This window comes from Paenibacillus sp. Y568, from assembly GCF_059445545.1.
Genome location: NZ_JCAIUM010000004.1, coordinates 173,015 through 230,685, shown reverse-complemented (window position 1 = coordinate 230,685; position 57,671 = coordinate 173,015). Strand labels below are relative to the sequence as shown.

Sequence of the window (57,671 nt, the reverse complement as noted above, 5' to 3'; positions counted from 1 at the left end):
TATCCACTAAGGGATTATTAATCTTATGTGATAAGTCTCCAAATAACTCATTCAGCATGGCGTGGTCTCCCTGATCATTTTTTCAGTAAAGTTCTTTGCATGCTAATTAGTATTCCCAAAAGTTGTTTTCGCTACTAACAAGTATAAGCGTTGAAATATAAGCTTATTTATAAAAAGCCCTCGAATAAGTTCGTAAACTTGATCGAGGACTTTTAAAGTCAGGACAGATTTATTTACTTAGCTGCCATACTCTAACACTAAGGTAACAAAGAACGCCAAACAATGATGCTACGAGTAGATTATGGAGTAATGCTGAGAATATATACAATTCTGGATTGTATAACGTGGCAATAATTATTGCACCACTTAGTACCTGTAGAAGACAAAGCGTTAGTGCAGCGATACCCAACATTTGTACTTCACGATTCCCACGGTTACGACGGTAAGCAAAGTGGGCTAACGTTGCGATCAGAATAAACAGTACTAACGCGGCAATTCGATGCATAAAGGCGATACCGACACCACCGGACAATTCCGGAATCCATTCCCCGTTACAGAGAGGCCACCCTGAACATCCTCCTGCAGAATCTGAATGACTGACAAAAGCGCCAACATATACTACCACATAACAATACACCGTTGTTAGCCAAGTCAAATTTCGAAACGACCGGCTTACCCGTGGCAGATTCATTAGATTAAAGACACCTTTAGCCTTGTCTAACCTACGAATTCCTAGCGCTAACATTAAAGAACTCGCAAATGCGATGAGAGAAAATCCAAAATGTAAAGCAAGTACAGCGGAAGACTGGTTATAAACAACGGCAAGTGCTCCCATCGTTGCTTGTACCAAAACAAATATGAGTGTCATCACCGAATACACTCTTAGATCTTTACGCTTGTTGTACATCCAAAAGGCAATAACCACAGCCAGCGACAGCAATCCAGCTAGTCCACTAACTAAACGATGTGAATATTCTATCAATGATTCAACCGTATGTGCAGGAATAAACTTTCCGTGGCACAATGGGAATTCCTGTCCACATCCAAGACCTGAGCCAGTTCTTGTTACGACCGTCCCCCCGAATGTAGCAAAAAACATTACAAAAAAAGTTACATAACTGAGCCATTTTAATTGCTTGGTATTCAATATATCTCACCTGCTGATCAAATTTATATTCACTTCATTATACCTAATAAGTATAGCTTATCCATAGCCTCCCATGTGATAAACACAAAAAAAGCCATCACCCCTTTCTCGCTGGAGTGATGTGTGTGATTTTACTTATGGATGGAGTTATACACGTCTAATGCACTATCCAAAAATTGTTCAATTTCTTCACGAGATTTACGAAGTTTATTCACAAATCTAACAAGTTCTCTTCCATCTGTGTAAGCAACGAAACTAGGTATGCCCATAATGTTCTGTTCTTGACTCACCGTACCTACTTGATCGACATCCACTTCCACAATCGTCAATTGCTTCGAGTATTCCTCTTCCACTTCAGGCATGAAAGGATCTATATATTTACAATCAGAGCACCAATCGGCTTTAAATACAGCTATGGTTAATCTTGTAGATTGAATAGACACATCAAATTGCGCCTTAGATGTTATTTTTTCCATTTAGATCATTCCTTCCTACTATTTTTATATAAGTGAACCAAAATTGGGAGTGGAAGTCAAATAATTGAGACATACTGAGAATAGAACTCTAAAGTTAGAAAGGACGTAGAACGATGTTTGACAAGCATTCGGATGCCCACGTTATCGGTGAAATGCTGAGTCTTTTAAAAACGCTTCCCCAACAAACTACAGAAGTCATTAAAGGAAAATATGCCTGTTGGAAATTATCACGTCCATTTCATAAACATTCCCAAAAAATAGAATGGAATGATGCTGCAGCACAACTTATTAGGAATCAAATAGAACGAACAGTTGATGAAACAAATCGTTCTAAAGATGCTAATATCTACAAAGAAGAGTTACGTGATACTCCCTTAACAGACTTGGATAATTTGATTATAAGAGATATACAGGTCGCTACGGCATCTGCTAATCAAAGTAATATCACACGTACCCAAGCCTATCTGCAATGTTACGAAGCCTATCCTGAGCTCCACTGGGCCTTGTTAGCTCATATGGTTTCACGTAACGGAGGGTGGAATATGAGCGACCTCAAAGGTGGATTAATGGCCGACCTGACCAACAACACGCTTAGAGATGATATTTACCGAATGTTAGAGCGCTGTAATGCACTTATTTTTCAAGATGCCTATCCTCAACTACTTCTTTACATACATAGTAAACGACATGGTTGTAGTTATTTTCATCTATTACCCCAGTTTCATGTGTCTACATTCATGAACTCTTTTTGGAATAACTTTTGGATTGATCGGAATGGTGCTTTATTAGCTGTTGGGTTAATCATAAATGAACAGTATTATATTGAGGGCCGAGTCGTACAACATAGCTATTTCCAGAAGAATGTCTTTCAACAATCTGGATATAAGCTCCATCATCTTGCACATGTGAATCAAATCGTATTTCCCTTGAGTAAGAAGTCACTAACTACCACGGACAAGCTAGAATCTACTCCTAACCCAGGATTGGTAGGCTTAGTATTAGAGAACTTCGGCAAGATCGAAGAGAGAATCAATCTCGGTAAATCTCTATATAGTCTCCTTTTTGGATACAAGGATGTGCTGGATCAAGTAACTTCTTTCGCCACACATACGACATACCAAGGTTCAAGAAGTGAATATTGGCCACAATTATTTACTACAAACAAAGAAACAGCTCTGAATTCTCCCTCAGAGAGTTCAGAGCTGTTAGAACATGAATGGTTACCACCGGAACAGAGGATATACAGTCCTGTACTCAACGATGTGTGGTTCGATATGCCTTATGACCCGATTCCTCAGTATGATTGGCTGAAGAATAAGAATGTTACACAGTACATTTCTAAGCCTATACGCCCTTTTCTCATTGAGATGAGTCATGATCATCGATCGGCGATTCAAAAAACAGCATTAGCACATGATATCGTCCAAGGTTTCAAATAATTTCTGTAGGAGATGTTAACCTTTTTCATAGTTCCGCAAACGTTTGGGTTGCAAACGCATAAGTGGTTTAAATACTTTTTGTAGCATTCTTGGATAACTTGATAGCTCTTGTTCTCTCAGAACCCCTAATACAATTAGCATCACCAAGTAAATGATGACGACAACAGCACCTACGATGATACAAGTGATTAAGAAAGCCAATCTTGCAGGCATAACATCTACCAATAGAATACCTGCTTGATTCACACCATAACCTACGCCACCAGATACAATCACCGTGATTAGGAAGCTAATCCACCGTGTTCCAAGAATGGAGAAAGACACGATACTCTTCAGAAGTCTAAGATTGAGTAATGTAATAACAAGGAAACAGATCCCTGTTGCTGCAATAATACCGTAGACTCCTAAGAAAGGCGCTAAAATATAACTCGCCGCAAGTTTCACTAGAATTCCAATCATCACGTGAACCATCGACACCCTAGCCTTACTTAACCCCAATAAAATTGAATTGGATGTCATCATTGTAATCTGAAATATAGTTCCAAATGTAAGTAAACTAATAATTCCACTACCATTCAAACTACTGAATAACAGACCATTTATAGAATAGGAAGCTGTACAAAGAGCTATAACCAAGGGCATACCAGTTAGAATGGCAATCCTCATAGCCAATGTAATCTGTTGCTTCAGATAGGGTTGATCACGTCGTGCAAACGCAGCAGATATGATAGGAATGAGTGATGTACTAAGAGCTATAGCTAGGATAGGTGGAATACCCGCTACAGGCTGTGCCCGACTTCCAATAATACCAAGAACTTGCGTTGCATAGGCATCCCCTGACTGGCCAATTAACAACCCTTTAAGAATGGAAGTATCAATAAAGTTTACTGCTGGCACAGCTAAGGATGTTAATACAATCGGAATAGATAATGTGAAAATATCTTTATAAATCCGAAGCATTGGAAGCTCCGCACCTTGTCCTGCTTGCAGACTGAGTTCACGATCTTGCTTACGTAATTTAAGCGTGAAATACAACATAACACCGAAGGCACCAATACTTCCAAGTACACCACCAAATGATGCTCCTGCCGCAATCGTACTATCATTATAGCCTGTACGAAGCAGTACGTAAGCCAGAACAATGGCCGTACCCACTCTCGCGATCTGCTCTACAATTTGTGAGATACCACCAGCCATCATATTGTTACGTCCTTGGAAATACCCTCTCATCATGGCAATGGTAGGGAACAGCAATAATGCGGGTGCCAACGTACGGATAGCGAACGCGGCTTCCGGGGTCTTCGTATTATCAGCATAAAATGGTGCCCATATGTACAGTAGCACCGTCATAATGACCCCCATGACTGCAGAGAAGATTAAGGCAGCATGGTAGATCCGCTTCGCCTCATGTGGCTTATCTAAAGCATAACGTTCGGAAACCATTTTGCTTAATGTGCTTGGAATACCTGCAGTTGCTACAGTTAATAACATTAAATAGACATTATTCGCGATAGTAAACGATGCATTCCCTACATCACCAAGCATATGTTCTAAAGGCACCCTTTGAACCAATCCTAGCACACGTGCGATCAATGCTGCGGCTGCTAGAATAAGTGTGCCTTTAACAAAAGATTCTTTCTTAGCCAAACCCTTTCCCCTTCTTTCTCACGAAGACAGCTCTTGGCTATCGTTACATAACGTACAATTAATTGACTACAATCCATATAAAGAAGATCACAACCATTGCGATCTGCAGAATAATCTTCATCACCATACTGCTGAACAGGCCTACTAAGGAACCAAACCCAACTTTTACAGATTTATTTACAGAAGAACCTGATAACAACTCACCGATGAAAGCTCCAAGGAAAGGTCCTATAACGAGTCCAAACGCAGGAATCACAAACGGGCCAATAATCACTCCAATGGTACTTAATATGACTGATTTGCGTGACCCACCGAATTTCTTAGTCCCCCATGCTCCCACGACGTAATCAGCCACAAACAAGACGACAACGATTAACGTCTGAATGATCCAGAACCATGCGCCAAATGAATCAAAACTAAAAAACCAACCATATACGAAAAAAGCTAGGTAAATGGCAAGTGCACCTGGAAGTATGGGATATACAGCACCTGCAAGCCCTACTGCAAATAATGCAATAATCAGGATCCATCCGAGAATAGCCATTCGTCTAGTCAACCCCTTCATTTTTTTGGAGCGTTTCGAAAATTCCTATATCGTGAGTAACTTACTCATTGCTTCCATCTGCTACCTTATCCTTTGTACCTTTCGGTACGCCATCTAATCCATAAACAGCATCATAAGCATCAAAAATTTTCCGTGCGACTGGAGCCGCACTATTCGATCCGAACCCACCTTCAGGGATCATCACAGCTACAGCCAATACTGGATTATCTCGTGGTGCAAAGGCAATAAATACACCATTATCCACCAGTTCCCTACCCACTTGTTGAGTCGATGTTCCTGTTTTTCTAGCAAAGTCATATGGGAAACCTCCAAATGCAGACACTGTACTATTCATACCTTTCTTAATGACTTTCCAATAGGACTTATCGAAATCAACAACGTTCAATATTTCAGGTTGAAAGGCTTGAACGACATTCCCCTCATTATCCGTAATCTTACTCACCAGTTGCGGTTTCATTCGTTTACCTTCATTAGCAAGCGTTGCAGTATATTGTGCCAATTGAAGCGTAGTATATTTACCCTGCTGTCCGAATGATGCATACGCCATTCTGGACTGTATACTTTCATTATCATTTATATACTCACGTGTTCCCTTCTGCTCTCCAGGAAGACCACTTTTCGTAACTACACCGAGACCAAAATCCGTCATATACTCATCCCATTTATCAATGGCTTCAGCACCGTATTTGTTATTAAGAGGCTTACCGACCATGTCTACCATGAATGCATTCGATGAATGTTCAATCGCTCCAGCAGGGCTCAAAGAACCATAGACACTTCCATGTGAGTTTTGAACCCTACCATCCTTACCGAAATAAGCCGCACCTGTATCATAGTAGGTATAATTCTTCGTGAAGAACCCTTCCTTTAATCCAATTAGAACACTAAGTGGCTTAATTGTGGAACCAAGAAGTACGACAGACTCTGGATGATACCCTTTCTTTCCTGAATTAAAGGAACGAATGGTTCCGTTCTGGTATATATATTGAACCTTATCCCAATTATCCGAAGATATGGCTCCTGAGCTCCATACATTGGTATCGTAGTCTGGCATACTCGCCATAGATACAACCTTACCGGTCTTCACTTCCATTGCCACTGCAAAACCCGTAGTCGCATTCGGATGAAGTCTTCCAGATACAGGATTCTTATGTAACCAATCTAGTTGGTCCATAATGGCTTGCTCTGTTTTAACCTGAACCTCTTTATTTATAGTTGACCATACATCATGTCCTTTTTCTGGTGCAATAATGGCATCTACGCCTTCAGGCATATTACGTGGGTCAACCGGGATCTCCATATAACCGTTCTTCCCCCGAAGTTCATCTTGATACATTAATTCTAATCCATCAAATCCAACAAACTCCGATTCGGAATACATTAGACCTGGATCGGTCTGTGTGCCATCTTTCATCTCGTCTGTTATGGTCTGATACTTATCCAACGTTTTAGATCTTTTGAAATCCTTAATGTATCCTATTGCTTGAACAGCAACAGTATCCGGATCATATTGTCGAATACTCTCCTCAACAATCGTAATCCCCGGGAATTCAGACTTATGTTCCATGAAATAAGCTATTTCAGCTTCTACTAAATCCATCTTAATTCTTCTTGGTATGTACCCAGAATATAATTTGTAGTTTAGATCTAATGACTTTAAGACGTCATCCTTAGTGAGTTTCTCTCCATTAGGATCTCCGTATTTATCAAAGGCTGCTACTAATTTCTCAGCCAGCTTCTCCACTTCAGGGTAATTATCTCGCTTGGTACCATCCGCAAGATCGCTATAATTACTACTTAAAGTAATATACAGTGACTCTGTCGGTACGGAATAGGCCAATTTAACACCCTTATCATCATAAATAATACCTCTTGCTGGAGAAATGGGTACATTCTTAACATCTCTACTCGTTTCTTCACCTTTTAGTGTAGGGCCCTCCACAAATTGCAAAATAGCTAAACGTACAATAATCAAACAAAATATAAGGAATGTACTGAAAAAGAACAGATTGATCCGCAGATTAAAACTATTTTTGTGCTTTGGCGATTCTTGCTGCGTTCGATCCGGTACGTAGTCACTCACCGAATATCCCCCTTTTGTAATTAACACCTCTCGATGCTCATTTCCGTAAAAAAAATGTCATTCTTATTCTATCATAAAAGAAGGGCGCCTTCACCATAGCATAAACTCCCATCAACACACCCTATCATACTTCATAATAGACGAGGCTGTACTGTCAATAATGACAATACAGCCTCATCTATTTCTTTTCACCGTTATGAATGGGAAATTATATTTTATTGAATGTCCCATTATAAAGATGGATTATTCGAATGATTATGTATACCTGCTCGCTCAATCCTATTTTTATAACTCACGGCCATCACTTTCTCAAAAGCACTTTCGAACTCCTCAGGGAGAAGAGGTTTGATCTGATCCATTATGTTGGCTAAAGAGGCAAAAGCGTACATTTCCTGCTCTGTCCAATCTAAAGGATACAATGAAAAATCACCAATAAACTTATACCCTTTACCATAACCTTGGTGAATGATAGGAATATGCATCGCACTCAACATATCCATGTCTCTATAAATAGTACGCTCTGTTGTTCCACATCTTTCTGCAAGTTCCCTAGCAAGAATTCCAGGCATGGCTTGTATTAGAGTAATGATTCGCATTAAACGGATTAGTCTGTCAGTCATATTATTCCCCTTGGATGTAGTTAATTAGACTCATCAATAAAACAACATAACTAGTTCTTTCGACATCCAGAGGGGAAATACCTTCCTTTTGGGTTGTTATTTTCATTTAGCTATACTCTTTATCAAGCTATTATTCTCTGTGAAGTAAATAATGCTCATAGGACTATGTAGATTTAATTCCACAGTTTTCAATGAATTGATACATCTTTTCCGCCTCTTCCAGCAGTCTTAAATCCCCCGATTGGACAGCGAACAATAACAATTCGTCCCCTTTTCTTCTGATTAAAAACTTAGCGTATTCTATATCACCTAATTCAAATATCGCAATAGCTTCTCTCAATAAAATAGGTGTTTTTAAAAGCTTCGCTTGCTTTTCTACCTTGAAATTCCCCTTTTTTTCTACTAGTCCTGGATTAAACGTATAATTCATGTATAGTTCTTCCATGGCTTGTTCTATGAACTTATCACTTGTTGCTCCTTTGTATCTCCATTGGGTAGAGAGTACAGTACGTTTACACTTAGCATTTGGTTTGAAAGCAAATTCAATAACGATACTTTGCTTGCTATTTATATATAAATTCCCTAGTTCCAGTTTTAGAGATGATGGTGAAGAGTGAATATATCCTTCGCAACCGTAAATAGCCACAACTTGGACAACTGGGTCGAGCCATATATTTAATTCAACATCTCGAGCATAAGGTTTCGATATAGAACTTGTCCTGGTTGAATATGGTTCTAATGCACTCCACTCAATAAGTAAGTAAATGCTAGCTGCTCCGGCAGGGGTATAAACATATGTATGGTTCCACGTATATGTCGCTTTAATATCAGTATTCAAACCCATCACCTCCTTGGTGATATAAATATACCAATATTAGATTGACATCATATTTGTCAGGGAACATACATTCCCATCAAGTGTAACTAAAGTATTTCTGTGGAAATCAACGAACTTTCTTTGAATGCGTTTTTCTTATAATAGAGAATGAGTGAATAAAAAAAAGGCTACCACCTCATCTATAAGGGATAGCCTTCCATGTACTCATTCTAATTTACTGCAAACGTTTCTTTCTGTAGAGCAACAATATTGCACCTAAAATTATGAAGCTAAGTCCCGCCAACTGAAGCGGCAAATGGCTTTGTTCTCCTGTTTGAGGTAGTGTTTCCATGGTTTGACCTTGAGTGGTTGTTCCTACGTTCTTCGTACCATCAGTTTCATCTTTAGGCATAATTTTTACATCAACGTTTATTTGGACTTCTTGTTCATGTCCAACTTCATCTGTAATGATAATCTCGAATGAGTCTTTACCGATATATCCTCTATCAGGTTTATATACCCAATTCCCTTTCGGATCTATGGTAACTGTTCCGTTCTTAGGCTCTCCACTAATATTAGGAATGCTTACGTTCGGAACCTCAACCTTACCTTTAATCGGCGTTTCTTTAGGCGTTGTTACATTCTCTTTAGGTAATACTGGGGTACTCGGTATTGGTTCTACCGGTGTACTTGGTGTTGGGTCCACTGGTGTACTTGGTGTTGGATCCACTGGTGTACCCGGTGTTGGGTCCACTGGTGTACCCGGTGTTATACCGCCACCACCACCGCTAATTAATCGGTCATTTTCCACGATTACTATCGTCTCTTGATTCTTAATAATTTCGAACTCAGATAGTGTGGTCTTGATGATATAACCACTTGGTGCCACTGTTTCTTCAACAAAGTATTTACCCGGTCTTAGGTCTGGAATACGTAGTTCTCCATTGACATCCGTTGTAAGATCCTTTAATCCGTTACCATCCTTATCCACAACTAACACTTTATTCTCGTCCAAGACGCTAAATTGTGCACCTTGTAATCCTGTACCAGGTAACCCTGTTTCCGTTTTTGTTAATTTCACAGATCCTGGAGTCAGCTTATTCTTGAACTCTACATTTACTGTTACTCCATCATTAACAATATCAAAGGGTAAAGGTGTTGTGTTCAATTCATAATCTGGAAGAGGTGTAACTTCAACGAACTGATAATGTCCTGCGTTTAATTTACCTACAGACAACTTACCGTCTTGATCTGTTGTTAGTCCAGTCTGTAACACTTTACCATTCTCATCTTGAAGATCAAATTCAACACCTTCAAGGACTTTCCCGTCTTGTATATCCGTCTTCAACAATTCGACTGAACCAACATTCTTTGTATTCTTCATCGTAACTTTCTTTGTTGATGTCTGATTCTGATCGATTGTAAAATGAATGGGTGTTGCATCTAACTTGTAGCCACTCGGTGCAGCTGTTTCAATAAGTTGATAATTGCCACCTTTAACTAGTGCCTTATAGGAAATTTTCCCATCAAATAGCGTTACCATATCAGAATACATAGCTACATCCTCATACGTTCCACTATTATTCTTTATCTGTAGCTTGAAGTGAGCACCTTCTAACGCCTTGGTAGGGTCAGTTGCATCAACTTTTGTTAATTCAAAATCCCAAACACCTTTCGTATTATCAACCTGGATTGTAGAATTGGTTGCATTAAATGTAATCACTTTTCCTGCCTTATAATCAACATCGAACAAATATCCCGTTGGAGCTACCAACTCTTTAAGCATGTATTCTTTGTATTTAATATTATCAAATACGACTTTTCCATCTGGATCTGTCACACCTGTTTTAATTAACGTATTACCCGTTTTGTCATAAAGACCGAAGGTAGCTCCATCGAGTTTGACATTATGATCAGCTGCATCTACTTTGACAATGGTCAGATTGCCTTTAGGGGTAGTAGCTCCGCCTCCAGCTCCTGAAAAGTAAACCTTGAATGATTTATTCTCATTCTTATCTACTGCTCCAGCCGATTGACCTTCAAATTTGGCATCGTTACTAATGGTGTCGTTCTGGTCCGCATTAATAAACGACTTATATTCTAAGATATACGCTCTCTTAAGTTCATTCTTAAAAGTAAGCGTAAACGTATTTCCCACAACATCTAAAGTATAGTCTGAATCAGACACTATTCCTGCTTTGGTTAGCTTACCATATTGATCTGTCTCATAAAGCTTAAATGAATCCTGGACAAGGATTTGATTAGCCGACAACGTGTCGGTCAATTTAGCACCTGCCTCAACTTGAGACTGACTATTATTAATATTAACGGTCCAATAAGCAAAATCTGAATCTGCCCCTGTCCCTTGTTTACCTGTTTTATTGACATATTCTCCACCATGGGAAGGATTCACGGTAGCTGATTTATCAAATAACAGATCATTAGGAGTATTCTCATCATACATTGTTGCTTTATTGTTATATGTCGCTTCAATTCGATGACCTTCAAGACTCGTTCTATACGTAATGCGATAAGCACTATTAATTAGACCTAACTTTAATTCAAAACCATCATTTCCATTGTCTTTCACAGTGTAATCAACGTCCGTATCAGGAACGGTAACTGGAGCTCCAGCGCTCACTCCATTGTTCCCTCCTGTTAGCGTCAAGGGAGACACTGTCAGAGAACCTTTAACGAATGTTTGCTTTCCTGTATAGAAATCTCGAACCATGGCATTAGTAATCGTGTGAAGATTATAGTTCACATCAATAGTCCAAGTGATTTCCTTCGTTTCAGCATTATAGGTACCCGTTTTATTACCGTTTTCCTTCGTGTACGTATCAGAATCAGCTGTACCGTACTTGGTTATTGTTTTTTGTTTTACACCATTTTCTGTCCAATCCAACGCTGCAGTGTTCTTATATTGGCTAACCTTTAGGGTTGAGTCAAACTTCGTCGTGTACGAGATTAACTGACTACTGTTGATCGGTTTGATAAAAGTAATGATAAATCCAGTATTATAACTTGAGTTAGGAGCTACAGTGTAATCAGTGCCCTCTTTTAGACTACCAATCTTCAATGAATCTGGTAGAAACGTTAGTCCTTGACTCGCTGCATAACTATCATTGATAACAACATCAGACATTAGTTGATTGTCTTTATTCAGCTCAATGGTCCAGTCGATTATTTTTTTATTAAAGTTTACTTTTCCATTATTTTTCTTAAAGATCACTTGATTCATGTTTACAGTCGTATTGATAGGTGTGACACCAGACATTTCTACTGTATTCTTAACAGCAACTGATTCCCCATATACACGATTTATAGATGTTGTTTTATACTCAATTCTGTAAGCAGATTCAATTTTATCCTTAAAGGCCAACTGAAAGCCATCCGCTAAGGTTTCATCGATATCATAATTTGTAACTACACCTTTTGATGTCGCATTTCCATTATCCTCAATTTTCATTTCGGTAACTTTGAATGAACCTGGCACTAACGCTTGAGTTGTTTTGTCAAATGTGTCCTTAATCCATGCATTACTGTGCACAATCTTCTGTTCATTGTAGTTATACTCAATCACCCAGGGTATGGTTTGTGTGGAGGAGTTATAGCCGCCTTTTGGGGAATTTTTATTAAGTGGCATGCTATATGTCACTGCCACGGCTTTTGATGTTTCCTGCGGTTTAGGCAAGTTATCACCAGAAACTGTCACCTTATTATTATAGGTTTTATCAGATGTACCTGTGATTGTTGTTGTGTACTTCACTCTATAAGCGTTACTAATATTGCCAAAGTCTAGTTGAAATCCGTTCACATTAGGCACTGGCGCAATCCCAATAAACGGTGTTGTGTTCTCTTCTACACTTCCATCCAATTTAACTATTAATTCAACGACTTCAATCGAATTCATGCCGACAGTAAGTCCTGTTGGAAGTTCATCTTTAAAAATGGCATTTGTTATTGATTTTTCACCCTTATTAAAATCAACTTCCCAACTAATCTCACTAGCATTCTTTCCTTTATTCGGTGTTCCCTTTTTATCTATTTCGCTAGTAGATTTACTTAGGAAATGAACAGGAACAATGTCACGCTCTCCTTGATATATAAATTCTATATCCTGATTCGTACCGCCAACGAAACTTTTCTCATCAAATAATCTCCATACATTAAAAGTCCCATTCGTTACAGCTGTACCCTCAATTTCTTTACTAAAAGTGAATGTTACTTTACCTTCAGGAGTTACTATAAATGTCCCGTAGATATCTAAATCACCCGTCTTTTCACTGTCTAGTATAAAATGCTTGGGGAGGTCGAAAGTAAACGTGGAACCCTCCAAATACGGATGATTAGCCGGAAGCTCCCATTTGAAATCTATCTGTACCTTCGATCCTTGATCTGGGCGAACGACAGAAATATTCTCCTGCTTATCATTCGTCATCACTACGTCTGTAATAATATTAACTGGGATTTCATACACACTCTGCGTGACACTTAGCGCACTGATCCTAGCATTACTTCCATAGACATCCCCCGTGACCGTATTACTGATGTCCGTTACGGGCAAGTTATTAGCAATAACCATTGATGTTGGCACCACTAGATTTACTACTAAAGCTACCATTAATAATAAGTATACAATTTTGTTACGTTTCCTCATTCTGAATCTTCACCTCTTGTTTTTATTTAAACTATGTTTTCAGCTTTTTATATTATGGTCCCAAAAGCCATACCTCCTTCTCTTCTCTTTTTCTTGGTACTATTCTATTATTTTCCCTTTAATAATGAGACGATGAGTAGGATTTATCATAGGATCACAAGTGACCAATGTCATTTCTTTATCTTTACCATTCGCTTCCAATACCCACACTTCTTCTGGCTTTACACGTAACTTCTCCGTAACCGTATATTCAAATTGTTCTTCTCCGTTATCAATTTGAATCTTATCTCCCAGTTCAACCTCATCAAGTCTATTAAAGTTTCTGCCATACGTGCGATTTCGATGTCCAGCAATAGCATAATTACCAACCGTCCCGACTTCCCCTGTGTTTATGATACTAGCCACACTAGTTTTCATATTGTTCTTCGTTACACCATGAAGAATAGGCAATTGCAAGCCAATTTTGTTGATATGCAGAATGCCTTCCATATTCTCGACTTGAAAAGAGGCTTCCTTTGCTGTTACTCCAGGTAGTTGATCTGCATCATCTTCGATGACACGATTGCCTGACGACCTCTCCTCATTCCTCGTTTGCGAAGAATCATCTCCATTATTAATATTTTGGAGGCTAATCTCCCACTCTTGTAGCAGCCTTTGCTGTTGTTTCTGTTCAACCATTTCAGATAGCTTTGGATAACATAGCAGAACGATGCCGATCACGATTAATAAGATAGATACGATTTTTGTTTTAATTTTCATAGATTATGTATATTCCTAACTTCTTTATAAGATTAATATCATATTATAAAATATGTATGGTTCTGACTATTCTATTTTTCTATAACAAATATCACATCTCGACAAAATTTTCAACAATCATGACATCACACTGACTAAATACTTGAATAAGACCATTAAATCTAGAATGGTCGTTTAGCCTAAAAGTAGTGTCTTATAAAGATTCACACTAATATCTCTCATATTTTATTACATTTTCCATAGTTATATGACTGTTTCCAATTGCTTACTAGTAGTATACTGAAACCCTTTGATAATGAATGTCGAAATCTGTCATCAAAGGAAAATTATTTGTCGCAAAACAAAATAATCAAGTCCCTCATCGGAGGAACTTGATTATTCATTTCTTAATCTATCATTTTTTCTCATCATAGATCTCAGTTAACTGTTTTTTTTGTCGTTATGATGTGAAGCTATATTGGAATTTGCTCCTTTTGATATAGGTGCATAAGTAACTTTGTCGATAAGAAGACCGTTCCCAACAGGTTCACCGTTAACGGTAATCACCATTTTTTTATAATTTTTCTCTTTATTTTGCATCCTTTTCGTGCTCCTTTAAGTATTATATAGATATATATACCCGTAATTCATTGTCTTGAAACATCGATTAACCATTGTAAAAGTCGCCGAATTCTGATATTCATGTTATATACTAGAATCATACATGATCAATACTTTAAAGATAGTTCTATCTATAACACTATTTCAGGGGGTGGCCCTATGAGGTTTCAATTACTCTTTCGTAGCATAGGTAAGACAAGCTTAATCATCTTCATCTCTTACCTATGTTTCTTTCAAATGAATACAGCACATGCTAATTACTACAGCGATTTCTATGATGGATTACAACAATTCTCTGAACTTCCATCTGAATTAAACAAGTTAAAAGATAATTATGAAGAGACTCGTAAAGAATTAGATAAAGCGAAAGCAAGCGCTCAAGCCTACGAACAACAAAATGCTCAACTCATAGAGCAAAACCGTCAGCTAACCGAGACTGTTCAGTTGTTAAATGAGTCAGAAATAGCCCGACAGAATCGATCGCACCGCATAAGAAATGTCGTTGTGTGGGCAATCGGATTAGCAATAGGTTACTTTATTCTTATACGAACGATTCGATTCTTAATGAAGCGTTCTAATCGTACAATCAAATGGTAGATGTACATCCAGTCAGTATATGGGGAGGTGCGTTATTTGAATATACAAATAAATAGTGGCAGTATTGCTCCTATTGGACAAGCCGTCACATTTTCTCTTACTCAAGGGGATCTCATCCATATGCTCCACCCTGAACAGATCGTTGCCTATCGCGGGCCATCTGATGGACGAAGTGACCGCTTCATGAATATGAAACGAATGTACCGCAAGGGAAAAATAATTCAATCCGATTTGAGCGGCCCCTCTCAATTTGTTGCTGGTATACCTCCTGGGTTTGCCATGAAATCGATAGAAATTAATGAAGGAAGTGATCTTCTTTACGATTTCCGAAGTCTTTTCTATTATAGCCATGGCATCACAATGCAGACTCGTCTTCTGAACATGAAGAATCTACTCATTACCCGAGCCATGATTAAAGTAAAGTTTGCAGGCACAGGAACGATAGGTATTCTCACCCAAGGTCCTGTATGTCAAGCCGAACTTCATCCTTCACAACCTATATACATTGATGCTGGAAGTATTGTGGCGTATCCGGAGAATGCCAGCCTCGAATTAACCGTATATGGAAATACACTTGCTAGCCAGCATATGAACTATCACTGGAAAATGACAGGGCGTGGATCTGTCTTGTATCAGGCAGGTGTTCCTAACCAGAAGTTAGAGAAAGAAATGAAGCAAGAGGGACTTTTCAAACGAGTTCTTAGAGAAGTCATTCCTTTTGGTGGTATTTTTATTAAATAAGAAATTCTTCATAAAAAAACCGCTAAGATCCTGGCCCTAAAGCCGTCTAAGCGAGTTTATTTAAAATATAAGAATTTATAAGTATTTCTGCTTATAAATAGTCTTATATTTCAACGCTAAACGTTTCTTCGCCACTAAAGGACGGCGAGGCCGTTTATGCTTGTGTTATGCTATTAACTTTGGTTAGCTCATCTAGTTTTCGTAAGATCCTTCGTTTCTTATAGAGCATTTTGCCTGCCTCAGATACATCCTCGATTGTGGCTTTATTACTGATCGATCCAAAGAAAATCCCCGCAACGGGCACGAGTTGGAATAACTTCTTCATTCCGAAGCTATCTATATACGTCTGAACCACTTCTCGCCAACCTTTTAATTGAGAGAATACTTGTGATTCACGATCTTCAGCATCAAATTGGGCGAGTTCTTCAACAATTGCCTTCTTTCCTACAACATCTGCAGAAGCGAACTGAAGACACTTCACAATAAATATCCGTTCATTTTTCTCGGTAGGATCGAATCCGTAGCATAATGCTAGCTCTTGCAAAACCTTAAGCGAAAGACCCAGAATGAGGGGGACATCGACAGCAATAGTGAATATACCTCCGACACCTGTCGTCGCTCCTTGAACCGTCGCAAACTTAACTCGTTTGGATATGACATCATCAGCAACACCGTCTAATACACTCAATGGTAATTCGCCCACGTCTTGAAGTGTAAGAATCCCTTCTTCTATTGGATTTGTGGTAGTCTGCGATGCTTTTTCTAACCGTCTCATCATCGTGTTATGGTGTACTAAGTACTGTCCACCCGTCTGAATGAAACTCCCAATTTCATTTACCACTAAACCTAACTTTTCACGTATTCCCTTTGGTGTTATCTTATCCAATAGTAAAAAGGGCACTCTCCCGATTTTCTCCCATATCCACACTTTCTTTTGTTCTTTCTCCCATTTCACAATGTTGCGAAGTTCCTCCTGCAAATGTTCCAATGACTCCTGGTTCTCCAAATGTTATTAACCTCCCTTGACCTTTAGATCTTTATTGTAACCCTTCATTCTCAGACACTTCTGTAACCTTTTCCTTCTCATCAGGAGAACGTACATCCTTTGTTAATACGACAGGCAAAGATGGAGAAGTTAATATGGATTTCAATTGTTTTCGTTTCGCTTTCGGACTTAGTACATACAACGTATCTCCGGCCTCAATCTTCGTATTTCCTCGCGGTGTAATAATCTGTTCATTACGAATAATCGCAGTAAATAAAATATCTTCTGGTAGATCTAGTTCAATGATCTCTTTTCCTGCAATATCCATAGAAGAATTCACTTCAAGGTGATTAATCTCAGATTTAGTCTTGCCAAGTGCTGTTAACTCTAATAAAGATGGGTTGGACGGCTTGATGTCGCCTGCTAATCCTAGTTTCTCTGCAAGAGGAGAGATCGTAGCTCCTTGAATCACTGCCGACGTGAGAACCACAAAGAAAACTACATCGAAAAATAAATATCCATTTTCCAAATTAGCCATTAAAGGATATGTAGCTAGAACAATAGGAACGGCTCCACGAAGTCCAGCCCAAGAGATCAGCACTTTTTCTTTCACTGATAATTGCGTGAACAGGGTACTAACGAACACACCAAGTGGTCTCGCTACAACCATAAGAATAACAGATAAAGCTAGGGCAGGCCAAATAATCTCTGGTAATCTCCCAGGGAATACTAGCAAACCAAGCAATACAAACATCATAATCTGCATCATCCAAGCAAAACCCTGATTAAAGTGTAAAATAGATCGACCATACGCCAAATCAGAATTCCCCATAACGATAGCCGTAACATAAACAGCTAACAATCCACTACCATGCAACATTGAAGTAGCACCGTAAGAAAGAACTACAAAACCGAGTGCCATAACCGGATAAAGTCCAGAAGAGTCAAAGTTTATTTTGTTTATAACATAAACCGCTAACTTCCCTATCACAATTCCTAAGATCAACCCTAATCCCATCTCCCATATAAATGAAAAGAACATGGCCAAGATCGACTGATCTGGTTCCTGAATCCATTCAATCAATGAAATGGTAAGGAATACCGCCATAGGATCATTACTTCCCGATTCAGCTTCTAATGTGGATGTAATACGTTTACGAATATTCTTTCCCCCGAGGACGGAGAATACAGCCGCAGCGTCAGTTGATCCAACAATTGCTCCAAACAAGAAGCCTTCCGCCCAATCGACACCTAGAATATATTTGGAGCATACACCAACCACAACAGTGGTGATTAGGACTCCAACGGTTGCTAGAGATAGTGCAGAACCTACAACAGGTTTAATATCATCAAACTTTGTCTGCATTCCTCCCTCAAACAAAATAACGATTAGAGCAAAAATCCCAACAATTTGTGTTATAAAAGCATTGTCATAATAAATAAAGCGACTCAGAACCATCCCAACTGCAATAAACAATACAAGTGCAGGCATACCAAGCCTTGAGGAAAACTTTGTCGTGAGTACCCCCACCAATAGAAGACCTGCTACAAGCATGATTAATGAGTTCACGAGTGTAGTAGCATCCATAACCTCACCCCTTACTTCGATTGGATCACACTACAATAAATCTATAAGCAATATAAACACATTCGTACGCTCACCAAACATGGCTTATTTTGCCACCAAGTCCAATTGTCCAAATTCAGTATTTAGTTTAAAATCCCCTTGTCAGCTCCAATGTATTCAGGCTAGAAATATTTCATAACAACTATAAAGCCCCACCCTTATTCGTGACACAAATAATTAAATTATTTATTTTTGTTATTATAGTGTTTTTTAATACAAAGTCATTTAAAATAGGATATATGTTCAGTCACATCATAAATTGTTATGTTAAATTATTATGAATACAAAACAGGGAGTTGCCAATGACAACATTTACTAAAGGCTTCGATAATTACATTACCCGCGTTGGAGATACGTTGTTTGAGGGTCAAGATGAATTTCGTTTCATATCTATTAATGTACCCAATTTACATGTGAATGAAGATCCACTACCCCATTGGCATCGTGTGGATGAATGGGAATTACATGATGCTTTCCAAACGCTTCAACAGCTTGGAAGTCGCATCACGCGTTGCTATACATTATCCATACGTAATGGTATACGTCCCGGAGATGGGATCGCACATATTTATGGACCTGGGCAATACGAAGAAGAATTATTTAAAGATCTAGATCTAGTCCTTGCTCTTGCACACCAATATCACATTCGTCTTATCATTCCATTTATAGATCAATGGGATTGGTTCGGTGGAGTGAAACATTTTGCAGCTTTTCGTGGTAAAGAAAGTCATGAATTTTATACTGATCCTCAGGTTATAGCTGATTTCAAAGACGTCATTACATATGTCATGAACCGTACGAATACCTATACAGGTATTCCATATAAAGATGATAAAGCTATACTAGCTTGGGAAACCGGCAATGAACTAGATAGTCCTGACGCTTGGATCGCTGAGATTGTAGAACATATTAAATCCCAACACCCAAGCCAGCTCATTCTTGACGGAAATTATGGCGTATCCGAAGCATCGCTTTCTCATCCAGACATTGATATTGTATCCAACCATTATTACGTCGATCGTGGTGTTGATTTCTTAGCTAGACTGTCATCAGATCGCGAGCGTAGTAAGGGTAAGAAGGCATTCATTGTGGGTGAATTCGGTCATGAAGACCCTACCGTCAACGTTAATTTACTACAGGAAACTATTAAGAATGGCTCTACTGGCGCAATGCTCTGGTCACTACGCTATCATAATAAAGATGGAGGATTCTATTTCCAAGGTGATCCTGAGGATTGTAATGCATCTCACGCTTATTTCTGGCCCGAATCACCTATACGTGCAGGTGGAGCCGCTGAAATTAAGATGAACGCGCTTCGTGAATGTGCCTATGCTATAGCAGGTAAACCAATTCCTAATGTCCCTACACCTACCGCACCAATTTTATTACCTATTTCATCGGTCACTGACATTCGCTGGAGGGGATCTGTTGGAGCTACTTCGTATTTCTTAGAGCGTTCAACAACGGAGAATGGACCTTGGGAAGTTGTCGAAGATCATATTGTAGAATACACAGTTCCTTTTATACCATATTCCGACGCTCCACCATCAGCAGGCTTATTCTATTATCGAATGAGAGCGGTTAATTTATCTGGTCAGTCTGAACCTTCCAATATCGAAACCATTCTTGTCCCTTAACATATTCCCAAAAATAAAGGTGTTCTCTGCGGTCATAAAGACCTTAGAGAACACCTTTTGTTATTGAGAAATTAACCGACCACACCTGTACGTTCCACACTCTCCACGAAATAGCGTTGTGCAAACATGTACATCACAATTAACGGTAGTATAGCTAGTAGAATCCCCGTATCCACAATCATTGCCACATGGTTAGGATCTGCCTTCACATTGGCATTACTGCCGACTCCAATTAACTTTGGAATCAATAGATTCGCTTCTGCAGGTAGAGAAGCTACCCGTAGTGGCATTAGTGCACTCTGACTCATAAATAAGGATGTAAAAAAGGTATCATTATATTGCCACACGAATGCGAATAACATAACGGTGACAAGGGGCGGAACGGCATTGGGTAACATGATTTGGAAGAATGTCTTAATCCCTCCTGCACCATCAATTAATGCAGCTTCCTCAATTTCTTTAGGTAACCCCTTGAAGAACTGTCGGAATATATAAATATATAATCCTGATTTGAGACCGTTCGCTGTCGCTGCCGTTACAATCGATGGCCAATACGTATTCAGAAGATTAACGCCTTCCTTACCTGTGAACATATGAATGATACCCATAATATCAAAGCTTCGAAAGTGTAGATACATGGGTACCATTAGAGTACTCATCGGAACGAGAATCGTTAAGATAACCAAAATAAATAATACATTACTCCCCGGAAACGAAAATCTCGCAAACCCATACCCTGCTAGTGCACATGAGGCTGTCTGCAACAATACGGTGATGATGACAAATACTAAGGTGTTCCCCAGTAGAGGGAAGTAATCCATTACCTCCAACGCCATCTTGATATTATCCATGGTGAAATGTACTGGAATCATATAAATCGTTGGATTATAAATATCTTGTTTGTCTTTGAAAGCAACTGATACTTTAGATAACAAGGGATAGATAATTACAAAGGATATTCCTATGATCAACGCGTACCGAAAAATGGACCACAACGTATCCATGAATTTATTTTTTGTCTTTTTTAGACGATATACTACCGCTTCACTTCGAAGTGGTTTGGCTGATTCCATGTGCGGTTCCCCCTCTTTCGTAAGCGTTAATCATAGTAGAATACTTTCTTGGATACCATGATCCCGATAATGACTAGAATGGCACTAACAACGAGTGTATATAGCCAAGACATTGCTGCACTTAATCCGAAATTCTGTGTCTGAAAAGCTGTGGTATAAATCGTCTGTGTAACGCTACTATCTGAGAAAGAATCAATAATTGTATAAATAATATTGGTTAATAGAAGTGGACTGACCATCGGAAATGTAATCTTCCAGAACGACTCATAGGCAGTTGCACCCTCCATCTTAGCGACCTCGTACATCGTAGTTGGGACAGATTGAAGTGCAGCAAGAAAGATCAGAATTTGTACACCTGAACGGCTAATCACCTCATAAATTCGCAGAACAGCATCCACGATATAATCCGTAAATACCATTGGAAATCCCGCTTCATCTAGTAATCTCACCATAGAGAGCACATTAAACTGAGACGATGAAGCCCCTAATTCCTGTGCTACACTTGCATCCCCAATGAGATTAATGAGACCTGAGGCTTCCGCAGCCGATATCGCTCCAGAAGCCAGAATAACAGGTAAGAAAAAGATGGCGCGTGCCAATGCTCGACCTCGAAATTTCTGGTTAAGAAGTGTTGCTGAGAAGAGACTAAAGAATAAGATCAACGGTACATTCACTGCCATATCTACTACTGATTCTGTCAAAATTCGGTTGAAGTTCGCATCTACGAAAAGCGCTTCTTTGAAATTCAGCCAACCTACAAATTTCAATTCATATCCTGTAGGAATCACGTTTAATTCATTGAAACTGAATTTAACAGATTGAATAAGGGGTGATGCGAATAAGAATATAAACCCGAGTAACCACGGTAGAATAAACACAATGCCCAGTAACGACTTTCTCTGGTTTAAAGATAGTCTCAATCTATTCATCCACGATCACCACCTATGGTATAATCCAGTGCACCTATAGATACCCCGTTTATGGTTACAGAATTATCCGTATAGTTAATGAACACAGACGTTCCACCTTCATATTTCACTTCGACAACACCATATTGATGTTGAATATGATCCACCATCTTTTGGGTTCGAAGTCCTGACATCACATCGTTCGCTTGTTTATACATGGTCACGGCCTGATCATACCAATCCTTGTAGTACGAAGCGTAGATTCCATCGAATCGTGTATATTTAAGTTCGGATGACGGCTCATATGACCACATAAAGTGAGGTGATGCACCTAGCTCAATAGCATGTAGGAGTTGTCTCTTCATATCCTGATCATCGTCTAAATTCATAGGAGTCCCAGCATAGTCCACATATCCATGAATGACCATCTGATAAAAGGGTACCGCTTCATCCGTAATATTAAACCCACTCGATGTCGTTGGAATATTGATTAACTGATCGCCATATCCCCAAGAGTAAGCATTTCCTCCAGATAACATCATATCGGGGAAATTATCCTTAATCTTATCTAATTGCTCTACAACGATATTCTTTGCCGTATCGCGATAGATGACTCGATTCTCCCGATAATCTGAATTTAGAAGGTCTCCCAGATCACGAAGTGATAACCCCATCGTATCGATAGAAGCGTAACGGTCTATGAATTGATCAACATAATGGGGAAGCTTGGCAGCCGAGAGCAGGTAATAACTTCCCAAATCGGTATCCATCCGATTAAACGAACGGTTAAATGGAGAACGTTCCGCCTGTTCTCTCGTGATGAATCTAGCCGCATCCGATGAGGGTGTAAACTGACTATCATCATGGTAGACATGCTGAAATGCCACGTCAGGATATAGAGTCCCACCTAACTGTTCTACTTTCTTAGCTAGTTTCTTTAAATCTTCTTTGCCACCCAATACATGATCAACTTTTATAGTGACGGGAAGCTTGTGATCTACACCTTTATTGAACCAGCCTAGATATCGCATTTTCAGATTCGTAATGCCATCTTTAGTCAACTGTTCGGCAATCTCTCCAGCTTCGTCAAACGTTGTCATTGAGATGATAGCGTCGTAAGGAATGCCCAGAAACGATTGTTGTTTATCTACTGCCCCTAACATATCTAAGTAGAATGGAATAGCCTCCTCCTCTTGAAGAGGGGTTAGCAACTTGTTCTGTACAAGTAAATCTTGATACAATTTGGCCATACCAGAGTAGTTAGCCTCATCTCCTGACAAGAAGCTATACCGAATGCGAATATCCCCCTGATATAAATCCTCTGACAAAAGATCAATATCTTGTATCGTTGATCCCGTATACAGCTCCAATGTGTCCTCGCCACGTACCGCAAAACTACCGTATACGTGATTGTAGTTATTTTTTTTACCGCTAATATCCGCGTTTATACTTGCGATTGCGTCGCCTTCTTCAATAACAGCGAACCAAGCTCCAGCGTCGGATTTCAAACCATAAACTGGCATGCGAGCATTTTCACTTACTTGCCCACGGCTCCTTGTATTATCGTTCTCATCTGTTCCATATACGCGTTGAGCATACTGTTCATCCTTCACTTTGCCGTTATTTAAGTAAATCAGACTACCCGTTCCATCTGGAACGAACATATACCCTTTGTCATTCGTTCCTGCTGAACCGAAGTAACTGAGCAATTCTATACTTCCGATGCGATGCGTTGCACTTTCTTTAATCTGGCTGACTGGAACAGAAACAACGAGTGAACCCTTCTCAAGACGATATTCAAGTGGGATAACGAAGTTCGGCCTAGTAGATTCATTGCCACTTGTAATCCCGTTCTCCTCATTATCCATCGCCAAATCCTCGGATGAATATCCAGCTTTTTCGAAAGCAGCAATCATTTTATTCATCACTAATTGCTTCGATATTTGCTCATCTAAGCGTTCCATAACATCGGGATCACTGTCTCTTGGATAATATCGTGCAGATACATATCTCTTGGATGAATCGTCCAATTGGCTCAATACCTTTTCTTCAAATCTTGATTTGCTAATATATTTGGGTAACACATCGATACCAAGTGACATATCCCCTAAGGTATACGTAATACGAATACCATTCTCAATACTTTCCGTTGTAAACTGTTTCTTGCTAATGCTCTGGCTAAAATTAGTGTACGTTTCTAACGTTGCGATCGCATCCCGGAATGAAATACCTATTTGTGAGGATAGCACTTCTTTCTCAAAAGGGGATGCCTTCTCATCCTCTTCTCGCCCAGGTGGATTACTATACCACACTTGCCCTTGCCGCTTATCCATGACCGCCACGATCGTAGTCTCAGGCTGAAGATACAATCCTAAGTCACTATTCTGTGCCACAAGTTCCATCCCTGGAACTCCTGAGGTCGAATCGCTTAATACAGTAAGATCTGATCCTTGAACCGACTTATTCTCTCCTTGAATATAGGTTGCAACATCGATCGCTGGAGCACCACGATTGATATACATCAGGACAATAGTGAGTATACCGAGCATTACGATGCATGCGAGTACCCTATAGAGGATCTTTCGGTTATTCACGGATGCGGCCTCCTTCATGTTCGGAAAATAATTTCTTTATATACGTTATAAACAAACTCGAATATTTGTTGAACAAGGCTGAACATCAATGTCCCAAGGAATACGATAATCCCCATCACCACAACCGTAAGTAGCATGGTCATGATCGTCTTACTTGCTGTATATTGGTGAACGGTCATCGTGCCTATGAATAGGAGATAGATAAACCAGATACTGGCCACAACGTTCAATAAGTAATAGAATGCCGTCTCCTCATTCGCCATGAAATTACTTACAAGAGTTGTTGGCAGATAGATTAGAACAAGCGGAATTAAAGCATATGCCGTAGCCATGACAATCTCTTTAAATTCCCCTTCACCTTCCATGAGCGTCGTAATAGACCAATTCGAAATGCACCAGAGGAAGAAGGGCAATACAATATACTTCAACTCATCCATACTGTTTAAATATCTTGGATCATTATAGTTCACTAGAAATCCAGAAAATTGTTTCTGAACAATCATGGTGATAATAACGAGGAGAAGGACAGTAAGTGCCACCTTCATTCTGCCCTTACCTTCATATTTGAGGTCCCAGAATCCATCAAATGGATGCACTATCAGATGAAGTGGAAACTTAATAAAGTCCTGTTTCACGTTCATTCGCCCTCCTTTGTCTCCACTTCTTAACCCCTTTAAATAGTAATAGTGCAGCTATGAGAATCATGACAACAGATAAAAAGGTACCAAAATGCTCCTTCATCACTTCCCTACGGTATCTTTTATAAGCTACAGAATAATATTTACGTTCCATTCCTGCTTTGAAATAGGATAGCGCTTCTTTATTTTTCTTCTCGATGAGTAAAGACTTTCCGATACCAATATAGGCAATATCATAGTTCGAATTTAAGGTAAGTACCCTCTTCCAGCTCTCAACCGCCTCAGTATCCTTACCATCATAATGGAGCTTTACTGCCTTATTTACACTAAGACCAAATGCGGTTGGTTCGTACACAACAACATTAGACTTCCCTCGATCCAATACCACCAGCGACTCTTTCAGAAATTCTATAGCTACAGGTGTTTTGAAGGTTCCTAGTTGTGTTCCTTTCCCTCCAAATACATATAGTAAATTTCCTTCATCATCATAAGTGAATATCCGTCCTCGAAGTGAATCCAACGCACTATACATGCCACCTTCGCGCACCTTAATATCGATGAGTTTCGATGGACCTGCGTTCCCTCCGAACATACTATAGCGAATATCCCCCTTCACATCGAAGTAACCGAAGCGCTTAAGGACATCCTCTCCTGATGGATTCAATCGCTTAATGGGTTCTTGGGAATCGGGATCGATATTGGTCGCATACACAAATCCTTTGTAATCAATATCTACATTCGAGAATTCAGTTGGGATAAATAATGCCATTTGCTGCTTCTGAGCTTTCGTAGAGAGCAACCGCCAGAAGTAATCCACAACATCTCTCTGAATCTTGTTCGTTCCAACATATCCGATGAATTTTCCTGTTTCATCAAATTGAACAATCCCTTCAAAGACGCCTTGAGAGACGACATAGACACGATCTGCCTTATCGACCGTTAACTTTAATGGAACGAATGTAAAGTTGTCTGGAAGTACATCGGATTTGGGATCTTTAATCATACGGATATACTCGCCTTCAGGAGATAAAACGACAATACGAGAATTCTCCGTATCAGCGACGTAAATATTCCCTTCTTGATTAACGAAGATCCCACCAGGATTCTTGAATCCATCTGCTTTACCTTCAACTTCGAACGAACTAATCATCCGCACTACATTCCACTGATCATCGAGACATACAATCCGATGGTTACCACTATCTAGAATGTATACAAAACCATTGTCTGTCACATACATATCGCTTGGTTCTACGAAATCACCAATACCTAAATCAGCTCCGGAGATCGAACGAGATGGTAGATAGGGTGCCGGAGAAGGAACCGCTTCTTCCCAATAGTTATAGTTATAGCTCTCATAGGGAGCAGAAGTTGCCGATGCAGTCGTCTGGGAATGGAACGTTAGTAGGGAAACAACTGCGATCATTAGAAGCCATTTTTTCGCTGTCATTAGATGTTCCCCCTCTCTAATCCTTCATGCCAGATGTGGCCATCGTCTCAAGAATACGGCTCTGTGAAAAAACAAACAGAGTAATCGGAACACTCATCAGAATAAGAGCTACCGCAGCTCCGACTCCCGCCCGAGCGACTCCACCTTGCACAATCTGATTCGCCGCATAATGGAGAGATTTCAACTGTTCACTATAGATAAATCCATTCCCATCCGAACCCCATAACATTTGGAATAATAGAATAATAAGTGTAAGCCAAGCTGGCTTCACATTAGGCATGACAATGGTCCAGAAGATACGATATTCACTTGCACCATCGATCTTCGCCGCTTCGAGCAAGGCATCCGGGATTTGTTCCATGAACTGCTTCATTAAATAAAGACCCAGTGGAAAGGCAAATGCAGGGACAATAACAGCCCAATACGTATCAATTAGCCCAATCCATGACATGATCATATAGTTAGGGATCGCTGTTACAGCAGCAGTGAACATAAGCGATAACACGACCATCTGGAATAGAAATTTACCACCCGGGAATTTATGTTTCGCTAGCGGATAAGCTGATGCTGATGCTAATAGTACATGCCCCACAATGCCCATTCCGGTAATGAATACCGTATTGAAAATATATCGAGAAAAAGGTACCCATGAATTACCTAGCAAATTAATAAGATCCGTGAAGTTACCCATCGTTGGATTACGTACAAATAATCTTGGTGGAAACAAGAAGATCTCATCTAACGGTTTGAATGCATTATTAATGGCATAAACCAAGGGTAGTATCATAAAAGCTCCCACTACACATAGCAGTAAGAACAGGGACAGGTTACCAAATAAAGAACGGTTCACCCTTTTTTTACGCAGTCGCAGGGAGAAGTTCATCCGATTATTCACCCACCTTGCGTAATAGTTTTTGTATGATCAAATTGCTTCCTACCATAATAATAAATAACACGGTCGCGATCGCTGATGCATAACCCATCTCAAAACGGATAGTTCCGAAATCTATAAGGTGCGTGACGATGGTCTCTGCTGCATAATTAACACTTGGGAACCCTGCGAGATAGATGGATACATCCGATACCGCGAAGGAAGTAGTCAATTGAATTACAGCTCCAAACATTAATTGCGGTCGCATCGATGGCAATGTGATATACCATAGCTCCTGCCACCGATTCTTCACACCGTCTACCGCACCCGCTTCGTATAATGTCCTGTCTACCGTCTGTAGCCCCGCAATAAAAGCTAGAAATCCTGTACCTAGACTTAGCCATAATTGCACAAGAATAATAATTGGCATAATATAAGCCTCAGTCTTTAACCATTGAATCGGTTCTAGCAGAATCCCCCACTTGATTAAGAACCCGTTAGCAATACCATATCGATCACCGGAAAATATCATAAGCCATATAAAGAATACGTTTCCAGAAATAGAGGGCGCATAGAACACCAATGTCATAAAGGCTCTCCATTTAGGGGACAACTCATTGATAACCCAAGCGAAAATGAAACATGCCATATAACTGATCGGGCCAGTAATCGCCGCGAATAACAGTGTGTTTTTGATCGCTATTAGAAATACATCATCTTCTAGAAATAGCCGCATGTAATTCTGCCAACCTACAAAATGCGGAAATTCTAACATATTGAAATAAGTAAAACTGATAATGATAGACATCATAACAGGTAAGATCGTAAATAAACCAAACAGTATCATGTAGGGTGCCATCAGAACATAAGAGTGTTTGTTAGCCTTTATCGCCTTTTTCTTCATTGCCCACCAGGAGTTAGGCTGGGGGACAGGCTTGCCTGTCTCAACTTCTAACGTTGTCTCTTGTATAGTAGAATGCTGCATCCTTGACCCCTCCTTTAATCTGGCAGACCGAATTCTTTGCGTTTAGTACGAATTTCATCTTGAATATATTGGGTATAATCCATAAGAGCTTCTCGAGGTTCGACTTGATTATTAACTACTTTGTAGAACGCATTAAGCAGATGGCGACCTGTAAAATAACCCCCAGGTACCTCAGGAATCCCTTGTACCCATTCAAATTGTGCCTTCAGATTCTCATAGTCAGTAACAGGCCATGGGAGTTGATCGAGGGCATTGATATTCGCTGTCGGATACCGCGCTGCCGCTCCCATCAATCCTTCCATTTCACGCCCATATTGTACCTGTGTATCTTCACTAGTCCACCACTTCATGAATTCCCATGCTGCTTCTTTATCCTCTGTTGATTTCATCATAACCACGCCATTACCACCGCTTGGAACTTCACGACTTAGTGTCCCGTCACTTTGCTCTGTTCCTGGAACAGGAACGAATCCCCACATCCCACGAATTTCAGGAGCAAATACAGACAATTGGTTATACATCGTATAGTCTGCAATTCCAATTGGCATTTGGCCCGTGCGGAATCGATTCGCGAAATCGTATTCTTTCTCAAGCTTGTAATCCGTATAGAACTCCGTCCATTGCTTGAACGCTTCTGTTCCCGTTCTTGAATCAAGATCCGATGCTTTCCCACCATCTCGATAGAATGCACCACCAGATTGCATAAGCAGAATAGCATAGATGGAATTTGGAGCAATATTCTCTCCTGGGTATGAAGGTACTAATACCAGAGGAAGTCCGAACTCCATATGATTCTTATTTAGGACAGCAAGTAAATTCTGTACATCATCCCAAGTCTGCGGAACTTCTAGACCTAACTCCTTCAACACATCTTTTCGATAAAATAACATATTGAATGTTTGCGTCTCAGGCAGTGCGTATACACCTTCATTGTATGTATAAGGAACCATCGCACTATTACGAAAACGCTTTGCTACTTCCTCATAATCGCTGAACTGAGTTAAACTCGTTGTCGCATTTCTCATGGCATAGTTCACTGGAATATCATTTGCGATCTGCATAGCTACGTCAGGTCCTTGCCCCGCTAACGTTGCAGATAACAGTGTGTTCATCTGGACAAGCTTCAGATTGACACTAATTCCACTTTCTGATGTGAAACTCTCATCGATCATCGATTTTATGGTGTTTGCCTGGTCCCTGCCGCTACCGACCCATACCGTTACTGTTCTTTGTTCCTTTTCTTTGGATACATTTCCAATCTGGTTGTAATCAATAAAGAAGGAATATAAGAACGTAAGCCACTCGTGCCACAATTTAGAGAACCATCCCATGCCATCCGTAGGCAATTTTGTTCCTTTAGACGCAATATAAATCGTATCAATCTCTAGGGGTTGTTCTCTTGCCTTCTGTAGCCATGTTCCTAGACCACCTGTATTCGCCTTATAAGCTTGTAACCTTCTTGGAATTGTGTCAGGTTCATCAATCATTTCATCCAGTTGCATGGCCATTGTCTTGAGTAGCGCTTCTTGATCACTACTCTGTCCTGATAATTCTTTCAATTGCTTCGCTACCGATTGCAGTCTCTCACTTTCCGTTTGAAATACTTCTAATAGATTAGGAATCTGCTGTTCAACTCGATAATCACGAACTTCATCTGGTTTCGTACCGGTAATCATTAATATTTTGCGATACATCGCATTCAGATTGAATAAACTATTTTCTACATCACGAATTAATGGTGCGAATTCCCCCAGACTCACTTCAAGTCTTAGGACATGCTTGCCCTTCTCCATATAGTACATATAGGGATCATCTCCACCCATCACATCGAGACGATAACCACTCTTGTATTTAAATGCGACCTTTTCCATTTCTTGAAAAGGAACTTCACCATCAATGGTTAATATGCGTGAAGAATAAATCCCCCTCACAAAATTCTGTTGTGATTTAAAGGCAATTTGATATAACCCAGTCTCAGGGATATCAGCCTCCCATTCAATCCACTGCCCTGGAATGCGCCAATTATAACCTCCGATGGTGTTCACCTTCACCTTGGAAGGACTATATGGATAGACAGCAGGACTTGATCGTTCACTGACTGGATATAAGGTTGGTGAAGATTTGGCGATCGCGTCTTCTCCTTGAATTTCAACGAGAACACCTTCTGTCTCCTGAATCTTATCTGTTTCATACTGCCTCAATAACTCTTCATAAGATAGAGATCGAGTAGCTTGAAATAACTTCAAATGTTTAACAACCATGGGCTCTCGTTGTGATAAGAAGGTTACGGTATGATCTCCCATGCTCAAATAGAATTGAAATGGGTTATCGTAATAGCCTTCAGAATCTTTGAGCACTACTTCACGCCATTCGGGGTGCTCCATCTGTTGTGGCCGGAGGTCATTTCCCTGATTATCCATTTGTACTTCTTGTAGCTCATTGTCCCAAATTCGATCAAATTGAATATAAGCTGCCTCCTCAAAGGGAAGTTTGCCATCAATAAGCAATGAACGCTCAATATTTGAGCTTTTCCCTTCCATGGGATAATAAAGGGCCGATAGATTATACAGACCTGCCTGGTCTATGTGAACATTCCATTCCACTTCGCCCTGCTCACCCGTTGAAAGTGATGTGCCCTCCATGCCTTCATATTGCTCCAACTTGTTGAACCCTTGTCCCTCAAATTTGACGTAGTTACTGGCTTCTATCACCACTTCATGATCTGGAAGTGACGTTTCCTTATATTGTTCCAAATAATCACTGTATGTTGAGATTTCATCTGTCACTAACATCGAATCACGGCTAGAGGCCCTCTCTTCTTGACTCGAGACTTCAACTAATTCTGCATCAGCCACGACCACTTGCTTGGACGCGGGAATCAGAATGGTAATAAACAGAATACCCGTCAACATAGTGGCAACCGATTTTTTTAGACGTTGATTGGTAACGATCAATGCAAGCCCCCCCATAAGCACTAAACAGCTAAATTCCCTTTTCATTCAACCCCTACTCCCATCAACAGGGCATGAACAAGCATAAACGGCCTCGCCATCCTTTAGCGGCGAAGAAGAGTTTAGCGTTGAAATATAAGCCTATTTATAAGCAGAAATACTCATAAATTCTTATATTTTGCTAACAACAAGAGTGCACCATTGCGGCACTCTTGTTGTTAGCAATATTCTCTATGCTAGGTTCTACTATTTACCGAGCTTATCAATTGAGGCTTGTGCCTGCTGTTTGTATTTCTCAGCCGTAGCAGTAACAGATGCATTATTCTTAATCACATCTTCAACCATACTGTTGAATGGGTATTCAGGATACGCCTCATCAAGTACGATAATTCCTGTACCATAAATATGTTCACGAATCATTTGGATATCTTCTTCATGACCATAAAGACTTTCTAAATAATCTTGCCCAGGATAATCTTCGAGTTGCGGAACATCTTGCATCTCTTCGAAGATTTGATATACAATTTCAGGATCTTTAACACCCTTTGGAATAAATCGAGCTGCTGCCGCCGTATTCGCGTACGTTACTTCTTTGCTTCCTTGAGGTCCATTCGGAATAGGAACAATTCCTACATCAAACGTTAAATCTGGCATTTGCCATTCGGCAGCGACGAACATCGCTACGTCTCCATCCTTAAAAGTATTCGTTTCCTCCCAGTTCGTTTTATCACCTGTTTTAATTTTCACAACATTCTCCACATTATATAACCGGTTTAAGAACTCCATAGCTTCAAGAGTCTTAGGATTAGACAGACCCTCTTTACTCGTTGCATCATCAGCAACTTTAGCACCATTCGCTGCTACGAGAATCCGCCCTACTTGAGCAGCCCATCCAGAGAAGCCATATGTGTCCATTTTTCCGTTATTATCAGTATCCTTAGTTGCTAGTTTGGAAACTTCAATAAATTTCTCCCAATTCCATTCGCCTTTGTTGTACAGTTCCTGTAAATCGGGTAATCCTAATTTTTTAAAAAGATCTCGGTTATAATGCATACCTACAGCAAGGGTAGTGGGCGTATCAAAGGCATACTCAGCACCAGCTAAACTTGGGCTTTTTACCGCTAAATGTTGATCATTATTTATATTAGATTCTGGTTTTGTAAAGTCACTTAACTGAAGCAACTGGCCCTTTAACACTGCTGGAAGTGCTGATTTATATTCCAGTAACACGATATCTGCGAAAGGTTCACCTGCAAGTACAGTCGTCGTAAATTTATCCATATATTCATCAAACGGTACGTTTACAAATTTAATTTTCATGTTGTATTTCTTCTCAAGCTCAGCAATCTTAGCTAAGCGTGCTTTGTCAGATGCAGTGGTACCCGCTGGTGTTAGATCCCACCATGCAGCCATTTTAATTATACGTCCACCTAGATCTACAGCCTTCTCTTCTGTCGGTTCTGGCTCAGTTTTCACTTCTTCCTTAGGTGCAACGACTTCATTTTTGGTAGCGTTTTCACTTTTTGGCGCATTGTTACCTGCACTACAAGCCGATAGCAATAACATGAAACATACCATCGTCATTGATAATAATTTCACTTTTTTCATTTCCCAACCTCCCACTCTAATTTCGCTCCCCTTAACATAACCTCTCCTGAATATTGGATAATCTTACATATCCAAACATGGATAATCATTCCACAAAACAACAATACCATCCAGAAATAATTATAGTCAAACGATTTTTAAATTATTTTATATTTTGTTTTGTTGCATTTATATTTGTTTTGATAATCCATGAAAATTCGACATCAAAACCCTATAATATCAACATTTATACATAAAGTAGCAACCTGAATAAATTTGATTTTGTTATTCGTAACATAACAAAAAATAGCTATATTATGATTTTTTCAACAATCATAATATAGCTATTTCTCGTACATATTTGCTATGAAATTGGAAGTTACGTACTCTTTACCATATTATAATCACGTACAATCGTATCCGCATAAATGAGCTTTTTCTCAAACGAAGATTCACGATTTATAATCCGCCAGAGCATCTGATCTACAGCTCTCATACCCAATAATTCCTTCTTCACGTTCACTGTTGCTAATATAGGCAATGTCTCATGTGTGTTATCAAATCCAGTTACAGCACATGGACCTGGAGTTTCTACCCCTACTTTCTCCAAAGACTCGATCGCAAACAACGCTGTTGTATCATTAGAACATACAAATACTTCAGGGAGTTCTCCCTTCTCGAACGCTAACGTGATACCCTTATGTTGTTCCTCTTCCGGACCAAGTAACATGGTCAATTGTTCGTTAACAATCCCATACTCTTCAAGAGCAGTCTTGTAGGCAATCCAACGTTCATAAAAGCTAGTTGCATCATTAATGTTCCCAACGAACTGATATTTCTTATAACCCTTACTGTATAATTTAGTCATAATTTCTTTCATACAAGTGAAATTATCTGTAAAAATAGTGTCGCAGTGGAATGCCTGATCCGTATGGTCCACCATAACGACAGGTATATTTAATCGATTAATATCTAATAAAATAGATGTGGAGACTGACCCAACTGTAATAATTCCTTGAATAGCTTCCGGATTAAGCAAAGAAAATAAATTATCACTACTTGGTTCCGTTAAGGTCAGAATATCTAGCCCTTTCTGATTTAACCGAGTAGATATCCCATCAAATACAGGTCCCCAGTATAATGATTCTTTGTTCTGATATCGCACATTAGGAAATAGAACGAGAATGGTCCCTTGGACTTTCTGTGTTTTATGATCATCCGTTATGTTAGCAAATCGCTTAGACTCATTCTTGAAATACCCTAACTGCCCTGCAACTTTTAGAATCATTTCTCTTGTCTGGACACTGACACCTGACTTCCCAGATAAAGATCGGGATACAGCAAATTTAGAAACACCTGCTAAGTCAGCAATTTCTTGTACCGTAACTTTTCCTCGCATACCCATCACCCTGATCTCAATTCAGAAATTTAACTCATTAAACACAGCATACATGAATGACAATAACAAAACAATCTGTTAGTTATAACAATTATTTGTTATCATATCATCTTCTTCACGGGCAACAGGAAAACAAATAATAGCCACGGTTCCAATGCCTTTTTCACTTGTAAACGTAATTGTGCCATCCATCGCTTCAATAATTCTAAAAGTCACCATTAGACCGAGACCTGTACCTTTCGTCTTATTGGAATAGTACGGTTCTCCTAATCGTATAATCTCCTCCGCATCCATACCCTGACCATTATCGTGAATATGAATTTGAATTTCTCCGTTGACTGTATAAGCCCAAATGCGAATAAACCCCTGATCACCTAAAGCTTCAATACTGTTCTTAATCATATTAATGAGAGCTTGTTTAAACTTAGATGAATTCCCACGGATAAGAAGCCCTGAAGGGATATCTATTTCTACCGTTCCCCCTTCAAAGTTCGCTAACGGTAACAGAATTCCCTCGATATGCTTAAACTCTCTAGATATATCAATTAGCGTAATCTGTTCAAGTTCAGGTTTAGCAAATGTTAAAAAGTCAGTAATAATATTTGATGCTCTCTCTAGTTCCTCAAGGGCAAGGTTAAGATACCCCTTTTCTTTGGGTTCCGATTTCTCCTCCAACAATTGCAAGAATCCCTTCGTTACTTGAAGTGGATTCCTCACCTCATGGGCTACTGAAGCTGCTAGTTCACTGATAATATCCATTTTCTCAGAGCGTTGTAACTCATTATTAAACCGTTCGAGTTGCTTAGAGTATTCAACGACACGACGATGATTTAAAGCGAACTTTCTACCTAGTAGAACGATTAATGAAATCACGAAGGCCATGATTCCCCATTTCCATAGATAGAACTCATAATTACCCTTTTGTACAAAGTACCATAACAACTCTGATATGACGATTAAAAGGAATACCACAAAGCCCGTAGTTATGATCATAGCGTCTTTATTACCCTTAATAGCATAGTATAATGCGCTAATCCCTAGCAGAAGTCCCTGAATAATTATAAATACACCTAATATGATTACGGATATGAAATAGTTGGCACTATAAAGAGCATGATCAAACAGTATATTTATAACCATAAATATCAAACAAAACATGGAGTAACACACTTGAAATTTTCTGAATTTGTTAATGACTCTACAATGGCTGACTCCAATCATATTCTCGAATATGTAAGTTAACGCAGGTAAGAAAATAAGTAATGATATATCAAATAATGTTGTATATAACTGTCCATATTCCCCATAATGAGTATATAAAAAAGGAGAGTATGTAATGATCATTGTCCCCATGGATATTAATACGATAGTTAGTGATAACCATTCGTTCAACTGCTCTCTTTTCAAAAAAAGACTACACAATAACATAACGAATGCTACAAAAATAATAGTGCTCCCAAAAATAATATCTATCAAATTCTCCTTAACGAACGACCTAAGCAGTGTTTGATAGTCTCCTACTAGTATTTCCTCTGCCATTCCGAGTCTCTCTCTCTCAGAAGATACCTTTATCAGCAGTTCCTTACCCGTATCTTGACGACTAATAGGTAGTAAAATTTGATTTACATCATACGAATAATCTCTTTTGTTTTCATAAATCAACATTTTGTCTACGTAAATTGAGATTTCCTTAGCATAAATATTATTGATTAATATGCTAGGAGTAGAGGTTCCACCAATTGCGGGTATTCTAAATTTCAGCCATACGGCATCTGATTCTGAATTACCTTTTCTTATCACTTGGTTAGCGTCGCGCCAATTCCATACATTTGAAGAATTATGATCTCTCAGAAATGTAGTTACATCTCTATTGCCCTGATCCAACATGAATTCCCATCTCGTAATTTCTGTCACATTAGCCTTATTCTCGGTTGGATCCAACGCAGATCTAGTATTCATGTAAAGAGAAGATATGATAATGATAATGATGATGAAGACAATTATGGTTATACTCATTTTTCTCAAAATCCACTTCATAGACACACCTCAAGAATAAAGATAGTAGCACTCATCATCATTCTAAAATTCGACAAACTTCGTAACTTCCCTTTATTCAAGACCCTATTAGAAATAAATAAATAATTCTTTTTTTGAAAGAAAAACTTCTAATAGGCTTCTTTAGGAATATATGTTAAAATAATCTAGTTAGTATGTTTTATCTCTATAATTCTATTAAAGTAATCTCACCCTTAGAATCTGCAGCGTGATACTAAAAAATTCTACTAATTAGGTGATCATCCCATGCAGTGGTACACAGATTTCGAAAAAGAAATAGCACAAGTATTTAACGAATCACACCGTATCATATCTACCTTCCCACCTCCGCTTAATCACAAAGGGCTCTCTTACTTAAATAAGTTTGATGCACGCCACGAAGATAGCTCAAAGAATTACATTTGTTACCTTTTACCTTTCTGGTTGAAGGAATTAACCCAACTTCCGAAGGAAGACTATGTTCAACTATCTGTGGGTAATGTATTTGCCATGTTATACTTCTTCATTCAAGATGACATCATGGATAGTACAACCAAGCTAGATCGAGATCAAATACCACTTGCCAATTTACTTCAATTGCAGTTCCTCGAAATTTACATATCCTATTTCCCTTCTGATTCTCCATTCTGGCTCTACTTCCATCAATACATCACAGAATGGGCAGATAGTGTCTCCAATGAAGATCAGCAAGATTACTTTCAAACAAATATATTATGGATAGCTAGAAAAGCTAGTCCTCTCAAGTTATCAAGCACAGGTGCACTAATCCTTTCAGGGCAATCAGATCTAATTCCCATAGTTTCAGATTTCATCGATCACGTCTTAACAACCTTACAAATGGCGGATGACTGGGTTGATTGGAAGGAAGATTGGGAGGAAGGAAACTATAACGGGTTATTATCTATGATTAGAGCGGAGAATGACCAAGGAGAACCTTTAAGTGTTGAGAAGATTAAGAATGCGATCTTTGTGCGCAATGTTATGAAACGGTATTCAGATATTGCTCGAAGTAATCATACATATATTCAACGGTTGGCTTTCGACATTCCTTACCTTACCTCATTCCATGAAACGCTCGTTAATCACTTAAGGCAAGACTCAGACACGATCGAAGAGAATCGATTATTGAGAGAAAAGGGGGGATTAGAGTACTGGTTGTCAAAAAATATAAATTAATGTAGATTTATATCATTATCCATGGTATTCTTGATAAGTAAATAATAACCATTTATTTGAAAGGGTGATTCTATTGACACAGCAGGCTCTCCTTCAAACACAAGTCATTAATAAAGCATGGGAGGATCCAAGTTTCAAAGCACTACTGTTATCGGATCCTAAAAAAGCCATCAAAGAAGCACTTGGGGTTATCATTCCAGAACACATCAAGCTTAGATTGGTAGAGGAGTCATCCGATGTATTCTATCTAGTGCTTCCTTCTAGCCCAACCGGAACAAGTCCGGATGACATTCAAACAAAAGCAATTTGGTAATCCTATTACCATCTACTTCATAGATTACTGCTAAAGGGTTGGGATCCGTACGTCATCCGATATTCCCTCTATCAAAGATTTACTCTGAGATAGAAGGAAACGTGATAATCGTCTCTGTCCCAACCCCTTTCTGACTAATAAAATGAATTTTACCTTGCATCGCTTCAATAATTCGAAAGGTTACCATTAATCCTAAACCTGTCCCTTTCGTTTTGTTCGAGAAATAGGGTTCTCCCAATCTCGTTAGTTCTTCCTCGTTCATTCCTTCTCCATTATCTTGAATATGAATAACGATAATGGAGCTATCTCTATATGCCCATATTTTAACATGACCTTCCTGATGCCACGACTCAATACTATTCTTAATGATGTTTATAAGAGCCTGCTTAAATTTAGATGAATTCCCCCTAATCATGAGGTTTCGAGGTATATTCACGATGATTTCTCCACCCGAGAGGTTAGCTAGTGGCAATAGAATTCCTTCAATATGTATTAACTCATCCCGAATATTAAGCACACTAATGTGATCCAATTCTGGTTTAGCAAATGTCAGGAAATCCGTAATAATATTCGAAGCACTATCCAACTCTTCCAGTGCCAGATTCAAATATTCTTGTTGCTTCTCTTGTTCACACTTTTTTGTCAATAATTGGAGGAATCCTCTTGTAACCTGTAACGGGTTCCTTACTTCATGTGCCACTGATGCAGCTAGCTCACCAATGATCTCTATCTTCTCAGAACGTTGCAATTCATTATTAAATAACTCTAATTCCTTTGAATATTTAACAATCTGATTATGATTAATAGCAAATCTTCTGCCTATAATAATAATGAGTACAGTAACAAAACCTACAGCTCCCCACTTCCAAGCAAAAAAATCATAATTTTCTGATTCTGAATAAAAGTAGATCATCTCCAATAGGGAAGTGCCTACAAACAGGACCAGTCCTATAGACAGAATAGCAGCATCCTTATTACCTTTCATGGCATAAAGAATAGAGGTTATAACCAATAATACACACTGAACAATAATGACAGATCCTAATACTTTAACAGAAATAAAATAATAAAGTCCGACATATTCATCTGAAATCATCGAATTCAAGAACATACATAAGCAACAAAGGCTAGAATATCCAACCTGAAATCTACGGAAGTGTCGGATAACACCATAATACCCACCACCAAATATTCCCTCAAAAAAATACGTTAACGATGGTAATAACATAAACAATGCACAGTCAAAAAGAGTCGTATATAGCTCCCCATGCCCTCCATCTATTGAATATAAATAAGATGAATACGTAATCATCAATATACCTATCGTTAATATCACGATAGATAGAGCAATCCAGTTGGAGAGAAATGTTTTTCTCGTAAATAGAGAGCAAATCAGCATAACGAACGAGAGAAATATGAATGAACTACCTAAAATCATATCCATTAGATTTGTTTTAACAAACATTGGTAATAATTCAGAGTTATTGCCTAGAACGATCTGGTTATGAAATCCTATTCTCTGTTTATCACCTGATACCCCTATATATAATACCCCGTTAGAATCTGTTGTTCTTAAAGGAATCATAATCTTATTCTGTTCATAATTATAAGTTCGCTGTGACTCATATAGGATAGTGTCACTCGTTCTGACCACAATATGTCGGCCATAGATGGTTTTGAGCAATAATGTGGGTGTATGCAAATTCATCTTGGGCAGTTGAATTTTGAACCAGGCAGAGGAATTAGAATTAGGTTTAGTAGGTAAGGGCTGTTTAGAATTAGTATCCATCCAGCCTTCAGGTTGTTCTAAGATTGAATCTCGTGCTGTTAAGTCGTCCTCTAAGGTCCATTTAATCTGCCACTCTGAAATCATCTGTGTACTCGTATTCTTCAGTTCTCCGTAAGATGTTGTGTTAAAAATACAAGAGATCAATATCAATACAACTATAATGGCTATCAGTTTGGGTACAAACTTCATAATAAGTGGCACCTCAAGAATTAAATTTTAAAAGTGGTAAATTAATAATTATGTATACATTCTATATATTTATACAATAAACCTTCTCTATGTCATGATTTTCAAAAAATAAATCACGTGATTTTTTGAATCGTGGATTGTTTCAGTAAAAAGGGTGTAACTTTAAGCTTCTCTCGGAAAATGATGATTGATATCTCTTACACATAACTTTCGAATGACTAGGAGGGAAAAAGGAGGTTATCCTAATGAATGATTCTACACGTAGTGTCGTAAAAAATGGTCATCCCTGAAGATGATATTAGAGTGAATCAGATTGAATCGGAGAATGAAGAATTGGTATTGAATGAGACGACCGCTCTCGAAGATGTTCCAGATGCCGATGATATCCAAATGAACAGTCCTATCGATCCAGCTGCGCCTCCAATTGAAGTTGTGCATGGCACGGATCTATTGAATGGATACGATGGTGACATTACTGAAGACAAAGAATGATACATTTGATTTACCTATATAAGAACAGAATAAATAGGGTGGATCGTAACCAACATGACAAAACTGGTTAACGATCCACCCTATTTAACTCAAAGATGTGTCCAAGTGAGCTCTAACCACCGATTCGTGACATTTCAACTTTATGACCCTCCTCGTTATGATTACTGCTTTTACCTCTATCTATCGAATACCGATCATGTCGGTTATACCATATATCCATGAGAACAGATGTAATCTCCTCATCTGAAGCACCTGAACGAAGGAGGGGTAGCAATTCATATCCTTTGCTAGCGAATAGACAAGTATATAACGTCCCATCAGCGGATAATCGTGCTCTTGTACAGGTAGAGCAAAATGCATCACTTACGGATGAGATAATACCTATTTCTCCTTTTCCATCTAGAAAACGATAGCGTGAAGCAACTTCCCCCGAATAATTAGGATCTAACGGTTCTAATGGCCACTCTGAATGGATTCGGTCTAACATTTCTTTCTTGCTAACCACTTGGTCCCAGTTCCAACCATTCGTATTACCAACATCCATATATTCGATTAAGCGAAGAATATGCCCCTTCACTCGGAAGTAATCCACCATAGACAGAATGGATTCATCATTTACCCCTTTTTGTACTACCATGTTTACTTTGACCTTAAGTCCAGCTTCTGCTGCAGCTTCAATGCCATCAAGAATAGGTTGGACATGGGAACGCCCCCCATTCATTTGCATAAAGATATGATCATCTAAGGCATCCAAGCTTATAGCAATTCTCATTAACCCTGAATCTTTTAAGCGTTGAGCCTGTTTAGCCAGAAGGCTACCATTGGTCGTAAGCGCCACATCATGAATCTGTGGAATGTGAGATACACCCTCAATAATCTCCGACAAATCTTTACGAAGTAGTGGTTCTCCACCTGTAATTCGTATTTTTTCAACTCCAAGAGCAGTAAATATTCGTGCTAATCGTATAATCTCATCTACGCTCAGAATATCTTTCTTAGGTAGATAAGCATAATTATTATCAAATATCTCTTCAGGCATACAGTATCTACACCGAAAATTACATCTGTCTGTTACCGATATCCGTAAATCTCTAAGGCCTCGATTGTATTGGTCCTGTATCTGCATGTTATCAACTCCATTAAGGTCTACTTCTATAATACCAGCCTATCTATACTTATTATAAACGATGGATAAGGAAGTGAGCTCATAATGTTTCTGTTATTCTTAATTATACGTACTGATGCCGCTACGATAACGGATTGTCCTTACGATCGTTGTTGCCCTCAGATTTCTTGATTATATAACCTCAATAGCGGTTGAAATCCGATGGCAGTATTGGCTTACGAGGTAGCTTTCCTACGGAAAGCTTGTAGGCGAACGCTACCGCTTCTTCAGGACAATTCCGTTCTCTTCGCTACTTCGGCATAGTTCATTAATTCTGAATGCACTCAGTGCTATTCACTATTAATTATTATCAAACCCTTATCAACTACTGTCTAATACTCGTCTCCCATAAAATATTGACTTTGTAGAGTCTGAGCCAATAAAATATGCCATGAGGCCTCTATGGTGCATACCAATTATCCCATAGAGAAAGACGGCTACATCGTACCTGTGTTTATTCTTTAATTCACTATTTTCGAAATTAATTTTCTTACTTACGCGGACCTTGCGTTAAAAGGTTTTACTTTTATTTTGTGGGTGCAACGTAAAAGCCACGTATGTTTCTTATATCAAAAAACCATCTTTCGCACAAATATATTGTGCAAAAGATGGTTTAAATTCAATTTATTGAAGGTAGCGGAATCCTTCATAAATCTTTGAAGATTTTATAATAATGAAAGAGTACTAACCTAGAACAACTTCCACTTGGTGAGACTTACCGTCTCCGATAACTGGAAGGATGTTACCTTCGATTTGTTTACCATCCACAGTAACAGAAGCAACGCCTTTAGTTACATGGTTTGGATTGGTAATGTTAATCACGAAAGTATCTCCACGGAACACACGAGTGATGCTGAAGCCATCCCAAGCGGTTGGAATACAAGGGTTTACTCTTAATCCATCATATTCTGGTTGAATACCAAGAATAGCTTGTGTAATCGCTACGAAGTTCCATGCTGCAGTACCTGTCAACCATGAGTTCTTCGCTTCACCTTGACGAACAGCATCTTTACCAGCGATCATTTGTGAGTATACATATGGCTCTGTACGGTGAACATCACTGATCTCTTCCAAGTATGCAGGAGCGATCTTCTTGTAAAGTTCAAATGCACGATCTCCGCGGCCAATTGTTGTCTCAGCCATCATAATCCAAGGATTGTTGTGGCAGAAAATACCTGCATTTTCTTTATATCCTGGTGGATATGAAGAGATTTCTCCAAGGTTAATATAATATTTGGAGTATGGTGGATTCTGAAGAACGATACCATATTTCGTATCCAATCTTTCCTCAACTGCATCCAATGCTTTCTTCGCTAATCCTTCTTCTACGCCAATACCAGCCATAACGCAGAATCCTTGTGGTTCAATGAAGATTTGTCCTTCTTCATTCTCTTTACTTCCGATTTTGTTACCATAATGGTCGTAAGCACGCAAGAACCACTCACCATCAAATCCATGTTCCAACGTCGTTGCACGCATCGTATCAATGTGTTTCTGTGCAATTGCAGCTTCTTCATCAAGACCTCTACGTTTGCATAGTTCCACGAAGTCTGGACCCGTAAAGACAAACAGACCTGCGATAAATACGGATTCTGCTGTACGTCCTTCAATGTTCTGAGTTGTTTGGTAAGGCTCATCTGGTACATTAGAGAAACAGTTTAGATTCAGGCAATCGTTCCAGTCTGCGCGACCAATAAGTGGCAAACCATGAGGACCCATGTTCTCAATAACGTGGTAGAAAGAACGTTTCAAGTGCTCGAACAAGCTTGCCGTGTTATTCGGATTGCTATCGAATGGTACCTCTTCATCAAGAATACTGAAATCTCCAGTTTCTTTAATATAAGCAGCGGTTCCAAGGATCAACCATAGTGGATCATCATTGAATCCACCACCGATTTCATTGTTACCTTGTTTCGTTAATGGTTGGTACTGATGATAAGCTCCGCCATTCTCAAATTGAGTAGACGCGATATCGATAATACGTTCTTTCGCACGTTCTGGAATCTGATGTACGAATCCAAGTAAATCTTGGTTAGAATCACGGAAGCCCATACCACGACCAATACCAGACTCAAAATACGATGCCGAACGTGACATGTTGAAGGTAACCATACATTGATATGGATTCCAAATGTTAACCATACGATCCAGTTTATCGTCACCACTGTTGATCGTATATTTCGAAAGAAGATCACTCCAGTAAGCTTGAAGTTCATCCATCGCTCTGTCTACATCTGATTCGTTCGCAAATTGCGCAATCATTGCTTCAGCGCGTGTTTTGTTGATGACATCCAGTGCTTCCCATTTCTCTTCTTCTGGGTTCTCAACATAACCAAGTATGAAGTTGTAGCTAATTTCTTCCCCTGGAGCAAGTTCAATTTCCATACAATGAGAAGCGATTGGAGACCAACCACTTGCAACAGAGTTGGAGGATTGTCCAGCAGCCACTACCTGTGGATTTTCTAGACCATTATATAGACCTAGGAAAGATTCACGATCTGTATCGAAGCCATCCATTGGACGGTTTGCAGAGAAGAATGCAAAATGATTACGACGTTCGCGATATTCTGTTTTGTGATAGATAACAGAGTCTTTCACTTCAACTTCACCAGTATTCAGGTTACGTTGGAAGTTCGTCATATCGTCGTAAGCATTCCACAAGCAGAATTCTACAAAGGAGAACAACTTCACTTTTTTCGTAGCATTAGATGTATTAGACACGGTTACTTTATGTACTTCACCGTTATAATTCAAAGGAACAAGTGCCAATTGGTTAACTCGAATTCCATTTCTTTCACCAGTGATTGAAGTATAACCAAGACCATGACGACATTCGTAGAAATCAAGATCTCTCTTTACTGGCATCCAACCTGGAGTCCAGAAATCTCCTTCGTCATAAAGATAGAAATAACGGCCACCGTTATCAACCGGAATATTATTATAGCGATAACGAGTCAATCTGCGGAGGCGTGCATCACGATAAAAAGAATAACCTCCTGATGTATTTGACATTAAGCCGAAAAATTTCTCATTCCCAAGATAGTTGATCCATGGATATGGGGTTTTAGGTGTGTTAATCACGTATTCTTTATTCTTATCATCGAAAAAACCGTACTTCATCTTACAAAACTCCTCTCAAAGTTAAAAGATTGTATAAACGCGTGTTTATTGCGCGTTGGATGAACCCTTTGTTAGGGACACCTTAGAATAGAGTGGCGAATAAATTGCTCTTAGAGCACGATATTCACCTTAATATGAAGAATCCAGTTTCCTGCAGGTCTCCCTAATCATTAACTGGGTTGTAAAACTAATCGTACTGAAGGAGGTACTTCCCTTCACGCACATGTCGACTAGACTATGTGCTGCCTTCTTAGACATCTCATATATAGGCAAGCTAACAGAAGTTAGGCTTGGATTCAGTTGAGAGGCTACGGGAATATCATCAAATCCGATCAGAGATAGATCTTCAGGAATCATAATACCCAGCTCTTTACACGCATCCATGGCTCCAAGAGCCATCTCATCATTGGCTGAAAAAATAGCCGTCGGCCAAGATGCCTTATCCCCTTGTAGTAACTTTTTAACCTCTTGATATGCCTTACCTCGTAAGAAATCCCCACTAAGGATAAATCTATCATCCACTTTTAATTCGTGCTTTACCATCGTAGTGACATAAGCATCATATCTCTGACGACCAGAGTAGGTATTCTGCCTACCGCTTATAAATGCGATATCTCGATGTCCCAAAGTAATCAAATGTTCGACTGCCCAGGCTGCACCCTCAAAGTCCTTAGAGTTAATAACCGCTAGGTTGTTACGATCCAATCGATTCTCAAGTAACTCTGCAATGTCATAGTCAATGAGTACAAAAGGAACGTCTAGATCAGCAATGACCCTAGCCATAGCCATATTATTCTCGGTCCCTACTATGATGCCTCCATCAATTCTTTTCTGCTGAAATGCTTGCTTCACCTTCAAGAAATCATCTTCTGAGAAAATCGTATGAATCAACACATAATATCCGATAGCGTTAGCCGTATCAACCAGTGCATCTACGAAAGGTGCAAAGTAATTATTCTGATAAATGCGGTTCGGATTGTGCTTCTCTGCTGTACTAACAACAAAGAGTCCAATCGTATTCGTACTCTTACCTGCTAATACTCTTGCAGAAGTGTTAGGTTCATATTGATACTCTTCAATAATCTTCATGATCTTCTCACGTGTCTTAGCTGGCACGTTAGAATAATTGTTAATGACACGGGATACTGTGCTTCTAGACACCCCGGCGAGTTTGGCGATATCTTCGCTACGCATAATAACCCTCTTTTACTGTGAAAGCGTGTTTATTCCACAATTGTAACCGCATTAATCAAATAATACAATCAAAAGGTTTGTGAATAATTAATAAAAATAAGTCACCATGGTTTCTCCATTAGATTGGCCACTGTGACTTATTAAAATAATATCTCGTAAATAGTATATGTCACATGAGTATACTATTGGACTAGACGGTTGCCTTTACCTTCGAACAACCATAGAATCGCAGTAACCCCACGTGGATAATACTTGCTTCCCTCTATTAACCCATTTAAGATTTGATCACTCCAGCACCAATAAGATAATTCTGGATGTAGTAGCCATTCTACATGTGCTGCATCAGCCACTACCCCACTCTCATCCCATGGAAGATCCATAATCTCTCTTGTAATAAATTGAGCCAAGTATATTTTGCTAAGCCATGAGTTATTGCTCGTGGAGGAAAGTTTCCAGGCACCATTGTCGAAGAGACAAGTCCCTTTCACAAGTACTGTTCTTAGATGTGTCTGTAATGCCTTCAGATATTGACTGTATCGTCCATTAATATCAAGTGCTTCTTCACACCCCATAAAGTATGGAAATACTAGACCTTCAATGGCTGAAATAATCTTGGAATCGTTATTCTCATCGATAACAGCTGGAATATAACCCTGTTCTGTCAGCTTCTCTGTAACTGATGCAGCACATTTATCCGCCTGTTCACCAGCTTCTTTAGATAAATGTGAGAGATCCTCTAGTGCGAATAACTGTTCAAGAGCCACATATATTGCCCAGCATTTGCCTGCCATATAAATATTGTTACGTGACTGTCCAAGGGAGACATCCAGACTATCATACGTTGTAATTTCTGTTCCACCCTCTGTACGACTGCTGTCCAGACCCATCATTCCGTTACGTTTCTCACGTTCTGGATGATCACGATTAAGCATACTCTGGAAGCATTCACGAATAACAGGTAACATTTTATCTTTGAATTCTTTATCCTGTGTCTGATCGATGTACACAAGAGCACAACAGAGCCAATTCACTAATTCCTCATGACTCATATAAGAGAAGCAACCATGAAGACCTGCCATTTCATAAACTGAATATTGTGAACGAGAGAAGGCATTTGCAATACCCATATCATGTGTAAATGTTAGTCCTCCTGGATAATCACGACGATCTCCAGGGAAGTTCACGTGATCTTCGTAGCTATAATTGGATACGAATAATTCAAGCTCGTTACGTACAGTCCATGGGTTCATCATCAACTCGAAGAATAACTGATCCGCTGTTAGATCTAGCGTATTCATCATCCGGTACTCCCCTTCATTGACAACCCAGATCGGTTCCCCAGCAGCATCTAGGAATTGTGTGCTTCCATAATAACTGTGAATAGCATGATCTAACATAAACGCTTGATCCTTCGATAATCTTGATGAGTCAATAGCACTAGCTGATTCACATGATGTTGTTAACTCTGAAAAGTTTTCTAGTGAATACTTCGCCACTTCCTCTATGTTGGAGAAATAACGTGTGTAATAGTACGAAGCATCGATCCCTGTTGTTACAATACCACCACGATAGAAGCAGACAGCAAATTTAAATGTCCGCTTCTCACCTGCTGGAACTTCCATCAGTAGTGCTGCTGTGTTACCAAGTCCGAAAGCCCTATTACTTGCTAGAGGTTCAGACAACACCTTGTCAATTGTAAAACCTTGAACAGCAATAATGCCAGGATCATTGGATACAATCGCTGTCATACGTCCCTGACCTACACCCGTAAGTTGTCCTTGTCCATCTCCTTGAATAAGCCGCATCGCACTATACGGATCACTTCCTTCATATCCGAAAAACGCTTTGCGAGAACCCTTACCTTCTGTATTATCAAGTGTAAGCTCAGCGAATACAGCAGGTACAATCGCTGCTTTCATTAACTCTGTATCAAGAGTTCCAGGCTCTGGAACCGATCGAACGGGGGAATAGATACTGAACGTCATATCCCCTGCATGCCACGTATCCACACCCGTCTTAAACTCCCTATAAATGTCATTCTCTTGGAATGTCGTAATGATAGGGTTCGGCGCTAGATATCCCCCGCCTACACGTTCATTATCACTGTCACTAACTTCATCCTTACCCATTTCTTCTTTCTTCTCTACGTCATATCTAGCACTCTCATCTTCTACACCTTCAAAGAAAGGAAGTGCCTCATAAGATTGTCCATCTTTTGACTGCATACCGATATATATATTCTGATCCGCTGGTTTACCAAGTTCGAGTCCAAGCCCACCCTTTTTTCCACGGAACCCCAAAGTAAAGCTAGCAAACGCACCTATTGGTGAGTGCTGTGCGTTAAAGAAAATGTTGTTGCTCATGATATTAAACCCCTTTCGTACCGTCAATGAAGTTAATAGACGTATATTAATTCTTATTCATCCTAGCATGACAAATAAAGCGTTACCATTGTCAAATCAATCATTTATTTACCCAAATCAAGCTGTATCAGCTATGATAAATTTAGTGCTGAATAATTAAAGTTGGAGGTAATCACCTTGGCATCTTCTTATCTCCCACCAGAAATGGGACAAAGTATTAGTGAAATTATGATTCCAGATATTCGAACGACCGTTAACTTAGTCGGTATGCATCTAAGACGTGTACATAGTCATTGGGAATATCCCGAGCATGTCCACCCACAATATGAAATTAATGTTGTTCTTGATGGAGAACAGTTTATGACAGTAGGAGGCCAAGATTATCTGCAACGTGCAGGTGATCTAATCTTACTCCGTCCGGGAGATACCCATTCCAGTCGAAGTGGTAATGACGCTCCCTTTAGTTATTTTTGCATTCATTTTGACATCGATGATCGCATATTTCTCTCTGTGCTTAGTCGTATGGAACAAGTATTATTTCGTAGTGACAGCCCCGTCACTCACCAAGTTCAGCCTGTCATGTCTAAATTAATTGATATCGTAAGCAATACCGAGAAGAAGACCATGGCTCATCACATGCAGTTACAATCTACGATCTTCGAGTTATTTGGTCATTTGTGGGAAGCTATATCCAATGAGGTCATCCATTTCTCTAGTTCTGCTTATGATAAAGTCGAACTCGCGCATCAGATTCGAAATCGAGTTCAGGGCCTCCTTAATCAGCATTTCAAACAAGAGGGAGCGCTTGAGCAGCATTATGGCATTGATGATATCGCCTCAGAACTTGGGATTAGCCCTTCTCACTGTAACCGTGTATTCCGACAAGTATTTAATCAATCCCCGCGGGCTTATTTATCTGAGCTAGTTCTTCATGAGGCTAAGTTGCTTCTTGCGAATCCACGGCTATCCATTCACGACATCGCTTCAATTCTTGGTTATCGAGATATAGCTCATTTCAGTAGACAATTTAAACGTTGGTCTCATATATCTCCAAGTGAATACCGAAGCTTAAGCACAGGAATTGAGTCCTGATTATGACGCAAAGAGCCATCATTTTATAGCTGTAAATTTTTACTACCATACTACCATACAAGTATGGTAGTATGGATTCATCCTCTTATAAGGAGTTGATTTGAATACGTGGATTTATATATGAAAGCGCAATCACTTTCTACCCGTGATGCTATCTATTTTGCACTAAGAGATCAAATTGTGTTATTAGAACTTCCACCGGGCACTAGTGTATCTGAGAAGGAAATCTCTATTAAGTTTAATGTGAGTAGGACCCCTGTAAGAGAGAGCTTCGTTAGACTGTCACAAGAAGGACTTCTAGAAATCTACCCTCAACGAGGTACGGTCATCTCACTCATTGATCTAGAGCTTGTAGAAGAAGCTCGCTTCATGCGTGAACAACTAGAAAAGGCCATTATCCGACTCGCATGCGATCATTTTCCTGATAACCAATTAATGCAGCTGAAGAGTAACCTAGATCAACAACAGTTATGTATAGAAGAACAGAATCATGTAAGAATGTTTGAGCTAGATGAAGCTTATCATCGTACGCTATTTGAAGGTTGCAATAAACTGAATACATGGGCAGTCATTCAACAAATGAACGTTCACTTAAATCGCACTCGAACGCTACGTTTGGCGGCCGATCATCACTGGGAGCAACTGTATAACCAACATCTCCACATGGTTCAGGTCATTCAAGAACATGATGCCGATCAAGCTGAACAGTTGATGAGTGACCATCTCCACCTGACGATTACCGATCAAGCGCTACTGAAAGAGAAGTTCCCGACTTATTTCAAAACTTTAATGAGGTGAATGATGTATGAAGATGGTTTTTCGATGGTTCGGTGATCATAACGATACCGTTTCACTCCAACAAATTAGACAAATTCCAGGTGTAGAAGGAATCGCTTGGGCCCTTCATGATGAGATTGCTGGTGATGAATGGCCTATGGATAAAATTCTGGCACTCAAAGAACAGGCTGACCAAGCTGGTCTACATATGCAAGTTGTCGAGAGTGTTAATATTCATGAAGATATTAAGCTCGGACTTCCAAGCCGGGACCTATATATTGATAATTATAAAAAGACGATTGCTAAATTAGCCCAAGTTGGAGTAAAGGTGATCTGCTACAATTTCATGCCTATCTTCGATTGGCTTCGCACCGATTTACATAAGGAAGCCAGCGATGGCTCAACAGCTCTTTTCTATGAGAAGAGCCGAATTCATAATCTTGATCCCTTCGAGCTCGTGAAGCATATCAACCAGAATTCAGAACTCACTATGCCGGGTTGGGAACCTGAGCGCTTACAACATCTTACTGGACTCTTCGAAGCTTACCGTGGTGTCACCGCTGACCATTTATGGGATAACGCTAAATATTTCTTAGACGAGATCATTCCATTCGCTGCCGAGCATGATATCCGAATGGCTATTCACCCGGATGATCCACCTTGGCCTATATTTGGATTACCACGAATTATTACTAGCCAAGAGAATATCCGTAAGTTCTTACAATTGCACGACAGCCCATATAACGGAGTTACACTATGCAGTGGTTCCCTTGGGGCTAATCCTGATAATGACATCATTGGGATGATCCACGAGTTCTCTGACCGTATTCCATTTGCACACATCCGGAATGTACGTGTCTTTGAGAATGGTGATTTCATTGAGACATCACATCGAACACAAGATGGAACGGTTGACATTGCAGGGATCGTTCAAGCGTATCATGAGAATCATTTCGAAGGTTATTGTAGACCCGATCATGGTCGACATATCTGGGATGAACAATGTAGACCTGGATACGGGTTATATGATCGTGCACTAGGGATCATGTACCTTTGGGGGCTCTGGGATGCTTATCACCAAGTTACATTACTCGAAGGAAAGAAGGTACAATCATGAGCCAACCCCTAACTATTCATCCATCTTTAAAAGACAAAGTCGTCGTCATTACAGGGGGAGCTGGCGTATTGTGTCGAGTTATGGCTCATGAGCTTGCACGCCAAGGTGCCGCTGTTGCCATTCTGAACCGCAACATTGAGAAAGGCCTTGAGGTTGTTGCAGAGATAGAATCAATCGGGGGAAAGGCTATCGCCGTATCGTGTGATGTGACCGATCCGAACAGCGTGCTTCTTGCTTCTGAACAGATCTTAGATCGCATCGGATCATGTGACATTCTAATTAACGGTGCTGGAGGAAATCATCCAAGCGCGAACACAACGAAGGAAATTTTCAATAGTGAGGATTTAAATAACCCTGATATCTCAACATTCTTTGATCTAAGTGTCACTGGATTCCGTAATGTACTCGATCTTAATTTCATCGGTAGCCTCATTCCAACACAAGTCTTTGCGAAACAAATGTTAGGCAAACAAGGGACCACAGTCATCAATATCTCTTCCATGAGTGCACCCTCTCCTATGACGAAGGTACCTGCTTACAGTGCGGCCAAAGCAGCGATTGATAACTTCACACAATGGCTAGCTGTCCACTTAGCTGAGAGCGGTATCCGAGTCAATGCTATAGCTCCAGGATTCTTCCTTACTCAACAGAATGCGAAACTTCTGAAGAATGAAGACGGAAGCTTAACCGATCGTTCACATAAAATTATAACGCATACTCCTATGCGTAGATTCGGTGAACCGAAGGATCTACTGGGTACGCTCCTCTGGTTAAGTGACGAGAATATGTCTGGATTTGTAACGGGTGCAACGATACCTGTGGATGGCGGCTTTATGGCTTATTCGGGCGTTTAAAAAAAATCCCGGAAGCTATATAAGCTTCTGGGACTTTATCAATATATTCTTATCTTTTCAATTCAGCTTCAATAGCAGGCTCTAAATCTAACGGATCAACAGGTGCCTCGAACCGATCCACTACTTCACCTTCTCGATTAATCAAAAACTTAGTGAAATTCCACTTAATATCGTTTCCTATTAATAGTTCTGGGTGCTTATCGTTCAGCATCGCATTCAACATTTTGGCTAAAGAATTATCCAGCTTAAAACCTTCAAACGGTGCTTGTGATGTTAAGTATGAGAATAACGGAATCTTCTCTTCACCACGCACGTTTACTTTCTCAAACAATGGGAACGTAACGCCATAATTTAACTGACAGAAAGTATGTACTTCTTCATTACTCCCTGATTCCTGATCAGCAAACTGATTACATGGGAATCCCAATATCACTAATCCTTGTTCTTCATACTTATTGTATAACTTCTGAAGATCAGCATATTGTGGTGTAAATCCACATCCACTGGCAGTATTCACTATCAATACTACTTTCCCTTTATATTGTTCAAGGCTCATTTCTACTCCGCTAATATCGTTAGCTCTAAATGAATGAATACTCATTATGCCATTCTCCTTTGATAAAAACGATGTGTCATGAATGAATCCACAATATACATTGCCCACAATTTAATTGTCAACTGTATATATCATATGCTGAATCTATCATCTCAGAAAAGTATTGTCAACCTCCCTACCATTCCGCCCATTTCCATATGGCTATCAGACTTAGATGAAGAGGATAGAACGATCGCCACACCCATTTACGTACAGTCACCGATTCAAGTCTAGCCCACAGTAATGGTCCATACACAATAATTAGAGTGGGTATTATACTGTACATTTGTAGGATGGAGTTGTTAGAGAACAAATACAAGATGTTCAGAAATACATGTGCAAACACTAATTCATGAGATGATAAATATCGGAACAATAAAATAAGGATAAGTCCATAAGCACCATAATCAAATGGAAACGTCTGCATCACAATTCCGAATAAAAGAATAATCGCTCCTGAAAGAATCTTAGAAGAAAGCCTATCTAGTATATTCAGAACTACAACAGCTATTAGTAATGTACCCACAACATTAAATCCTGTCGTATCAAATGCCAATTGATAGGGGACTTGAGATACCAATGCAATAATAAATAATCGAATTCCGTATTTCAGCTTATTCGCTGTATGTAGGTGTCCCTGCACCAAGGCATACACATAGATTGGAAAAGCTATTCTTCCAACTGTCCTCCACAGCATCTCGTCTGGAAAAAAAACATATCCAATGTGGTCGATAAGCATGGTTAGCATGGCGATCCACTGCATCACTTCACTCCTTCGGTCAGACTACTGAAATTCCCACTCTTATTCCATGTAGGAATTAATTAGCCCTCTTTTCTTCAGATTACCATAGTTAGGGTGTATCTTTCATGTCCTACCCCTCCAATGATAACGATCTCATTTTTCTAGAAATGGGCTTATTTGGGTTCACGTCATTATTAGCTCCTATCATACTAATAGAGTAACCAACAATCGGAGGGATACAAATGATAAACCAACCATTTCATCAGAAAATCATAACCCCAATATGCCTTCAACAACGTCTCGCTCAGCTTACGGGACATCTCGTAGAGATTAATGGCGCCAATCTAGGGCTAGAACCAGGAACATTACAACGGGTTTTTAAAAGAAATTTCATACAAGTCCAGCAGGAATTGTTCGTACCTACCAGTCTTAATTCCATCAGAGTCTTCGATATTAAAGCTCCGCGTCGAAATATACGTATTGGAATACGTACAACATTTCCAACAGGTAACGCTTTTAAGAATATGAGGCTGGTTCGGATCGGCAGCGATTTCATTGAAGTGCAAGCTAAAGGAACGAGTCCCTCCCGAATTCTGTTTCCCCTAAACAAGGTCGAAGGCATATTTCGGGTCACACGTTGACTCTTATAGAATTCGATTAGGCTTCTCAATAACAAATAAACAAGTACTATCTGGTAATGATACACGATTTCCCTTGTCATCAAATAAAGTCACTCGATGGCTCAATGCTTCCGTATAGCCCTCTTGGAGATAATGCCTGCTCAATTACATTCGAAGAAATATCGATCCCTATTGGATCAAGATGTGGCATTTCTTTCTCCATAAGATCAAGCAGAACGCCACCTCCTGGTCCAATATCTAATACTTTCTGTCCAACAACAAAGTCCAATAACACTTTCTTATAATCCAGGGGAAGGTGATTTCTTCAATACAGAATTCAATTAATTTCTCTGCCGCCTTCGCTTCCATCGTATTCATAAGTGGTTCGAAACTAATACGCCTTAGTTGTTCGATATGGTCATTATGATATACGAATAGAAATACTTTCATGAACTCAGTCAGCGTCTTTATTTCCTATTCCGTATAAAGTATACATGTCCAGCCATAATAAGGAATGCTCTCTACTCCACAATGAAGGATGATTACAGACATGTCTATTACAGCCCTACAGGAATTCACCTTTTATTTTCTAATCTATTCATTAGCAGGTTGGTTACTTGAGAATGTCTATAGTTGGTTTGTCGATGATCTATTCTGGAAACAAGGATTTCTCAAAGGCCCTTTCAAACCAATGTATGGTTTCGCTCCGCTCTTACTTTCTCTGACCTTGACTTGGCACCTCCACTGGAGCATTATTCTTATCCTTAGTCTGATTATACCTACAGCCATAGAATACATTAGCGGTGTTCTTCTTCAAAGTCTTTTTCAAAAAAGATGGTGGGATTATTCAGCACGCTCACTACAACTTCAAGGTCACGTCTGCCTGAAGTTTTCACTATACTGGTGTCCGTTGTCTTTATTTTGCTTATTCGGTCTTCACCCATGGGTAATGAATCTTTATACGCTTATGCTCCCATTGTGGAATTGGTTATTTCCAGTATTATCACTGTATATCTTGGCTGATGTTATATGGAGTAGCTATAGCTGGAAGTCAATATCTAAGAAGCGCTTAACAGCATCTTGATTACTCTCCTATGGTATAACTTCTAATGAATCTAACATTTTGTTACAATAAGTAGAAATATATCCCTTAAGGAGTGAATCTATTATGGCCAACCCATCCTATAAGCCAAGTCGAGTTGCTATTATTGGTACAGGGGCTGTAGGTACAACTACTGCTTATACATTACTTCTAAGACATCGCATGACTGAGTTAGTACTTATTGATGTTAATCACAAGAAAGCGTTGGGAGAGGCACTTGATATGAACCATGGTCTACCGTTCGTCGGAGGCGTTAAACTATGGGCTGGGGATTATGAGGATTGTGCCGATGCAGATATTATCATTGTTACTGCGGGGGCTTCCCAGAAACCTGGTGAGACACGAATTGATCTACTCAAACGAAATGTCGACATATTTAAAGATATCATTCAAAAGATAACAACGTACAACCAAAACGGTATCCTTCTTATTGCCACTAATCCCGTTGATATTTTAACTTATGTGTGTTGGAAGATTAGCGGCTGGAATCATCAGCGAGTCATTGGATCAGGTACATTACTCGATAGTGCCCGCTTTCGATACCTTATTGGCTCTCACAAAGAAATCGATCCGAGAAGTATTCACGGTCATATCATTGGTGAGCATGGTGATTCAGAATTACCCGTATGGAGTCTTGCTAATATTGCAGGTACCCCTCTTGATTTCAACGATGCGGAACAGAAGGAAATATTTGAAGATACCAAGAATGCTGCCTATGAAATTATCGATGCCAAAGGGTCTACTTCATATGCAATAGCGTTGGCTCTAGATCGAATCGTGTCCGCTATTCTTCTCAATGAAGGCGCCGTCCTCAGCGTGTCTGCTTTACTAGATAATTACAATGGCATATCCGATGTATATCTTGGAGTTCCAAGTATTGTAGATCGTTCTGGTGTTCGGCGAATACTCGATCTTCCTTTGAATAGAGATGAAAAGACTCTTTTTCAACAGTCAGCAATTAAGCTGAAGTCTGAAATCAGTAAGCTAAAAATATAGTCGTAATTCCCTATATTTTCACAAAAATACTTTGCAGGTTTTTTTATTGAGAAAACCCTAAATTTTTACACTATAAAAGCCGATAATATATTGTAAGAATTTTCTTGATTTAACATCTCTTCTGATACCTTATGAAAGATAAGAAGTAATATGAATCGACTTAAAGGGAGATGAATCTTGTGGCAAATAAAACCTATTCCACCAATAGAACAAGGGGATGGTTTAAAAATGTTTTAACGGCTCGCACCGAAGAAGACAATGATCCTATTCTCTTACAAGAGGGAACTGAAGAAGAATCTACGGGGATTAGTACTGATTCGTCAAAACTTGACTATGCCGTACTAGAGCAAGATAAAACAGCTTTGGATCTCGTTCTTGCAGTTGAGAACTTGTTGAATGAACGACAATTGTTCCAATTCAAGAGTAAAGATACAGAAGATCAACTATACAACGCAAATGAAATGACCAATCGCCTTAAGAATGAGTTAAGTAAGAGAGAACATCAGATTCTTGAGAAGGAAAAGGAATATAAAAGTCTTGAGGACAAGCTAACTAGCAAACAAATGAGCTATGACCAGCTCCTTGAAGATTATAAAGACTATCAGAGCACCTCAAATAGTGGAATAGAGAACTTGAAATTCCAATTAGAAAAAGAAAGAAATAAATATTTCCAACTCAGTGAAGAATTCTCCAAACATCAATATGACAGCATGCAAAAGACGAAGGAACTAGAAGAAAAATTAAGAGATTCCGAAGCAGAGAATTTAAAAATATCAAGTCAATATCAAAAGGTTATGGAAGAAAAGGCACAATTATTACAATCCGTCACCGATTTCACAGAACGCATGTCTTTCTCATTCTCACCTCCATCTGAATGATAATCTCTGCTTAATCCTGAAAGGAGGGGAACCCTATCCACTCTTACACTGAGAAATGGCTTGAGCTTCTGTCTGTGGATAAAGGAAATACTAATATCATTCATGTCAAATTTTCCTTTGACCAAACTGTTCTACTGCAATGGGAGCTTGATGCTTATACGGCAGATCATATTATAGCAATTACTG

General features: G+C 39.4%; 48 protein-coding genes (2 of these 48 running past the window's edge). 16 read left to right on the top strand and 32 right to left on the bottom strand.

What is annotated here, in order from left to right; all coding sequences use genetic code 11:
• The 3 genes from AC1D7X_RS07940 to AC1D7X_RS07930 form a co-directional block, all read right to left on the bottom strand.
• Positions 1–58 carry the beginning of a Cthe_2314 family HEPN domain-containing protein gene (locus tag AC1D7X_RS07940; RefSeq protein ID WP_495455154.1) on the bottom strand. 668 nt of this gene lie to the left of the window's left edge, so only the first 58 of its 726 coding nucleotides appear in the window; the start codon lies at positions 56–58; its stop codon lies off the left edge, out of view.
• Between the two features lie 171 nt (positions 59–229).
• Positions 230–1,147 carry a COX15/CtaA family protein gene (locus AC1D7X_RS07935; protein WP_495455153.1) on the bottom strand — a complete coding sequence of 306 codons (918 nt, stop codon included), beginning with the start codon at positions 1,145–1,147 and terminating at the stop codon, positions 230–232.
• 131 nt (positions 1,148–1,278) lie between these two features.
• Entirely contained in the window at positions 1,279–1,623 is a 345-nt protein-coding gene (locus tag AC1D7X_RS07930; RefSeq protein ID WP_495474974.1) for a thioredoxin family protein, read from the bottom strand.
• Positions 1,624–1,736: 113 nt separating this feature from the next.
• Between AC1D7X_RS07930 and AC1D7X_RS07925 the strand changes: the two genes are divergently transcribed.
• Positions 1,737–3,062 carry a DUF2515 family protein gene (locus tag AC1D7X_RS07925; RefSeq protein WP_495474973.1) on the top strand — a complete coding sequence of 442 codons (1,326 nt, stop codon included), beginning with the start codon at positions 1,737–1,739 and terminating at the stop codon, positions 3,060–3,062.
• 15 nt (positions 3,063–3,077) lie between these two features.
• On the opposite strand, the gene AC1D7X_RS07920 is transcribed toward AC1D7X_RS07925, so the two are convergent.
• The 8 genes from AC1D7X_RS07920 to AC1D7X_RS07885 all read right to left on the bottom strand — a co-directional run bounded on the left by AC1D7X_RS07920 (position 3,078) and on the right by AC1D7X_RS07885 (position 14,792).
• Entirely contained in the window at positions 3,078–4,709 is a 1,632-nt protein-coding gene (locus AC1D7X_RS07920) for a putative polysaccharide biosynthesis protein (RefSeq protein WP_495474972.1), read from the bottom strand.
• A gap of 58 nt (positions 4,710–4,767) precedes the next feature.
• Positions 4,768–5,253 (bottom strand): DUF456 domain-containing protein, encoded by a 486-nt coding sequence (locus AC1D7X_RS07915; RefSeq protein ID WP_495474971.1) that lies wholly within the window; start codon positions 5,251–5,253, stop codon positions 4,768–4,770.
• 61 nt (positions 5,254–5,314) lie between these two features.
• A complete protein-coding gene (locus tag AC1D7X_RS07910; protein WP_495474970.1) occupies positions 5,315–7,357 on the bottom strand; it encodes a peptidoglycan D,D-transpeptidase FtsI family protein in 2,043 nt (680 codons plus the stop codon).
• Between the two features lie 230 nt (positions 7,358–7,587).
• Positions 7,588–7,977: a helix-turn-helix transcriptional regulator gene (locus AC1D7X_RS07905; protein ID WP_495455147.1), complete on the bottom strand. Its 390-nt coding sequence runs from the start codon at positions 7,975–7,977 to the stop codon at positions 7,588–7,590.
• Between the two features lie 163 nt (positions 7,978–8,140).
• Entirely contained in the window at positions 8,141–8,815 is a 675-nt protein-coding gene (locus tag AC1D7X_RS07900) for a hypothetical protein (RefSeq protein WP_495455146.1), read from the bottom strand.
• A gap of 214 nt (positions 8,816–9,029) precedes the next feature.
• Entirely contained in the window at positions 9,030–13,454 is a 4,425-nt protein-coding gene (locus AC1D7X_RS07895; RefSeq protein ID WP_495474969.1) for a collagen binding domain-containing protein, read from the bottom strand.
• A 99-nt stretch (positions 13,455–13,553) separates the two neighbouring features.
• Entirely contained in the window at positions 13,554–14,213 is a 660-nt protein-coding gene (locus AC1D7X_RS07890; RefSeq protein ID WP_495474968.1) for a class D sortase, read from the bottom strand.
• Positions 14,214–14,633: 420 nt separating this feature from the next.
• The gene (locus tag AC1D7X_RS07885) at positions 14,634–14,792 is read right to left on the bottom strand and encodes a hypothetical protein (protein ID WP_495455143.1); all 159 of its coding nucleotides are present in this window, start codon (positions 14,790–14,792) and stop codon (positions 14,634–14,636) included.
• Between the two features lie 180 nt (positions 14,793–14,972).
• On the opposite strand from AC1D7X_RS07885, the gene AC1D7X_RS07880 reads away from it, so the two are divergent.
• Both AC1D7X_RS07880 and AC1D7X_RS07875 read left to right on the top strand, forming a co-directional pair.
• Complete coding sequence (locus AC1D7X_RS07880; RefSeq protein WP_495474967.1) at positions 14,973–15,410, top strand: hypothetical protein; 438 nt, start codon at positions 14,973–14,975, stop codon at positions 15,408–15,410.
• 36 nt (positions 15,411–15,446) lie between these two features.
• Positions 15,447–16,151, top strand: coding sequence for an AIM24 family protein (locus tag AC1D7X_RS07875; RefSeq protein ID WP_495455141.1), 705 nt, complete (start codon positions 15,447–15,449; stop codon positions 16,149–16,151).
• Positions 16,152–16,305: 154 nt separating this feature from the next.
• On the opposite strand, the gene AC1D7X_RS07870 is transcribed toward AC1D7X_RS07875, so the two are convergent.
• A complete protein-coding gene (locus AC1D7X_RS07870; RefSeq protein ID WP_495455140.1) occupies positions 16,306–17,157 on the bottom strand; it encodes an EcsC family protein in 852 nt (283 codons plus the stop codon).
• Positions 17,158–17,188: 31 nt separating this feature from the next.
• Complete coding sequence (locus AC1D7X_RS07865; RefSeq protein ID WP_495474966.1) at positions 17,189–18,724, bottom strand: potassium/proton antiporter; 1,536 nt, start codon at positions 18,722–18,724, stop codon at positions 17,189–17,191.
• 341 nt (positions 18,725–19,065) lie between these two features.
• On the opposite strand from AC1D7X_RS07865, the gene AC1D7X_RS07860 reads away from it, so the two are divergent.
• A complete protein-coding gene (locus AC1D7X_RS07860; RefSeq protein ID WP_495474965.1) occupies positions 19,066–20,400 on the top strand; it encodes a glycoside hydrolase 5 family protein in 1,335 nt (444 codons plus the stop codon).
• Between the two features lie 71 nt (positions 20,401–20,471).
• On the opposite strand, the gene AC1D7X_RS07855 is transcribed toward AC1D7X_RS07860, so the two are convergent.
• The 11 genes from AC1D7X_RS07855 to AC1D7X_RS07805 all read right to left on the bottom strand — a co-directional run bounded on the left by AC1D7X_RS07855 (position 20,472) and on the right by AC1D7X_RS07805 (position 36,872).
• Positions 20,472–21,473, bottom strand: coding sequence for a carbohydrate ABC transporter permease (locus AC1D7X_RS07855; protein ID WP_495455137.1), 1,002 nt, complete (start codon positions 21,471–21,473; stop codon positions 20,472–20,474).
• Between the two features lie 26 nt (positions 21,474–21,499).
• Positions 21,500–22,402, bottom strand: coding sequence for a carbohydrate ABC transporter permease (locus AC1D7X_RS07850; protein WP_495455136.1), 903 nt, complete (start codon positions 22,400–22,402; stop codon positions 21,500–21,502).
• Positions 22,399–24,975, bottom strand: coding sequence for a DUF5696 domain-containing protein (locus AC1D7X_RS07845; RefSeq protein ID WP_495474964.1), 2,577 nt, complete (start codon positions 24,973–24,975; stop codon positions 22,399–22,401). The genes AC1D7X_RS07850 and AC1D7X_RS07845 overlap by 4 nt, the downstream gene beginning before the upstream one ends.
• A gap of 14 nt (positions 24,976–24,989) precedes the next feature.
• Positions 24,990–25,616: a Yip1 family protein gene (locus AC1D7X_RS07840; protein ID WP_495474963.1), complete on the bottom strand. Its 627-nt coding sequence runs from the start codon at positions 25,614–25,616 to the stop codon at positions 24,990–24,992.
• Positions 25,591–27,063 (bottom strand): NHL repeat-containing protein, encoded by a 1,473-nt coding sequence (locus AC1D7X_RS07835; RefSeq protein ID WP_495474962.1) that lies wholly within the window; start codon positions 27,061–27,063, stop codon positions 25,591–25,593. The genes AC1D7X_RS07840 and AC1D7X_RS07835 overlap by 26 nt, the downstream gene beginning before the upstream one ends.
• Positions 27,064–27,079: 16 nt before the next feature.
• Complete coding sequence (locus AC1D7X_RS07830) at positions 27,080–27,946, bottom strand: carbohydrate ABC transporter permease (protein ID WP_495474961.1); 867 nt, start codon at positions 27,944–27,946, stop codon at positions 27,080–27,082.
• A gap of 4 nt (positions 27,947–27,950) precedes the next feature.
• Positions 27,951–28,838 (bottom strand): carbohydrate ABC transporter permease, encoded by an 888-nt coding sequence (locus tag AC1D7X_RS07825; protein WP_495455303.1) that lies wholly within the window; start codon positions 28,836–28,838, stop codon positions 27,951–27,953.
• 95 nt (positions 28,839–28,933) lie between these two features.
• Positions 28,934–31,918 carry an extracellular solute-binding protein gene (locus tag AC1D7X_RS07820; RefSeq protein ID WP_495474960.1) on the bottom strand — a complete coding sequence of 995 codons (2,985 nt, stop codon included), beginning with the start codon at positions 31,916–31,918 and terminating at the stop codon, positions 28,934–28,936.
• Positions 31,919–32,116: 198 nt separating this feature from the next.
• Complete coding sequence (locus AC1D7X_RS07815; RefSeq protein WP_495474959.1) at positions 32,117–33,478, bottom strand: ABC transporter substrate-binding protein; 1,362 nt, start codon at positions 33,476–33,478, stop codon at positions 32,117–32,119.
• Positions 33,479–33,836: 358 nt separating this feature from the next.
• Entirely contained in the window at positions 33,837–34,856 is a 1,020-nt protein-coding gene (locus AC1D7X_RS07810; protein WP_495455129.1) for a LacI family DNA-binding transcriptional regulator, read from the bottom strand.
• Between the two features lie 78 nt (positions 34,857–34,934).
• Entirely contained in the window at positions 34,935–36,872 is a 1,938-nt protein-coding gene (locus tag AC1D7X_RS07805) for an ATP-binding protein (protein WP_495474958.1), read from the bottom strand.
• A gap of 285 nt (positions 36,873–37,157) precedes the next feature.
• On the opposite strand from AC1D7X_RS07805, the gene AC1D7X_RS07800 reads away from it, so the two are divergent.
• Positions 37,158–38,087 (top strand): hypothetical protein, encoded by a 930-nt coding sequence (locus tag AC1D7X_RS07800; RefSeq protein ID WP_495455127.1) that lies wholly within the window; start codon positions 37,158–37,160, stop codon positions 38,085–38,087.
• Between the two features lie 73 nt (positions 38,088–38,160).
• Positions 38,161–38,400 carry an NHLP leader peptide family RiPP precursor gene (locus tag AC1D7X_RS07795; RefSeq protein ID WP_495455126.1) on the top strand — a complete coding sequence of 80 codons (240 nt, stop codon included), beginning with the start codon at positions 38,161–38,163 and terminating at the stop codon, positions 38,398–38,400.
• A 79-nt stretch (positions 38,401–38,479) separates the two neighbouring features.
• Here AC1D7X_RS07795 and AC1D7X_RS07790 read toward each other — a convergent pair whose 3' ends face one another.
• On the bottom strand, positions 38,480–40,378 hold the full coding sequence (locus AC1D7X_RS07790; protein ID WP_495455125.1) for an ATP-binding protein: 1,899 nt from the start codon (positions 40,376–40,378) through the stop codon (positions 38,480–38,482).
• 303 nt (positions 40,379–40,681) lie between these two features.
• On the opposite strand from AC1D7X_RS07790, the gene AC1D7X_RS07785 reads away from it, so the two are divergent.
• Positions 40,682–40,870, top strand: coding sequence for a hypothetical protein (locus AC1D7X_RS07785; RefSeq protein ID WP_495474957.1), 189 nt, complete (start codon positions 40,682–40,684; stop codon positions 40,868–40,870).
• A 112-nt stretch (positions 40,871–40,982) separates the two neighbouring features.
• Here the strand turns inward: AC1D7X_RS07785 and moaA are convergent, their stop codons facing one another.
• The 4 genes from moaA to AC1D7X_RS07765 all read right to left on the bottom strand — a co-directional run bounded on the left by moaA (position 40,983) and on the right by AC1D7X_RS07765 (position 48,712).
• Positions 40,983–41,996: a GTP 3',8-cyclase MoaA gene (moaA, locus tag AC1D7X_RS07780; protein ID WP_495455123.1), complete on the bottom strand. Its 1,014-nt coding sequence runs from the start codon at positions 41,994–41,996 to the stop codon at positions 40,983–40,985.
• A gap of 723 nt (positions 41,997–42,719) precedes the next feature.
• Entirely contained in the window at positions 42,720–45,155 is a 2,436-nt protein-coding gene (locus AC1D7X_RS07775; protein ID WP_495455122.1) for a glycoside hydrolase family 94 protein, read from the bottom strand.
• A 129-nt stretch (positions 45,156–45,284) separates the two neighbouring features.
• On the bottom strand, positions 45,285–46,349 hold the full coding sequence (locus AC1D7X_RS07770) for a LacI family DNA-binding transcriptional regulator (RefSeq protein ID WP_495455121.1): 1,065 nt from the start codon (positions 46,347–46,349) through the stop codon (positions 45,285–45,287).
• A 182-nt stretch (positions 46,350–46,531) separates the two neighbouring features.
• The gene (locus AC1D7X_RS07765; RefSeq protein WP_495474956.1) at positions 46,532–48,712 is read right to left on the bottom strand and encodes a glycoside hydrolase family 52 protein; all 2,181 of its coding nucleotides are present in this window, start codon (positions 48,710–48,712) and stop codon (positions 46,532–46,534) included.
• Positions 48,713–48,889: 177 nt separating this feature from the next.
• Here AC1D7X_RS07765 and AC1D7X_RS07760 point away from each other — a divergent pair, with 177 nt between their 5' ends.
• The 4 genes from AC1D7X_RS07760 (at position 48,890) to AC1D7X_RS07745 (ending at position 52,552) form a co-directional block, all read left to right on the top strand.
• Positions 48,890–49,804 (top strand): AraC family transcriptional regulator, encoded by a 915-nt coding sequence (locus AC1D7X_RS07760; protein ID WP_495474955.1) that lies wholly within the window; start codon positions 48,890–48,892, stop codon positions 49,802–49,804.
• Positions 49,805–49,912: 108 nt separating this feature from the next.
• Positions 49,913–50,602 (top strand): GntR family transcriptional regulator, encoded by a 690-nt coding sequence (locus tag AC1D7X_RS07755; protein ID WP_495474954.1) that lies wholly within the window; start codon positions 49,913–49,915, stop codon positions 50,600–50,602.
• A 7-nt stretch (positions 50,603–50,609) separates the two neighbouring features.
• Positions 50,610–51,698: a mannonate dehydratase gene (gene uxuA / locus AC1D7X_RS07750; protein WP_495474953.1), complete on the top strand. Its 1,089-nt coding sequence runs from the start codon at positions 50,610–50,612 to the stop codon at positions 51,696–51,698.
• The gene (locus AC1D7X_RS07745; RefSeq protein WP_495474952.1) at positions 51,695–52,552 is read left to right on the top strand and encodes an SDR family oxidoreductase; all 858 of its coding nucleotides are present in this window, start codon (positions 51,695–51,697) and stop codon (positions 52,550–52,552) included. Before uxuA ends, AC1D7X_RS07745 begins: the two co-directional genes overlap by 4 nt.
• A 49-nt stretch (positions 52,553–52,601) precedes the next feature.
• Here AC1D7X_RS07745 and AC1D7X_RS07740 read toward each other — a convergent pair whose 3' ends face one another.
• Positions 52,602–53,153: a glutathione peroxidase gene (locus AC1D7X_RS07740; RefSeq protein WP_495474951.1), complete on the bottom strand. Its 552-nt coding sequence runs from the start codon at positions 53,151–53,153 to the stop codon at positions 52,602–52,604.
• Between the two features lie 130 nt (positions 53,154–53,283).
• On the bottom strand, positions 53,284–53,910 hold the full coding sequence (locus AC1D7X_RS07735) for a TraX family protein (protein WP_495474950.1): 627 nt from the start codon (positions 53,908–53,910) through the stop codon (positions 53,284–53,286).
• A 221-nt stretch (positions 53,911–54,131) separates the two neighbouring features.
• On the opposite strand from AC1D7X_RS07735, the gene AC1D7X_RS07730 reads away from it, so the two are divergent.
• A complete protein-coding gene (locus tag AC1D7X_RS07730) occupies positions 54,132–54,530 on the top strand; it encodes a hypothetical protein (RefSeq protein ID WP_495455113.1) in 399 nt (132 codons plus the stop codon).
• A gap of 79 nt (positions 54,531–54,609) precedes the next feature.
• On the opposite strand, the gene AC1D7X_RS07725 is transcribed toward AC1D7X_RS07730, so the two are convergent.
• The gene (locus tag AC1D7X_RS07725; protein WP_495474949.1) at positions 54,610–54,804 is read right to left on the bottom strand and encodes a hypothetical protein; all 195 of its coding nucleotides are present in this window, start codon (positions 54,802–54,804) and stop codon (positions 54,610–54,612) included.
• A gap of 255 nt (positions 54,805–55,059) precedes the next feature.
• Between AC1D7X_RS07725 and AC1D7X_RS07720 the strand changes: the two genes are divergently transcribed.
• From AC1D7X_RS07720 to AC1D7X_RS07705, 4 genes are all read left to right on the top strand, one after another.
• The gene (locus AC1D7X_RS07720) at positions 55,060–55,593 is read left to right on the top strand and encodes a putative ABC transporter permease (RefSeq protein ID WP_495474948.1); all 534 of its coding nucleotides are present in this window, start codon (positions 55,060–55,062) and stop codon (positions 55,591–55,593) included.
• Between the two features lie 84 nt (positions 55,594–55,677).
• Complete coding sequence (locus AC1D7X_RS07715) at positions 55,678–56,607, top strand: L-lactate dehydrogenase (RefSeq protein ID WP_495474947.1); 930 nt, start codon at positions 55,678–55,680, stop codon at positions 56,605–56,607.
• Positions 56,608–56,786: 179 nt separating this feature from the next.
• Positions 56,787–57,485 (top strand): hypothetical protein, encoded by a 699-nt coding sequence (locus AC1D7X_RS07710; RefSeq protein ID WP_495474946.1) that lies wholly within the window; start codon positions 56,787–56,789, stop codon positions 57,483–57,485.
• 74 nt (positions 57,486–57,559) lie between these two features.
• On the top strand, positions 57,560–57,671 hold the start of the coding sequence (locus tag AC1D7X_RS07705; protein ID WP_495474945.1) for a polysaccharide deacetylase family protein. 1,145 nt of this gene lie beyond the right edge of the window; 112 of the gene's 1,257 nt are visible here — the first part of the coding sequence; its start codon is at positions 57,560–57,562; its stop codon lies off the right edge, out of view.

Excerpts from the sequence above, each read along its gene's own strand:
- AC1D7X_RS07765 (WP_495474956.1), bottom strand. The coding sequence starts at position 48,712 with ATGAGCAACAACATTTTCTTTAACGCACAGCACTCACCAATAGGTGCG.
- AC1D7X_RS07820 (WP_495474960.1), bottom strand. The coding sequence starts at position 31,918 with ATGAAAAGGGAATTTAGCTGTTTAGTGCTTATGGGGGGGCTTGCATTG.
- AC1D7X_RS07745 (WP_495474952.1), top strand. The coding sequence starts at position 51,695 with ATGAGCCAACCCCTAACTATTCATCCATCTTTAAAAGACAAAGTCGTC.
- AC1D7X_RS07885 (WP_495455143.1), bottom strand. The coding sequence starts at position 14,792 with ATGCAAAATAAAGAGAAAAATTATAAAAAAATGGTGATTACCGTTAAC.
- AC1D7X_RS07855 (WP_495455137.1), bottom strand. The coding sequence starts at position 21,473 with ATGGAATCAGCCAAACCACTTCGAAGTGAAGCGGTAGTATATCGTCTA.
- AC1D7X_RS07890 (WP_495474968.1), bottom strand. The coding sequence starts at position 14,213 with ATGAAAATTAAAACAAAAATCGTATCTATCTTATTAATCGTGATCGGC.
- AC1D7X_RS07850 (WP_495455136.1), bottom strand. The coding sequence starts at position 22,402 with ATGAATAGATTGAGACTATCTTTAAACCAGAGAAAGTCGTTACTGGGC.
- AC1D7X_RS07860 (WP_495474965.1), top strand. The coding sequence starts at position 19,066 with ATGACAACATTTACTAAAGGCTTCGATAATTACATTACCCGCGTTGGA.
- AC1D7X_RS07715 (WP_495474947.1), top strand. The coding sequence starts at position 55,678 with ATGGCCAACCCATCCTATAAGCCAAGTCGAGTTGCTATTATTGGTACA.
- AC1D7X_RS07810 (WP_495455129.1), bottom strand. The coding sequence starts at position 34,856 with ATGCGAGGAAAAGTTACGGTACAAGAAATTGCTGACTTAGCAGGTGTT.
- AC1D7X_RS07800 (WP_495455127.1), top strand. The coding sequence starts at position 37,158 with ATGCAGTGGTACACAGATTTCGAAAAAGAAATAGCACAAGTATTTAAC.
- AC1D7X_RS07740 (WP_495474951.1), bottom strand. The coding sequence starts at position 53,153 with ATGAGTATTCATTCATTTAGAGCTAACGATATTAGCGGAGTAGAAATG.
- moaA (WP_495455123.1), bottom strand. The coding sequence starts at position 41,996 with ATGCAGATACAGGACCAATACAATCGAGGCCTTAGAGATTTACGGATA.
- AC1D7X_RS07830 (WP_495474961.1), bottom strand. The coding sequence starts at position 27,946 with ATGAACTTCTCCCTGCGACTGCGTAAAAAAAGGGTGAACCGTTCTTTA.
- AC1D7X_RS07880 (WP_495474967.1), top strand. The coding sequence starts at position 14,973 with ATGAGGTTTCAATTACTCTTTCGTAGCATAGGTAAGACAAGCTTAATC.
- AC1D7X_RS07905 (WP_495455147.1), bottom strand. The coding sequence starts at position 7,977 with ATGACTGACAGACTAATCCGTTTAATGCGAATCATTACTCTAATACAA.
- AC1D7X_RS07805 (WP_495474958.1), bottom strand. The coding sequence starts at position 36,872 with ATGAGTATAACCATAATTGTCTTCATCATCATTATCATTATCATATCT.
- AC1D7X_RS07930 (WP_495474974.1), bottom strand. The coding sequence starts at position 1,623 with ATGGAAAAAATAACATCTAAGGCGCAATTTGATGTGTCTATTCAATCT.
- AC1D7X_RS07730 (WP_495455113.1), top strand. The coding sequence starts at position 54,132 with ATGATAAACCAACCATTTCATCAGAAAATCATAACCCCAATATGCCTT.
- AC1D7X_RS07720 (WP_495474948.1), top strand. The coding sequence starts at position 55,060 with ATGTCTATTACAGCCCTACAGGAATTCACCTTTTATTTTCTAATCTAT.
- AC1D7X_RS07815 (WP_495474959.1), bottom strand. The coding sequence starts at position 33,478 with ATGAAAAAAGTGAAATTATTATCAATGACGATGGTATGTTTCATGTTA.
- uxuA (WP_495474953.1), top strand. The coding sequence starts at position 50,610 with ATGAAGATGGTTTTTCGATGGTTCGGTGATCATAACGATACCGTTTCA.
- AC1D7X_RS07925 (WP_495474973.1), top strand. The coding sequence starts at position 1,737 with ATGTTTGACAAGCATTCGGATGCCCACGTTATCGGTGAAATGCTGAGT.
- AC1D7X_RS07895 (WP_495474969.1), bottom strand. The coding sequence starts at position 13,454 with ATGAGGAAACGTAACAAAATTGTATACTTATTATTAATGGTAGCTTTA.
- AC1D7X_RS07775 (WP_495455122.1), bottom strand. The coding sequence starts at position 45,155 with ATGAAGTACGGTTTTTTCGATGATAAGAATAAAGAATACGTGATTAAC.
- AC1D7X_RS07865 (WP_495474966.1), bottom strand. The coding sequence starts at position 18,724 with ATGGATGCTACTACACTCGTGAACTCATTAATCATGCTTGTAGCAGGT.
- AC1D7X_RS07915 (WP_495474971.1), bottom strand. The coding sequence starts at position 5,253 with ATGGCTATTCTCGGATGGATCCTGATTATTGCATTATTTGCAGTAGGG.
- AC1D7X_RS07770 (WP_495455121.1), bottom strand. The coding sequence starts at position 46,349 with ATGCGTAGCGAAGATATCGCCAAACTCGCCGGGGTGTCTAGAAGCACA.
- AC1D7X_RS07835 (WP_495474962.1), bottom strand. The coding sequence starts at position 27,063 with ATGACAGCGAAAAAATGGCTTCTAATGATCGCAGTTGTTTCCCTACTA.
- AC1D7X_RS07840 (WP_495474963.1), bottom strand. The coding sequence starts at position 25,616 with ATGAACGTGAAACAGGACTTTATTAAGTTTCCACTTCATCTGATAGTG.
- AC1D7X_RS07790 (WP_495455125.1), bottom strand. The coding sequence starts at position 40,378 with ATGAAGTTTGTACCCAAACTGATAGCCATTATAGTTGTATTGATATTG.
- AC1D7X_RS07735 (WP_495474950.1), bottom strand. The coding sequence starts at position 53,910 with ATGCAGTGGATCGCCATGCTAACCATGCTTATCGACCACATTGGATAT.
- AC1D7X_RS07825 (WP_495455303.1), bottom strand. The coding sequence starts at position 28,838 with ATGAAGAAAAAGGCGATAAAGGCTAACAAACACTCTTATGTTCTGATG.